Below are 56,331 nucleotides of genomic sequence, written 5' to 3'. Positions count from 1 at the left end.
CCTCGTGGTTCTGGCGTCGCTCGGCGTCGCCGGATATTCCATGACCACCGATCCCCACGACATTGCCGGTACCCTGCCGACGGACAAGGTGACGCCGGAGGGCGCCCTCGGCGCAAACTTCCCGGCGGGTGAATGGCACTTCTACGGGCGCAGCCCCTATGGTCAGCGCTATTCGCCGCTCGACCAGATTACGGTCGAAAATGTCGACAAACTCGAACTGGCCTGGACCTACCAGACCGGCGATGTGCGTCTGCCCAGCGACGTCACTGAAACCACCTATCAGGTGACGCCGCTCAAGATCGGCGACAATCTCTACATCTGCACGCCGCACAACCTCGCCATTGCTGTGGACGCGGCGACCGGCAGGGAAAAGTGGCGCTTCGATCCGCAGATCGGGCCGGAGAACCAGCGCCAGCACCAGACCTGCCGCGGCGTTTCCTATTACAAGGATGCGTCGATCGCTGCCGGCGAAGCCTGTGCGGAACGCGTCTACCTGCCGACTTCCGATGCGCGCCTCATCGCACTCGATGCGGCAACCGGCCAGATCTGTCCGTCATTTGGCAATGCCGGCACCGTGGACCTGATGGAGCACATGCCGCATCCGAAGGCGGGTTACTATTATTCGACCTCGGCGCCGCTGATCGCGCGCGACAAGATCATCGTGGGCGGTGCGGTCAACGACAATTACTCCACGGAAGAGCCGTCCGGCGTGATCCGCGCCTTCGATGCGCGTTCGGGCGCTGTCGTGTGGGCGTGGGATCCGGGCAATCCCGACCGCACCGAACCGCTCGGCGACGGCGAAACCTATACGGCGAACTCGCCCAACATGTGGTCGACCGCCAGCGCCGACGAGGAGCTTGGACTGGTCTATGTGCCGCTCGGCAACCAGACCCCGGACCAGCTCGGCATGGGCCGCAGCGAGCATGTGGAAAAATATTCGTCCTCGATCACCGCACTCGATCTCGACACCGGCAGGGTGCGCTGGGTGCGCCAGACGGTGCATCATGACCTGTGGGACATGGACGTGCCGGCGCAGCCATCGCTCATTGATCTCACCACGGATGCGGGGACGATCAAGGCGCTGGTCGGCCCGACCAAGCAGGGCGACATCTATGTGCTGGACCGGGAAACCGGCGAACCGGTCATTCCGGTCAATGAGGTGCCGGCTCCGGGCGGGGCGATCGAAGGCGATTTCACCGCGCCGACGCAGCCTGTGTCGGACCTGACCTTCATGCCGAAGCCGCTGACGGGCGCGGACATGTGGGGCGTCAGCCCGTTCGACCAGCTTGCCTGCCGCATCGAGTTCGCAAGGTTGCGCTACGAGGGGCGCTACACGCCGCCTTCGGTTCAGGGAACACTCGTCTATCCCGGCAATTTCGGCACCTTCAACTGGGGCGGCGTGGCGGTCGATCCGGTCAGGCAGGTGATGTTCGGCATGCCGACCTATTTGGCCTTCAAGTCGCAACTCGTTCCGCGCGATCAGGTGCCGCCGGCCGATGCCGAGGCACGCGGCAGCGAGCAGGGGCTCAACCGCAACGAAGGTGCGCCCTATGCCGTGATCATGGGACCGTTCCTGTCGCCGCTCGGCATTCCCTGCCAGTCGCCACCATGGGGCTATGTGGCGGGCGCGGACCTGCGCACCGGCAAGATCGCCTACAAGCACCGCAACGGCACGGTCTACGACATGACCCCGCTGCCGCTTCCCCTCAAGGTGGGCGTTCCGGGCATCGGCGGGCCGATCATCACCGCAGGTGGCGTGGCCTTCCTCGGTGCGGCCGTCGACGATTATCTGCGCGCCTACGACCTCACCAGCGGCAGGCAGTTGTGGAAGGCGCGCCTTCCGGCGGGCGGACAGTCGACGCCGATGACCTACACGACGGAAGATGGGCGCCAGTTCGTTCTGATCGTGGCCGGCGGCCACGGCTCGATCGGAACCAGGGCAGGCGATTACGTCATGGCATGGACATTGCCGAAGCAGTAGGCCGGCAACAGCAGGGGAGACGGCGAACCGTCTCCCTAAATCCACAGTTGCCGATTTCTCACAAGGGCAGGGGTCAGTTTACCCTTGCCCCTTCCGCGCGCTCGGTTAAGTCTGTAGCCAATGGCTGTTCCGGAATCGTCCCGGATGTGGCGAGTGATTGCAGGGAATGAATGATGGACGATAATTTCGACAAGGCCGGCATTGCGGTCATCATCGTTTTCGGAGCGCTGCTTCTTGGCGGGCTGATGGCGGCAAATCTGGTTGTCGGCGACCGGAATGGCTTTCTGCTGGCGCTGGGTGCTGCATTTTCGGCCTACATCGCCGGCTATGCTATCCTGTTCGATCTTCCGCGCGTCTATGCCTTCCTGATCGTGGTTGCGGCCGTCATGGGCGTGGCCTCAACCATCGCCTACGCTTTCTGATATTCTGAATCGGAAATCAGGCGTAAGATTTTGATTTTTTAAGAGTGCCGGCCGGAAAGTTCAGGCGTATCCGCGCCGTGAGCGGGCCTGCTTGAGGATGGCGCGCCAGCGCACCATGCCGAAGGGGATAGGCTGGCCCTTCGCTGAAATCTCGAAAATCCGGTTGTCGACATTTCGCAGAGATCGCCAGAAGTCATAGTCCGACACACGCGGGTCGGCGGCCAGCCTTTCGGCTTCCATTTTCACGCTGCGTGCTGTGCCAGCCTTTTCGACAGAAGGCGGCAGGTTGTTCTGCGTAGCCATACAGCCTGATTGGCTGCTGGCGCGATTCGTTGCAACGGAGCAGGCAGCCTATCCACCCTTATTCATTTCTTAAGGTTAATATCGGCGCTGCCGCGCCTGCGGATGCCTATGGTGCGGCCTGCACGCTCCGGCCGGGGGAGATGACGGTGGGCGTCCTGAAATGCCGCCACTTTTGCCGCCACATCTTCGGGAAAGGGCGCAACGCGTGGACCTTCCATGTTGACATGCAGCGACATGCTTTCCGAAGTCGCCGCCAGCCAGCCGTCGACATGGCGGATTTCCTGATAGGCGTGGAGGCGCTTTTCGTCGGAGTCCAGCAACTGGAAGCTCACCTTCACCTGACTGCCCAGATGTAGCTCGCGCACGTAGCAGACATGGATTTCCGAGGTGTAGATCGTGTGCCTGCGTTCAGCGGCATAGGCGGAACCGATGCCGAGCAGGTCGAGCACTTCCTCCGCTCCGCGATCGAACAGCACGTTGTAGTAGGCCATGTTCAGATGGCCGTTATAGTCGATCCAGTTTTTCTCGATCTCCATGGTGCCGGAGACGAAGGGTGAAGAAAGGGGCATGAAAGGTCCTTGCGCTGCTGGACAAATCGGCGTGAAAAGCAGATCACCAATCCTATTTGCGGGCCACGCCAAAGAGCAAGCCGGTGGCCTTGCCTGTCCTGATTAAGGAGAAACCATGGCTCTCGGCGATATGATTGTGGTGGAACGCAACGAACAAGGCATCGCGGCGGTGCTGGAAATTCTGCGCAATGCGTTCGGCGACCGCTTCCAGACCGGCAACTCCATTCGCGAGCAGCATGGCCATACCACCACCTATCTGCCGAATCAGATGCCGGATGGCGTCGTGTTCCCTGAAAATACCGAAGAGGTGCAGACCATCGTGCGGGCCTGCGCGGCCCATCGCGTGCCGCTGATCCCGTTCGGAACCGGAACGTCGCTGGAAGGGCATGTCAACGCGCCGGGTGGCGGCATCTCGCTCGATACCTCGCGCATGAACCGCATTCTGGCCGTCCATGCCGAGGATCTCGATTGCGTGGTGGAGCCCGGCGTGACGCGCGAGGACCTCAACCGCCACCTGCGTGATACGGGCTTGTTTTTCCCCATCGATCCGGGCGCCAACGCCTCGCTCGGCGGCATGGCCTCGACGCGCGCTTCCGGCACCAACGCGGTGCGCTATGGCACCATGCGCGAGGCGGTGCTGTCGCTCAAGGCGGTGATGGCCGATGGCGAGGTGGTGCGCACGGCTGGCCGGGCGCGCAAGAGTTCGGCCGGATACGATCTCACCCGGCTGCTGGTTGGTGCGGAAGGCACGCTCGGCGTCATCACCGAGCTGACGCTTCGCCTGCATGGCATTCCGCAGGCCATTTCGGGCGGCGTGTGCCCGTTCCCGACGCTTGAGGCGGCCTGTCAGGCGGTGATCGCCACCATCCAGATGGGCATCCCCGTGGCGCGGATCGAACTGGTCAACGCGCTCCAGATGAAGGCCATCAACGCCTATTCCAAGCTCGATTATCCCGAAAGCCCCTGCCTGTTCCTCGAATTCCACGGCAGCGATGCTGGCGTGGCGGAGCAGGCCGAGCTGTTCGCCATGATCGCGGAAGAACAGCAGGGCGGCCCCTTCATGTGGACCACGGTGGCCGAAGAGCGCAACAAGCTGTGGAAGGCCCGTCACGATTCCTACTGGGCTTCGTTCGTGCTGCGGCCCGGCGCGAAGGGGCTTTCCACCGATGTGTGCGTGCCGATTTCAAGGCTTGCCGAATGCGTGGCCGAAACCGAGGCCGACATTGAAGCCAACGGCCTTGTCGCGCCCATCGTGGGCCACGCCGGTGACGGCAATTTCCACACGCTGGTTCTGATGGATCCCGAAGATCGCGACGAGGTGGCGAAGGTCGAGGCTTTCGTCGCGCGCCTCAACGAGCGCGCCATCGCCATGGAGGGAACCTGCACCGGCGAGCACGGCATCGGGCAGGGGAAGTCCGGCTTCATGCGCCGCGAGCATGGCCATGGCGTTGATGTCATGCGCACCATCAAGAAGGCGCTCGACCCGGACAATATCTTCAATCCCGGCAAGATGATTGCGGGTTAGAGCAATTCCAGCAAAAGTGCGGAGCGGCTTTGCGTCCGGAATTGCGTAAAAACAAAGAGATGGAGCATTGCGGGCGATTCTTTTTTCACCGGAATGCTCCACGACACCGGAAGCGCAGGTGCGGCATTGCCTCTTTATCGTCATCGATATCGGGATAGGATCGGTCCGCCCTCTGGATTTGCAGTGAGGACATGCTCGCACGACTGTTCGTGATCATCGGCGGATTGGTGGTTCTGGTGCTGCTTGCAGCGCTGGCGGTGCCGCCTTTCATCGACTGGACCGGCTATCGCGCCGCGTTCGAGCGGGAGGCCAGCATCATTCTCGGCCGCAAGGTGACGGTGCGCGGCGATGCACGGGCAAGGCTGTTGCCGTTTCCGTCGGTGACGTTCACCGATGTCGTCGTATCAGGTGGTGCGGACGGGCAGCAGGCGATGGCCGTCGACACCTTCTCCATGGATGCCGAACTGGCACCGTTCCTGCGCGGCGAGGTGCTGATCTTCGACATGCGCCTGGAGCGGCCGAGAGCTGTAATCGCGGTTGCCGACGACGGGACGATTGACTGGGCCGTGCGGCCATCGTCGCCATTCGATGCGGGCCAGATCGCGATCGAGAAGCTGACCGTCACCGACGGTGCGGTGGAACTGCGGCATGGTCCGGGCGGGCGCGTCCACACCCTTTCCGGAATCGACGCCACGGTATCGGCAAAATCTCTGTTTGGTCCGTGGCGCGTCGATGGCAATCTCGTTTTCGATGGATTGCCGACGGAAGTTTCCGCGACCACCGGGCGCGTCGGTGATGACGGCCAGATGCGGCTGCGGCTGAGGGCCCGGCCGCAGGATTATGCCGCCACGATGGAAAGCGACGGCAACGCGCGCATCAGCAATGGCGCTCTCACCTATGCCGGCCAGTTCCGGTTGACCGAGGATGCAGCCCAGCCGGCGCAACTGAGGGGAGGCGATGGCGAGATGGTTTCGCTCACCCCGGCAAAGGCCGCGCCCGGTTATCGCGCCAGCGGCACGTTCCAGCTCAACCATGCCCGGCTTTCAATCGACGAATTCCGTTTCGAGACGGGGCCGGTGGAAAGTCCTTATTCGGCCGATGGAACCGCCTCGCTCGATTTCGGCAAAGAACCGCGCTTTCGCATCGAGGCATCGGGCGCACAGGTTCAGTTCGACGAGGCGGTGTCCGGCGAAACCGGAACCGCATCGAACGCGCAGGCGCGCCTTGCCGGGCTGGAAAAGGCGCTGCGCCGCCTGCCTCGTCCGACGATCCCCGGTTCCGTCGAAGTGCAGCTGCCGGCCGTGGTAGCGGGTGATACGACCATTCGCGATGTCCGTGTCTCCGCCGAGCCTGCCGACGGGGGCTGGACCATCCATTCACTGGCCGCGACCTTGCCCGGCCGCACCACATTCGAGTCCAGCGGCCTGCTAACCACCGGCGATGCCATTGGCTTCCGGGGCAGGATGCTGCTCGCCGTCGCCCAGCCGTCAGGCTTCGCGGCGTGGCTCGCCAGCGATGTGGACGATGCGGTTCGTCGTCTTCCCGCGGCAGGCTTCAGCGCCAGTGTCGACCTGACCCGTTCGCGGCAGAAATTCAGCGATCTCGAACTGGTGCTGGGCGGAGCAAAATTCGCTGGCACGATCGAGGCGGCGCAGCCGGGCGATGCGCGCTCCTCGATGGCCCTCGCGCTTCACGGCGGCGCGCTGGACCTTGAGAGCCTTTCCGCCTTCGCCTCGATTTTCGTCAGCACCGGGGGCGACAATCGCTTTGCCGGGCAGGATCTGGACCTCGACCTGAAAGCGGGGCCGGTGGAAGCGTGGGGCCTCTCTGCGCAAAAGGCCGAGACGGCACTTCGCCTGCGCGGCGACGTTCTGGAGGTGGACCGGCTGGCGCTGAATGATCTTGCCGGCGCATCCCTCAGCGCGACCGGCCGGCTCTCCGGTTTTCCGGAGGAACCGGCAGGGAAAGTCGATGTTTCGGTGGTGGCGGTCGACCTTGCGCCGCTGGTGGAGGCGCTGGCCGGCGCTCATGGCGACAACTCCGTGATTGCCGGGTCCATCATCTCGGGGCTGGCGCAGCGTGTGCAAAACTATCCGGGCCTGCTGGAAGATGCGCGCATTGATGCCGCGCTGAGTGCTGCGGGCGAGGATGACGGCGACCGGGGCCTGGCCGTTTCGGCGCAGGGGTCTGCCGGCGGGTCTGCCTTTTCCGCCAGCCTCTCCCTGAAGAGGAAGGCGCAGGATCTGCTGCTTTCGCCGCTTTCCGTCACGCTCGGCATTCGCAACGACGATGCGACGGTGCTGATGGCGCTCGCCGGTCTTCCCGCCCTGCCGCTGGGGCTGACGGGACCGGGCGTGGCCGACATTTCCGCCAATGGCAGCCTGCGCGATGGCATGGCCACCACGGCGCTCGTCACCGGCGAGGATTTCCGGCTTTCCTTCGACGGCACCGTATCGGCTGACGATCAGGGGCCGGCGATAAAGGGCGGCACCAGCCTCGAAGCGGCCGATATCGAGCCATGGCTGATGACGGCGGGCGTGGCGCTGCCCGGCATGGGAACGGGAACCTCGCTCACGCTTGGCGCGGAGGCCGACTATGGCAGCGGCGTCCTCATTTTGAAGGGGCTTTCGGGCGCCATCAACGAAACCGCGGTTTCCGGCGACATCAATGCCGAAATGAAGGGCGATAAGCCCAGCCTGACCGGCGAGGTCAGCCTCGACGAACTTTATCTCGATCCGTTTGTCGCGATGCTTACCGGCGACGAGGCACTTGCGCCTGTTTCCGGCGAGTGGCCGACAGCGCCCTTTGCCGCGACCGGGCGCGCGCCGGCGGCTATCGACATGAGTATTTCGGCTGCCGCGCTGATGTCTGGCCATATGGCGACGGCTTATGACGCTTCGATGTCGCTGAAGCTGGACGATGACGGATTGCGGGTGTCCGATCTCAACGGCAGGCTGCTTGGCGGTGCACTGAGCGGCATGTTCGAGATCAGGAATTCCGCCGGAACCGGGCTGCTCAATGCCCAGATGGCGGTTTCCGACGCAGATCTCGCCACCATCTTTCCGGGGGCGGGGCTCAGCGGCCGAACTGATCTTTCGGCGACGATTTCCACCAGCGGCAAGTCGGTGGACGGCATGATGACGTCGCTTTCGGGATCCGGCACGGCTTCGCTGAAGAGGCTCGCCATTTCCGATCTCAACCCCGATGCGCTTGGTGCTTTTCTGAAGGCTGCGGATGCTGTCGGCCGCGACATAGATGCGCGCCGCACGGCGGAATTTGCGGGAACCATTGCGAAGCAGGGGCGCTTTGCCGCGAAGGACACGGATGTCGCCTTCACGCTCGCGAACGGTATTTTGCGTGCGCCGCCGCTCAGGCTTGAGTCGCAAACATCGGGGATTTCGGCAGATCTGAGCGCCAATCTGGCCACCGGCACCGTGCATGCGCAGGGCTCGATTGCCTATGCTGCGGGCGAGGACGCGCTGGTCGGCTCCGAGCCGACGCTGAATTTCACCGTGGACGGCGCTCCCGATGCCATGACGGCGAGTTTCGACAGCACACCGCTGGCCCAGTATCTCACCCAGCGCGCGCTGGAGCAGGAGCAGCAGCGGGTGGAAGCGATGCAGGCGGCTCTGCTCGAAAAGCAGCGCCTGCGCCGCGAAGCCCGCTATTATGCCGATTTGCAGGCACGCCGCGAGCGCGCGGCGGAAGAGGAACGCCTGCGGCAGGAAGCAGAGCGCCAGAAGGCCGAGGAAGAGGCAAGGGCGAGAGAAGAAGCCGAACGCGCCGCGCGGGAAGCGCGGTTGCGGGCCGAGCAGGAAGCGCACGAGGCGGAAGCGGAACGGGTCCGTCGCGACGCCGAGGCGGAACGCATCCGCCGTGAGACCGAGGGCAGGGCCGGCACGCCGCAGCCATCGCCGGGAACCCCTCCCGCCAATGACAATGCGCCCGCAAGCCCGCAGGCCGAGCCATTCAACTTGCAGAACCTGCTGAACTCACTGGAAGGCGGGTAAGGAGGGCGCAAGCGCTGCGGGATCGAACGTTTCAGTCCCGCCGGACCCTGACCCACTCCAGAACATGAAGGCGAAGGGCCGAAGACAGGTTCGATGCCTTGGGGCGTGTGGTGTCGATCTCGGCCACCAATGCGGCAAGCGTCATGCCGCGCGCGGCGGCGATGGCAACGAGGTCGTCATAGAACGGCTCTTCGAGCGAATAGCTCGTCCGGTGCCCGTTGATGGTGACGGAACGCTTCTTCACCAGACCCATATGCGTCCCTTCCTACCGCTTTCCTGAAGCAGGTTTGCTTTTCTGCGAATCGCAGAAGCACTACGGCAGTTTGTTTTGAAACAATTCCGAACGCAAAATCGCTTCGTGCTTGTGCGGGAATTGCCGCACAGGGTCGCGAATCCGGAGTTTTTCGCGTTCCGATCCACGTCAGGCGCTGTCCGCCAGCGTCGAAAAAGCTTCGGCTGGAGACTGGGCCCTTCGCAACAGCCCGAGGACCTGCTCATCGCGGGTCTTGCGTGCGACGGCAGCGAGGATCTTGAGGTACTCGCTGGTGCGTTCCCCTCCGGACAGCAGCAGGAAAACGATATCGACCGGAAGATCGTCCACGGCATCGAATTCGATCGGCTTTCTGAGAACCACAAAGGTGGCGAATGGTGCGTCGAGACCCGCGACAGGTGCGTGCGGAATGGCGACGCCATTCCCGATGCCGGTAGAGCCGAGTTTTTCGCGTCCCATCAGAGCAGTGTGGATCACATCCTCTTCAAGCTCGGTGCGCGCGGCGGCGTGGGCAGCCAGCGTTTTGATCAGGACGGCTTTTGTGGGGACGGACAGGTCGAGGATCACATCCTGTGGTGCGATGACGGATGACAGGTTCATGGGATTACTCACGTTGAAGGCACTCGCATGTTGGCAAGCGTGGCCGATCACAGCTCCGGTTCACGGAGGCGGTAGCCGACGCCTGTTTCGGTCAGGATGTATTGCGGCTGGTCGGGCGTTGCCTCGATCTTCTGCCGCAACTGGCGGACATAGACCCGCAGATACTGGACATCGGCCACGCCGCCCCACACCTGTTTCAGGATATGCTGATGGGTGATGACCTTGCCCGCGTGCTGCACGAGAACGCGCAGGATGTCGTATTCCCTGGGCGACAGTTTTACCTCCCTGTCCGCGACCCTGACGATCCGCTTCACCAGATCGACGCTCAGATCGCCTGCCTGGAATATCGGTCGTTCGCCGTGCTGCTGGAGCCTGTGCCGCAGAGCGACGCGGATGCGCGCCGCCAGTTCCCGCATGCCAAAGGGTTTGGTGAGGTAATCGTCGGCGCCCAGTTCAAGCGCTCTGACGATGCCCGTTTCATCGGTGCGGCTCGACAGGATGACGATCGGCAATTCGACCAGTTCGGACCGCCACCGCTCAAGCAAATCATGTCCCGACATGTCGGGCAGGCCCAGATCCAGCAGGATCAGGTCCGGCTTTTCGGAGGCGACAAGCGCAATGGCCTGCTCCGCATTGCTTGCTTCGACCATGGCATAGCCTTCCGCGGTCAATCCCACACGCAGAAGCTTGCGGATCGGCGGTTCGTCATCCACGACAAGTATCTTGACCGCTGTGGTGCTCATGGCCTGCCTTCCAAATTCGCTGGTTCCGGCCCGGTCGGGAACCGCACGGTGAAAATGGCACCGGATCGATCAAACCGATTGGCCGCCGTGATGGTTCCGCCCATCGCCTCGACAAATCCCCTGCAGATCGACAAGCCGAGCCCGGTGCCCGCCTGAACATGATCCTTCTTGCGGACACGATAGAAGCTGTCGAAAATCCGGGTGAGATCGTCCGGCGGAATGCCCGGCCCCTCATCGATGATCTGCAACATGACATGGGCATCCTGCGCCCACCCCCTGATCGAAATCAGCGATCCCGCTGGCGCATATTTGCGGGCATTGTCGAGCAGGTTGAACAGCACCTGCTCGAACAGGACCGGATCGAGCCGCACCATCGGCAGATCGGGCGGCACGGCAAGATCGGTCCGGTGGTGGACGAGGATTTTCTCGGCACGCCGCAACGCGCTTCCGACGCTGTCGCCGATGAACAGCGGCGTCAGCGAAACCGCCGCCGCTCCGGATTCCAGCCGGGTCATGTCGAGGAGATTGGCGATGAAGCGGTTCAACCGTTCCGCCTCGTCGACAATCGTTGCCAGCAGTTCGGTCCGGCCGGTTTCGGTGAGGGAGGTCGAATAGTCCCTCAGCGTGCCGGCAGATCCAAGTATCGACGCCAGAGGCGTCTTGAGATCGTGTGACAGCGAGGTCAGGAGCGCCGAGCGCAGCTTGTCCGCCTCGACGGCAAGGCGCGCATTGTCGACATCCGCCACCAGCTGGATCCGCTCGATGGCAAGCGCTGCCTGATCCGCAAGGGAATCGAACAGCCGTTGCTCGGCAGGCGCCAGCACCGGGCCCTGCTTGTCATTGTCCAGACCGATGACGCCGACCTGCGTTCGCGCCGTCTTCAGGGGCAGGTAGAGGCGTTTCGCCCCCGGCAGCGTATCCGCGCCGCGGCCCGCGGGCTTGTCATGCTCCCAGGCCCAGTGGGCGGCAGCGATATCCGCATCATCGAGCGTGTCGTCCGGCGGATAGCCTGCCTGAACCGCGATGCGGCCGTTCTCGGGCAGAAGCACGACCACCCTGACCTTCAGCATCGAAGCGATCTGATAGACGGTTGCCCACAGGACATCTTCCAGCGTGCCCGCGCCGGCGAGCTTCCGGCTGAACAGATAAAGCCCCTCGGTGGCTTTGGCGCGCTGACGCGCCGTCACGGCCTGCCGCTGGACCCGGCCCGCGAGATTGCTGGCGACAACCGCGACGCCGAGGAAAAACGCGAATGCGACGACACTTTCCGGATCGCCGATATCCAGCGTGTAGCGCGGTTCTAGGAAAAAGAAGTTGAAGACGAAGGCGCTCACCAGCGACGCGAACAATGCCGGCCACAGGCCGCCGCTCATGGCCGAGGCAAGAACCGCCATGAGGAAAACGAGCGCGATGTTGCGCACATCCAGAAAACGCGAGAGCGCCGTGCCGATGCCCAGCGCGATTGCGACGTAAAGCATGCTCCACAGATAGTGGCCGGGATCCGGGCGCCGTGCCGATCTTGTGCCCGCAGCCGCGGAACGTCGGGTTTCCTCGCCATTGCTGGTCGAGATCACGTGGACGCTCACATCCGTCCTGGCGCGAATGAGATCGTGCGACACGGAGCCTGCGAAAATCTCGCGCCAGCGCGGCGATGTGGGCATGCCGACGATCACGTGGGTGTAATTGTTTGCGGCGGCGTAGGCCAAAATCTCCTGGGCGACGTTCTCGCCCGACAAAGTGACCGCTTCCGCCCCCAGTTGCTCGGCAAGCCGCAGCGCACTGGCGATCTTGTCCTTTTGCGCCTCGGAGAGGCGGGCATCCTTGCTGGTCTCCACATGAACGGCTGCCCATGGCGCGCGCAAACGATCGGCCTGCCGGCGCCCATAGCGTACGAGCGCGGTGGCGCCCGGACGTTCGCTGATACACACGAGCACACGCTCTCCGGCCGACCACGGGCCCGCGATGGCGTGCGCCTGCATATGGGTGACGAGCTGGTCGTCGACGCGCTGCGCGGTGAGCCGCAAAGCGAGTTCGCGCAGCGCCGTCAGGTTGCTCGGTGAAAAGTAGTTCTGCGTCGCACGCTTCGCGGTCCCTGGCAGATAGACCTTGCCTTCGTTCAGGCGTTTGATCAGGTCGCCCGGCGTGATGTCGATGATCTCGATGTCGTCGGCCCGGTCGATGATCGAATCCGGAACTGTCTCGCGCACCCGGATGCGCGTGATCTGGGCGACGACGTCGTTGAGGCTCTCGACATGCTGGATATTGAGCGTGCTGTAGACGGCGATGCCGTTGGCGAGCAGTTCCTCGACATCGAGATAGCGCTTGGGATGGCGGCTGCCCGGAGCATTGGTGTGGGCGAGCTCGTCCACCAGCACCAGCGCCGGCTTGCGCGCGAGGATGGCATCGATGTCCATCTCGTCGAGCACATGCCCCCGATAAGCGACGTGGCGGCGCGGAACGACCTCGAAGCCTTCGACCAGAGCCCCGGTTTCGGCCCGCCCATGTGTCTCGACCACGCCGATGACGACGTCGATGCCTTCCGCCAGCCGGGCGCGGCCCGACATCAGCATCTCATACGTCTTGCCCACGCCAGGCGCCGCCCCAAGAAAGATCTTGAGATGGCCGCGCGATTCACGCTCGGCGCTTTCCAGCAACGCGTCCGGCGATGGCCGGTTCTGCTCTCGTATGGGATCGTCAGGCACGCATGGGCTCCGGATCAACGGTCAGGATGCCTATTATAGCCGTCCTGACAACTTCGTTCAGCGCAGATTGGCGTCGTCAAGCGCCAGGTTCAGCATGAGAACGTTGACCACGGGTTCACCCATGAAGCCAAGCATCCGCGGCTCCACATGGCGCTCGACCAGTCCACGCACGGCGGCCTCGTCGGCGCCCCGCGCTTTGGCGACACGGCCGACCTGAAAGTAGGCCGCCTCCGGCGAGATGTGCGGGTCAAGACCACTGCCCGAGGTCGTCACGAGATCCATGGGAACCGGCTGATTGCCGTTCGCGGCGCGTTGAGCCTGTGTATCGGCGGCCACGCGATCGCGAAGCGCCTGGCTGGTGGGGCCGTAGTTCGAGCCGCCGGATGCGCCGGCGTCATAGCCATCAGAGCCGGCCGCCGACGGACGCGGCTGAAAATAGCGTTCGCCGGCGAACTGCTGGCCGATCAGTTCGGAGCCAACGACCGTGCCGTTGCGCTCGATGAGGCTGCCATTGGCCTGGAAGGGCAGGAGTGCCTGCGCGATCCCGGTGATGCCGAGCGGATAGAGAAGCCCGGTGATGATTGTGAAGGCCATGATCATGAAAATCGCAGGCCGGATTTGATTGAGCATCTTGTTTGTCCCGAATGATCCGCCGCTGAACAACAGCAAGGATGCGGAATGATTGCCTGTTTTGCGGGGCCCGCCTCAGGCGAGGCCCGCGGCGGTGATCGCCATGTCGATGAGCTTGATGCCGGCGAAGGGGACGAGGATGCCACCCAGTCCGTAGATCAGGAGATTGCGGGACAGCAGCGAGCCCGCGCCGATCGCACGGTAATTGACGCCTTTCAGCGACAAGGGGATCAGCGCCACGATGATGAGGGCGTTGAAGATGATCGCCGACAGGATCGCGCTTTGTGGCGAAGCGAGGCCCATGACGTTGAGCGCGCCGAGCTGCGGATAGAAGACGAGGAACATCGCCGGGATGATCGCGAAATATTTCGCGATATCGTTGGCGATCGAGAACGTCGTCAGGGCGCCGCGCGTCATCAGCAACTGCTTGCCGATCTCGACGATCTCGATGAGCTTCGTCGGATCGCTGTCGAGATCCACCATGTTGCCGGCCTCGCGGGCGGCGACCGTTCCGGTGTTCATGGCCACGCCGACATCCGCCTGGGCAAGCGCCGGGGCGTCGTTGGTGCCGTCGCCGCACATGGCGACCAGCTTGCCCTTGGCCTGTTCCTCGCGGATCAGCGCCAGCTTGTTCTCCGGCGTCGCCTGCGCCAGGAAGTCGTCGACGCCGGCTTCCGCCGCGATCGCGGCGGCCGTCATCGGGTTGTCGCCGGTGATCATCACCGTGCGAATGCCCATGCGGCGCAACTCGGAGAACCGTTCCCTGATGCCGCCCTTGACGATGTCCTTCAGATGGATGACCCCGAGCAGGTGGCCATCCTTCACCACGGCAAGGGGCGTGCCGCCCGCCCTGGCGATTTCGTCGGAAATACCCTTCAGTTCGCGGACGCTTTCAGCCGAAGCACGCGCGCTGCCGGTCGCGACCGTGGCAAGCTCCACATGCTTGAGAACCGCATCGACCGCGCCCTTGCGGATCGACGTGCCGTCAACGTCGACACCGCTCATGCGCGTCTGCGCCGTGAAGGGCACGAAGGTTGCGTTCAGGCTCGCCATGTCGCGTGCGCGAATGCCGTATCTTTCCTTGGCGAGCACGACGATCGAGCGGCCTTCGGGCGTCTCGTCGGCCAGCGATGCGAGTTGCGCCGCATCGGCCAGATCCTTCTCGGTGACGCCCCGTACGGGCCGGAATTCGCTGGCCTGACGGTTGCCGAGCGTGATGGTGCCGGTCTTGTCGAGCAGCAGCGTGTCGACGTCGCCGGCGGCCTCGACCGCGCGGCCGGACATGGCTAGGACGTTGAAGCGGACCAGCCGGTCCATGCCGGCAATGCCGATAGCCGAAAGCAGCGCGCCGATCGTGGTCGGGATCAGCGTGACGAACAGGGCCACCAGCACGATCACCGGAACCATACCCCCGGAATAGGTCGCAAAGCTCGGAATGGTGACGACCGCGAGCACGAAAATCAGCGTCATGCCGGCAAGCAGGATGTTGAGCGCGATCTCGTTCGGTGTCTTCTGGCGCTCGGCGCCCTCCACAAGAGCGATCATCTTGTCGATGAAGGTCGAACCGGCAGCCGCGGTGATGCGGACCTTGATCCAGTCGGACAGCACCTGCGTGCCGCCGGTGACGGCGGAGCGGTCGCCGCCAGACTCGCGGATGACCGGTGCGGATTCGCCGGTGATGGCGGCTTCATTGACGGAGGCGACGCCTTCGATCACCTCGCCGTCCGAAGGGATGATCTCGCCGGCGGAAACCAGAACGAGGTCGCCGACCTTCAGGCTGGTGCCCGGAACCGACTCGACTTCCAGGCCCTCGGCATCCACGAGGCGCCGCGCCTCGGTTTCGCTGCGCGTGCGCCGCAGCGAGTCCGCCTGAGCCTTGCCGCGCCCTTCGGCCACGGCCTCGGCGAAATTGGCGAACAACACCGTGAACCACAGCCACAGCACGATCTGCAGCGAGAAGCCGACATTCTCGGCCCCCGTCACGATGTCCCTGAGCAGCAGCACGGTCGTCAGGAGAGACACCACCGCGACGACGAACATCACCGGATTGCGGGCGAGGCTCTTCGGGTTCAGTTTTCGAAATGCGTCGCCGATTGCCGGGACAAGGATGCGAGCGTCCAGCATGCTCGCGGATTTGGACTGGTTCATGAGAAACTCCAGCGCGTTTGTTCTTGGGGGCCAACCGCTCGGTCACGCCGCCGCGAGCAATTCAGGGATAAGCTTTGCAGCGAGCGCCACGCCTGCAGCACCTGCGCGCTGCCGAAAATGACGTGGTGCCTTCGGCTGTCCGGCCGGCCCCGCTCCGGAAACGGGAGCGGGGGTTCACGACATATCCGATCGGTCTCAGCCATCTGGCCGCTGCCACGGTTCTCAGAAGGTCTGGCCGGCCAGCATGGCGAAGTGCTCGACGATCGGGCCAAGCGCCAGTACGGGGAAGAAGGTCAGGCCGCCGACGATGAGCGTCACGCCGACGACAAGGCCGATGAACAGCGGCCCCGTGGTCGGCAGCGTGCCCGTGGAAGCCGGCACGCTCTTCTTGGCGGCCAGCGAACCCGCAATGGCCAGCACCGGCACGATGAGCAAAAACCTTCCCATCAGCATCGCGAGCCCGATGGCGATGTTGTAGAAGGGCGTGTTGGCGCTCAGGCCCGCAAATGCGCTGCCATTGTTGTTGGCGCCCGAGGTGAAGGCGTACAGAACCTCGCTCAATCCGTGCGGACCGGGGTCCTGGATGCTGGACAGGCCAGCAGGAACCACGACGGCGATCGCGGTCAGCGCCAGAATGGCAAGCGAGGGCCCGAGCATCGCAAGGATGCTCATCTTCACCTCGCGGGCCTCGATCTTCTTGCCGATATATTCCGGCGTACGGCCCACCATCAGGCCGGCGATGAAGACGGCCAGGATTGCGAAGATCAGGATGCCGTAAACGCCGGCGCCGATGCCGCCGAGCGGCGGGATCTGCATGTTGAAGAGGGGCACCAGGCCGCCGAGTGGCATGAGGCTGTCGTGCATGGTGTTGACCGCGCCGGTCGAGGCCGAAGTCGTCACGACGGCGAAGAGCGAGGACAGCGCGATGCCGAACCGCGTCTCCTTGCCCTCCACGTTCCCGCCTTCGAGGCCAAGCGCATGGAGGATCGGATTGCCGGCGGCTTCGGCCCAATAGACGACCCCGATGCCAGCCACCACGATGGTGAGAACTGCACCAAGCAGCGCCCAGCCCTGCTTCTGATTGCCGACCATGCGGCCGAACACGTTCAGCATCGCGAAGGAGATCGAATAGATCGCCAGAATGTGGATCAGGTTGGTCAGCGCCGTCGGGTTCTCGAACGGATGGGCCGAGTTGGCGTTGAAGAAGCCGCCCCCATTCGTGCCCAGATGCTTGATGATCATCTGCGACGCGACCGGCCCTTGCGCGATCGTCTGCCGGGCGCCTTCCACCGTCGTGGCAACGGTGTAGGGGTTGAGGTTCTGCGGCACGCCCTGCCACACCAGAACCAGACTGCCGACGATGCAGATCGGCAACAGGATATAGAGCGTGCTGCGGGTCAGATCGACCCAGAAGTTACCGACGGTCCTGGCGGAGGCGCGCGAAAAGCCGCGGATGATCGCCATGGCGCCGGCCATGCCGACCGCTGCCGACACGAAGTTCTGCACCGTGATGCCGGCCATCTGAGTCAGGTAGCTCATGGTGGTTTCGCCGCCATAGCCCTGCCAGTTGGTGTTGGTCATGAAGCTGACCGCCGTGTTGAACGAGGAGTCGGCGCTGACCGGCTCCATCCCGGCCGGGTTGAAGGGCAGTCCGCCCTGTATGCGCTGCAAGAGATAGAGAAGCGCAAAGCCCGCCAGATTAAAGAGCAGCATGGCCGCCATATAGGTCGTCCAGTGCTGTTCCTCCTTCTCGCTCGTTCCCGCAATGCGGTACAGGCCGCGCTCGACGGGGCCGAAAATGGTCGAGAGGATCGTGCGCTCACCAGTCATGACGCGCGTGATGTATCCACCAAGCGGCTTCACCAGCGCGATTGCGATCCCGAGAAAGACCAGAATCTGTATCCATCCGTTTATTGTCATCGATCGTTGCTTTCCGAGCTTTTGCCCTGACAGGAGCAGCGGGCGTTCAGACGAACGCCGCTCCAGCCCCCAAATCCTGACCGCATTCATGCAATGTCAGACGACCAGGTCTGACTGCGAAGTGCTCTAGAATCGCTCCGGGCGAGCGAGGGCATAGAGCAGATATGCGGTCACGCAGGCGGCAACTGCCGCACCCAGGAAATATTCCACGGTCATCGGTGAATTCTCCCGATCAAAGCTTTTCGCAGACTTTGATGTAGCCAAACATCAGCGCGAAAAATCCAAACCCTATTGCCAGCACAAGAATATCCATTGCTCCCGCCTCGGGATTTTCTGTTGATACCAATGGCGGGCAGGACGCGCGTCCTTGCCTTCCACAGCTTCAATTCATCCAGCGCTCACAGGCGCAGGCACGTGTGCCGGAGGAGGAATTTCGGGCAATATGGACGTGAACCGCATATAGGTTCGAGAGAGGACAAGGCCTCGAATAATAGGAATCTGATAAAGATTCCGGCGCCACGCATAAGCATTCCATAAAGATGGCGCCGTTTGCGACCAGAACCCCCTGCACATTCAAATGCACAGCCCGCCGAGGCGGGCGCGCGGCAATCAATTTGGGGGCTTTGGTGATTGTCGTCCGGCTCGGCCATGCGAGGCGGGAAGGACCGTTAGGCCAGGCCAGCGCGTTGTGACTTCTCCGTCATCTGCAATGCGGGCCGGAAGCAATTCCGGGCTGGATCGAGCGCTACGGAAACCCGGCCGCACACCGAGGCGAATGCCGCCTCAATCGGTCGGTCCGCTATGGCCGATGCTCTGGCTTGATTGGGAAATCCGTGCCACGAGCGTAGCGAAACCCGAGATGGGTTCCTCAGGAGAGGGTCTGAGGGGTGGGCATGATCCATATCCATGCCTGCCGTCGTAATGTCGATCCGGCTCAATCCTCTTCGGAGGGGCGCACGGGCTTCAGGAAATGCCCGTCCAGCAGTATGCGGGATTTTTCTTCCGCTTTGCGGTCGCGTTCCCGCTCCGCTTTGGTTCGGCCGTGCAGGGCCCGGTTCTGCGCGGCGGCAAGTTCCTTGTCGTCCCGCGCCTTCCGCTTGCGGGTCTGGCGCAGGTTGACGATCTCGCCCATCGGGAAACCCTGCTTATTTCTTGCGGAATGCGTCGAGCGAAACGACTTCGGCGCCCTTCGCGGGGGCAGGCTCTTCTTCCGCCTCGTTCTTTTTCGCTTCCGCGGCCTTCTTCGCGGCTGCCGGCTTCACCTTGGCAGGGGCAGGGGCGGGCTTCTCTTCCTGCTCCTGTTCCGGCCCGGAAGCTTCTGCCGGCTCGGTGCGGACGTCGAATTCAAGCTCAAAATTCACTGAAGGGTCGTAGAAACCGCGCACGGCGGAGAACGGAATTTCCAGCTTCTCGGGAATATCGGAGAAGGAAAGCCCGACCTCGAAGCCGCTGTCCGTGACCTTCAGGTCCCAGTACTGGAACTGGATCACGATGGTCATCTGTTCGGGATAGCGCTCGCGCAGGCGGCTCGAAATGCGAACACCCGGCGCGCCGGTCAGGAAGGTGATGAAGAAGTGATGGTTTCCCGGCAGACCCGTGCGTGCAACCTCGGCCAGAACCTTGCGCATCACACCACGCAGGGCTTCCTGAGCCAGGATGTCGTATCTGATATGGTCGTCGGCCATGAGCATTTCCGTTGAATCGTCGCAGTAGCTGTAATCAAGCTTGGCGACCACGTAAACCGGGATATGGGCTACCTGACCAAGATGAGCAAGGTAAGGATGTGTTTAGCCACTATCCTTGCGCGCAGGCCCTTCCTGTTACACGTGAAGGGTGCGGTTGGGTTGCATTCCGGTTCTGGGGAAAACCGGCCGGATTTGAGTCAGTTTTTGCTGATGGCATCGCTTCAGGCCGGCTGGCGGACACCGAAGGCACGCAGGAAGGTGCGCACGCCATTGGCCGAGGCGGCCCTGACTTCCTCCTCCGAGGGCGTTTCTCCGATCAGCAGGGTGAGTTGAAGATCGGCATTGGCAAGGGAGAGGAACTGGCGCGCGGCAAGGTCCGGATCGTCGATGACCAGCAGACCGGCATGGGCCAGCCGCGCGAAGCGCGCTGCAAGCGCGGCCATTGTGCGCCGGGGGCCTTCCTCGCGCCAGTCGGCAAACAGGGAAGGGCAGCGCTCGCTTTCAGCCTGAATCAGCCTGCGCAGGAATTTTCCCTCCCTGTTGCAGATGCAGTTGAGGTTCATCCGCATTGCGAAGTCGGTCAGGTCCGTTTCCAGATCGCCGGGATGATCGGGAAAGGTGCCGAGCGTGGCAAAGACGACCGCGTTGGAGCGCTCCGTCATGTCCCGAACGACAGCCCGGAACAGCCCATCCTTGTCGCCGTGGTGATTGTACACCGTCTGTCGCGAAACGCCGGCTTCGGCGGCGATGAGATCGATGTTCGCCCCTGCAAAGCCCTCCCGGCAAAACACTTCAGCAGCCGCCTCAAGAATGAAGCTGCGCTTGGCGGCGTGGCCGCGTGGCGGGAGCGTGTCAGGAACGATCAATGGTTTCATAAAAAATCATATATCACTGATTGACTATTTAGGCAAACGAGTCTAAATATTTTTCATATCGAATATAAAGATCGGCGTCTTGTCTCTCAGGCATGGCCTGACGATCTTTCCGTGGGTTGCGCCGTTCCTCACCCGGCGCGCCCGCCAAACGAAAGAGCCAGAAATGCCTGCAAAATTCTACCGCATCGCGGTGGTGCTCGGCCTGCTGTCGGCCATCGGTCCCTTCGCCATCGACATGTATCTGCCTGCACTTCCCACCATCGGTGAAGATCTCGGCGCCAGCACCGCCGCGGTGCAGATGAGCCTGCTGATCTTCTTTCTCGCAACGGCGGTCGGCCAGCTTGCCGTCGGGCCGATCTCGGACATGGCAGGTCGCAAGGCCCCGCTTTATGCGGGGCTTTTCCTTTTCATGATCGGCGGGGTGGGGGCGGCGCTTTCACCCAGCGTGGAATGGCTGATTGCCTTCCGTTTCATTCAGGGGCTTGGCGGCTGCGCCAGCATGGTCATACCGCGAGCCGTGGTGCGCGATCTGCACACGGGTGTCGAAGCCGCAAAATTGATGTCGCTCCTGATGCTTGTGTTCTCGATCTCGCCGATCCTGGCGCCGCTGACCGGGTCCTTCATCATCGACGCCTTCGGCTGGAGGGCGGTGTTCTGGGTGGTGACGGGCGCGGCTCTCGTAGCCTGCCTGTTGCTTGCCACCTCCATCGAGGAAACGCGACCTCCGGCAGCGCGCGTCGGCAGTTCGCTGCGCACATCGCTCGCCGGCTACCGCTATCTGCTTGGTGACCGCAAGTTTCTCGGCCTCGTCGGCCCGGGCGGCTTCGCGATCTCGTCCTTCTTCGTCTACCTGTCGAGTTCGTCCTTCATCCTCATCGATCACTACGGGCTCTCGCCGCATCTCTACAGCGTCTACTTTTCCCTCAATGCGGTGTCGTTCTTCGCCATGTCGCAACTGACGGGCACACTTGCGCAGCGCTTTGGGCTGGCACGGGTGGTGCGGGTCGCGGTGGCGGGATATGCCGCCACGATGCTGGTGCTTCTGGCGCTGATGGCATCCGGCGCCGATCAGCTCTGGGTTCTGGCAGCGATGCTGTTCATTGGTTACGGCTTTGTCGGACTGGTCATTCCCTCGACCTCCGTTCTGGCCATGGACGACCATGGCGCGATAGCCGGAACGGCTTCGGCGCTGATGGGCACGCTTCAGTTCGGCATCGGTGCCGTGGCGATGGCGGGGGCCGGCATTTTCTTCGACGGCACGCCCCTGCCGATGGTGGCAGCCATCGCCGTATGCGCGATCATCGCCTTCGTGCTGGCACAGGTGACGCTGGGGATGAAGCGTGCGCCGAAGGCGGTTAGCGCTCCGGCGGAGTAAGCCGGACCGGAGCGGACATGAGAGGGGCCGGTTCGCCGGCCCTTTTTCATGCCGAAGTTTCACAGAGGATGAAGCGCACCCGCTCTTCCACCGAACAAAGGGGAAGCGGCAACAGATCGTAGCCCAGTTCGGTGTAAATCTTTTTCATTGCCTCGCATGTGCGCTCCGCCTCATCGGCCGATTGCCTGCGCTCCGCATCCTGCCCGAATATATCGGGCCAGAAAGGCGCGATGAATATCTTGCGATGGTACCGAAGGGTTTCTGCTGCTTTCATCATGTGAGCAGGCACCGGGAGGCCGGTCAGCCGCAGATAGCCGATTGTGTCGGGAATGCCCCGGTCGAAAAACAGCGTTCCTGATCTTTGCCCTGCCTCTTCATAGGAGCGCATGTCCCATGACAGCATCAGCTCGGCGTACAGGGCCGGATCGCGCCATGGCAGGGCAGGGCCGTCCACCGCCTGCTGGGCGCGGATGATGTTGCGCCCGGCCTCCGGCATGGCGGCATGGCCCGACTCACGCAGCGCGTCGAGCAGGGTCGTCTTGCCCGAACCCGGCCCTCCGGTGATGACGATGAAGCGGCTGGCATCCATGATGATGCTCCCTTTGTATGCGGGCTGAAATGAGGAAACGGCACGGCGCGGCTCACGGCACGGACCAAAAGGTCGTCGCGCGGACACGGCATGCTGCTGAAGAGATGAAAAAAGGGGAGAGAAGTGGAGGTTTCTGTTGCCAGGTACCTCCGAACCCCGCCTGAAGGTGCGAACCCTCAGGAGTTTATTTGAAGCTATCGCACCGCATTACGCAGCGAGACGTGCTTCCGCATAGTTGTCGTTTGCAACTACTGAGTTAGCCCGATGACGGTGGTACAATGCCGGGCAAAAGTACGATCTTTACACCTTCGTCGATCCTGTTTCGCCCCCAGCAAAAGCTGTCCGTCACGACAGTTTTTGGTGGAGGCGCCGGGTACCGCCCCCGGGTCCGAACGGCTTATTACATCGCCCATTTATCGCCATAGTCGGTCAAGCCGACAGGCCGAATATAGGCACTCTTCAGGGCAAATGGAAGAGATGTCCGGTTGCAATTATCGGCTGTGGCGGAGGCTGCTTTAACTTGACTTGGCAGGGCAATTTCTTGCAGGCTCGCAAACGGTACGGGATCTCGTCCGGCGACAGGTTGTATCGGCAGATCGTCCGTGAATTGCAGGGGACATAAACTCCGATGAGGGCTATCCATGAGTGACTATCTCGCCGACGTGCAGAAATACGACGCCAAGGCTGACGAGGCCGTGGTGAACAAGATCGTGAAGCATCTGGGCATCGCCCTGCGCAATCGCGATTCTTCGCTGGTTTCGGCCACCGACCAGAAGGAACTGGACCGCGTTCGTGACAGCTGGGGCGTCAAGAAGCTGGGCGTTGACGCTGCCGCAGCGGAGGCCGCCGTCGCCACCGTGGCGAAGACCATGGCGGGTGACCGTTCGAAGGGACGCGTGACCTTCTATTATCTGGTAGCAAAGGAACTCGGTAAGCTCGATTCGCTCTGAGATCTTTCTTCCGCTGGTGCCGGACGGGGTTCCGAACGGCATATCGATGCGGATTTCACGATTTAAAGCCCGGTCGCGGAAAACGTGATCGGGCTTTTGCCAATCCCGGCTGTGGATGAACAAGGCTTGCGCATCTGTGCTCCGGGCGCGTCTGCGTCTATAGTGCAGCCGAAGCATCGGACCGAAAACCGGACTCCTGTTTTCGGCTGTTCCGGTGCCCTGTCTATAATTCAGATCGTTGCTGTGCGTGCGGGTGCGCACATGGAGATCTGGCCAGAAAATCTTCGGAACGGAGCCTATGCGGCAATATCTCGACCTTCTGAGCCACGTTCTTGAAACCGGCGTCGATCGCGGCGACCGCACCGGCACCGGCACGCGTTCGGTTTTCGGCTATCAGATGCGCTTCGATCTGGCGCAGGGCTTTCCCGTCACCACGACCAAGAAGCTGCATCTGAAATCGATCATCCACGAGCTTCTGTGGTTTCTGGCCGGCGACACCAACATCAAATACCTCAACGACAACGGGGTAACGATCTGGGACGAATGGGCCGACGAGGACGGCAATCTGGGCCCGGTCTATGGCCGTCAGTGGCGTTCCTGGCCGACGTTGAATGAAAACGGGTCGGCAGGGGAGATCGACCAGATCGCCAATCTGCTGATCGAGTTGCGCCGCAATCCGCAATCGCGGCGGCTGATCGTGTCGGCGTGGAACCCGGCGCAGGTGGACACCATGGCGCTGCCGCCCTGCCACTGCCTGTTCCAGTTCTATGTCGCCGAAGGACGGTTGTCCTGCCAGCTCTACCAGCGTTCCGCCGATATTTTCCTCGGCGTGCCCTTCAACATCGCCTCCTATGCGCTGCTGACGATGATGATCGCGCAGGTGACGGGCCTGAAGCCGGGCGAATTCATCCACACGCTGGGCGATGCGCACCTTTACGCCAATCATTTCGATCAGGCGCGCGAACAGCTGTCACGCGAGCCGAAGCCGCTGCCCACCATGTGGATCAATCCGGCGGTGGACGATCTGTTTGCCTTCCGCTTCGAGGATTTCCGGCTGGAAAACTACGTGGCGGATCCGAGCATCAGGGCGCCCATCGCGGTCTGAATTCGACGCGCGCACGCGCCGGGGTCAGTCGACAGCGACCATCACGTCGGACGCCTTGACCACGGCATAAGCTTCCACGCCTTCGCGCAGCTTCAGCTCGTCGACCGCTTCATTGGTGATGGATGCGGTGATGATCGCGCCACCGCCGATCTCGATGCGCACATGGGCCGTGGTGGCGCCCTTCGACACCTCGACGATTTTGCCCCTGATCTGGTTTCTGGCGCTGATCTTCATCGTGTGATCCCTTCTTTTCATCGTCTAATCCGGCTTCAGTGAAGCACGGTTGCATGTGGAGCGCAAAAGGCTTCCCTTGTTATATTCGTCCGTATATATCGGTTGTGACGCTGCACAGGGCGGCAAGAGCTTGAAGACAATCTGACAGGGAGAGGCTGAATGATCAGAATCAACAAAACCGGCTTGAAGGCACTGATGACCGCGGGCGCGCTTTCGGCGCTGCTGGTCGCACCCGTTTCCACCGCGCAGGCAGATGACAATCAGCTCGTCGTTTTCGCCGCCGCCAGCCTGAAGAACGCGCTCGACGGCATCAACACGGCCTGCGAGGCCGACGTCGGCGAGACGGCGAAGATCTCCTATGCGTCCTCTTCGGCGCTGGCCAAGCAGATCGAGGAAGGCGCGCCGGCGGACGTGTTCATCTCCGCCGATCTCGACTGGATGAAATATCTCTCCGACAAGAACCTGATCAAGACCGACACCGAGGAACGGCTGCTGGGCAACCGCATCGTGCTGGTGGCGCCTGCGGATTCGTCCGCTGAAGCCAATCTTGAGAAGGGTTTTGACCTTGCCGGCCTGATTGGCGATGGCAAGCTCGCCATGGGCGACGTCAAGGCCGTGCCGGCCGGTAAATACGGCAAGGCGGCGCTTGAGGCGCTCGATATCTGGGGATCGGTCGAGGGCAAGATCGCGCAGGCCGAGAATGTGCGTGCTGCGCTGAAGCTGGTGGCCACCGGCGAAGCGGCGGCCGGCATCGTCTACGCCACCGACGCGGTTGCCGAGCCGGGGGTGAAGGTCATTGCGACGTTCCCGGAAGAAACCCATGCGCCGATCATCTACCCGGTCGCGCAGACCGCCGATTCCAAGGATGCCGAAGTGCCGGCCTTCCTGAAGTGCCTGCACACGGACAAGGCGCGCAAGCTGTTCGAGGAACAGGGCTTCACGGTGCTTGCACCGGCCGCGAACTGAGCCTGAACGCAGATCATGAACTGGTTGCTGGACCTGACCCCGGATGAATGGACGGCGGTCAGGCTCTCTATCAAGGTGGCGACGGTGGCGATGCTCGCCTCCGTGCCGCCGGGCATACTGATCGCATATCTGCTGGCAAGGGGCCGCTTCTGGGGCAAGTCCGTGCTCAACGGGCTTGTTCATCTGCCGCTGGTGCTGCCGCCGGTGGTGACGGGCTATCTGCTTTTGCTCGCCTTCGGGCGGCGCGGGCCGGTCGGCGCGTTTCTGGCCGAACATTTCGGCATCGTGTTTTCCTTTCGCTGGACGGGTGCGGCGCTGGCCTGCGCGGTGATGGGCTTTCCGCTGATGGTGCGCGCGATACGGCTTTCCATCGAATCGGTGGATCGCAAGCTGGAAGCGGCGGCCGGGACGTTGGGGGCCAGCCCGTTGTGGGTGTTCTCAACCGTAACGCTGCCGCTGATCCTGCCCGGCATCATCGCCGGCGCCATACTGGCCTTCGCCAAGGCCATGGGCGAATTCGGCGCAACAATCACCTTCGTTTCCAATATTCCCGGCGAAACCCAGACCCTGCCGTCGGCCATCTACACCTTCACGCAGGTGCCGGGCGGGGACGAGGGCGCGCTTCGGCTGACGCTCATCAGCATCATCATTTCTATGCTGGCGCTGATCGCCTCGGAAATGATGGCACGCCGGCTTGGCAAGCGGATGGATGTGGAATGACGGTCTCGGTCGATATTCGCCATCGGCAGGGTGACTTCAATGTCGAGGCCCGGTTCGAGGGCGCGGGCAGGCTGACGGCGCTGTTCGGTCCCTCCGGGTCGGGCAAGAGCACGCTTATCAACCTGATTGCAGGCCTGATCCGCCCCAATGAGGGGCGCATCGAGGTGGATGGCAAGGTTCTGGTCGACACCAGGGCTGGTGTCTACGTGCCGCGCCACAAGCGCCGTATCGGCATGGTGTTTCAGGACGCGCGGCTGTTTCCTCACATGAGCGTGCGCTCCAACCTGCTCTATGGGCGCTGGTTCACGCCGGCTGCCGAGCGCTACATGGAGATGGGCGCGATCGTCGATCTTCTCGGCATCGGCGCCCTGCTGGATCGCAAGCCATCGAATCTTTCCGGCGGCGAGAAGCAGCGTGTCGCCATCGGGCGGGCCTTGCTGTCCAGTCCCCGGCTGTTGCTGATGGACGAACCGCTGGCGGCGCTTGACGAGGCGCGCAAGGGCGAAATCCTGCCCTATATCGAGCGCCTTCGCGACGAGATGAAAATCCCCATCGTCTATGTCAGCCATTCGGTGGCGGAGGTGGCGCGTCTGGCGAGCGACGTGGTGGTTCTGGCGCAGGGCATGGTGGCCGCTTCCGGGCCGGTCACGGAAATCCTGCAGCGGCTGGACCTTTTGCCGGCATCCGAGCGCGGCGAGGGCGGATCGCTGGTCGAGACGGTGGTGCAACGTCACGACGATGCGTTTTCCATGTCGGTGCTGAGTTCCGCTGCCGGCGAAATTCACATTCCGCGCATAGATGTTGCCGTCGGCCAGCCGGTGCGTCTGCGCATTCGTGCCCGCGACGTGATGATCGCGACGGAACGCCCGAAGGGCCTCAGTGCGCTGAACATTCTTGCGGGCCGCATTGACGGTATCGCCGATGGGGCAGGTGGCGAGCGGGAGGTGCGGATCGACTGCAACGGCGTGTCCGTTCTGTCGCGGATCACCGAACAGTCGCGGCAGGCGCTGGCGCTCGCGCCCGGCCTGCCGGTGTATGCAGTGGTCAAGACGGTGAGCTTCGACACCGTCAATGCCGGCGTGGCAGCCAGATAAGACAATGACGTGAACGCCGGCACTATCGCTATTCCATTTTGGAATAGCGATAGTCTCTGCAAGGCGCTATGTGTACGGGAGACCGTTTTGCGGGAACAGAAGATGCCGTCACTGACATTGCGGATAAACCTCGATCCTGATGGGCGTATCGGACCCGGCAAGATCGAGCTTCTGGAACATATCGCGTCCTTCGGCTCGATTTCGGCCGCCTCGCGCGCCATGCAGATGTCCTACAAGCATGCATGGGATCTGGTGGAGGACATGAACCGGGTGTTCGGAAAACCGCTGGTCAGTGCGCAGACGGGCGGCAAGCGCGGCGGCGGCGCTCAGCTCACACCCGTGGGGCTCGCCGTGGTGAGCCGCTACCGGGCGATCGAGCGCGCAGCGGCCGTTGCCGCACAGGATCACATGATGGCGCTTCAGGCTGAGATCGACGCTGGATGATCCGCCCGAGGCGGTGGGGCAGGAGGCTGTCTCCGTTATGAGGCGTCTTCTTGCGCTTCACCCTGCCGGCGCAGCAGATAGGTGTCCATGATCCAGCCTTTCGCGGCGCGTGCCTCGGCGCGGACGGCGACGATCCGATCTTCGACGTCGCCGAGGCGGCCCGAAATGATGATTTCGTCGGGCGTGCCAAGATAGGCGCCCCAGAAGATGGTGAGGTTTTTGTCGGGCAGCGAGCGGAAGGCGCAGTGTCCGTCGAGCATGACGACGACCGTGCCGGCGTTTGGCGGCATGCCTTCACCGAGAAGCCGCCGCCCGGTGGTGATCAGCACAGGATCGGCAATGCGGTTCAGCGCGATCTGATGGCTGGCGCACAGCGACTGGATGGCGGTAATGCCGGGGATTACCTCGGTGTCGAAGCTCACATTCCCGCGATGGCGTACCCGCTCCAATATGCGCAGCGCGCTGTCGTAGAGCATGGGGTCGCCCCAGATCAGCAGCGCGCCGCAGCCGTCTTCCGCGATCTCGTCCCGGATCAGCGCTTTATAGATGGCCGCGATCGCGGCGTGCCAGTCGCCCACCGTGCTTTCGTAAGAGGGGGAGGGCGTGGCGCGCCGGGGCACATCGAAGCTGACGCGCCTTGTCCGGGCATTGGTGACGAATCGGTCGCAGATTTCATGCCTCAATGCGGCAAGATCGCTTTTTTCTTCCCCCTTGTCGGGGATGAACAGCACGTCGGCCTTGTTCAGCGCCGTGATGGCCTGAACGGTCATGTGTTCCGGGTTTCCGGCGCCGATGCCGATGACGAAAAGCTTGCGCATGGCTGGTTTCCTGCCCCATCGGGCCGGCGCTGTCCAGCAGCGCGAGCTGCAAGGTCGTGGCTGCTGCCGTGTCAAAATGGCCGGATGCCAAAAACCACCGTGCCGCGCGGGGTTCTATATGCGATACCGCTTCAGGAAGACCGATACAGGGACGACGGATGAAGACTGCGATCTATGTGGCGATTGCCGAAAATGGCGTGATCGGACGCGATGGCGACCTGCCATGGCGGCTTTCCACCGATCTCAAACGCTTCAAGGCCGACACGATGGGCAAGCCTGTCATCATGGGGCGCAAGACCTATGAGAGCATTGGCCGCCTGCTGCCCGGACGGCTGAACATCATCGTCACGCGCGACAGCGCGTTCGGGGTTGAGGGCGCTGAGATCGCGCATTCGCTGGATGACGCGATCGGGATCGCCGAACGGCATGTCGCCGCGACCGGCGGCATCGATGAAGTCTGCATCATCGGTGGCGCGCAGATTTATGCGCAGGCGCTGCCGATGGTCTATCGTCTGCATGTGACCCATGTAATGGCCGATGTAGACGGCGATGCCCGCTTTCCTGATATCGATCCGCAGCTCTGGCGGCCGGTGGAGCAGCAGGAGGTTCCTGCGGGAGAAAAGGACAGCCACGCAACACGCTATGTGGTCTATGAAAAGCGGGTTTGACAGCTGCTATCCGTCGCAATGACGGAAAGTTGCACAATGCTGTATGGAGAAGGGGCGTTTTACGCGCTGTGCGCGTTGAAAGCCGGCTTTGGCCTCCCTATAGAGGATCAAGGCTTGCGCGCTGCACAAACGTAGCGTGAGTGACTGCGGACGAAAGGACATTTATGCCCTGGAATGACAAGAGCGGCGGCGGCGGCCCGTGGGGTGGCGGCGGAAACAACGGTGGCGGCGGTGGCGGCCCATGGGGGCAGGGACCGAGAGGGCCCGGCGGACCGCAAGGCAATCCTCCCGATCTGGAAGACATCATCCGGCTCGGGCAGGACAAGCTGCGGCGCGCCCTGCCGGGCGGGAACGGCGGCAACAAGGCCATGTTCGGCATCCTGATCCTGATCGTGCTGGGCATGTGGTTCTTCAAGGCGATCTACACCGTTCAGCCAGATGAGGTTGCGGTGGAACTGCGCTTCGGCAAGCCGAAGCAGGAGCTTTCCGAGCCGGGCCTTCATTTCCACTGGTGGCCGGTCGAAACCGTCGAGACCGCCAAGATTTCCGAGCAGCTCGTCAATATCGGCGGCCTTGCACGCTCCAACGACACCTCCGGGCTGATGCTCTCGGGCGACCAGAACATCGTCAACGTGCAGTTCTCCGTTGCCTATCAGGTCTCCGATCCGCGTGCTTATCTGTTCGACGTTTCCGACCCCGACGGCATGCTGACGCAGGTTGCCGAAAGCGCCATGCGCGAGGCCGTCGGTCGCCGCCCGGCGCAGGACATTTTCCGCGATGACCGCCAGGGCATTGCCGAATCCGTGCGCCAGATCCTTCAGACCACTCTGGATGGTTACCGCGCGGGCCTGAACGTCAATGCGATTTCGATCGAGGATGCCGCTCCGCCGCGCGAAGTGGCTGATGCCTTCGACGAAGTGCAGCGCGCCGAGCAGGACGAGGACAGGTTCGTCGAGCAGGCAAACCAGTATTCCAACCAGAAACTTGGTCAGGCCCGTGGTCAGGCGGCGCAGGTTCGCGAAGAGGCGGCAGCCTACAAGAACCGCGTCGTGCAGGAAGCACAGGGTGAGGCGCAGCGCTTCATCTCGGTTTACGACGAATATGCCAAGGCCCCGGATGTGACGCGCAAGCGTCTCTATCTCGAAACAATGGAGAAGGTTCTGGGCGGATCGAACAAGGTGGTCGTGGAGCAGGGCGGCGGGCCGGGTGTTGTGCCGTATCTGCCGCTGCCTGAATTGCAGAAGCGCTCCGGCGCTGCGACCGGAGGCGCACAATAATGGCAAACCGTCTTCCAGCCATTGCCGTTGCCGGCATCGTCATCCTGTTCCTGATCTATTCGTCGATCTTCGTGGTCAACGCCCGCCAGCAGGCGATCGTTCTGCGCTTCGGCGAGATCGTCGACGTCAAGAGCGAGCCGGGCATCTACTTCAAGATGCCGTTCTCCTTCTTCGACGCCGACAATGTGCAGATGATCGAGAACCGCGTTCTGCGCTTCGATCTCGACAACATCCGCGTGCAGGTTTCGGGCGGCAAGTTCTATGAAGTCGATGCCTTCATCGCTTACCGCATCTCCAATCCGCGCGTGTTCCGGGCTGCCGTCTCGGGCAGCGTGGAACTGGCCGAGCAGCGGCTCCGCACCCGTCTCGACGCGACTTTGCGCCGTGTCTACGGTCTGCGTGGCTTCGAGGCCGCTCTTTCCGAAGAGCGTGCCGAGATGATGCGCGAGGTGCGCGACCAGATGCGGCCCGATGCAACCTCGCTCGGTCTCGAAATCGTCGATGTGCGTATCCGCCGTACCGACCTGACGCAGGAAGTGTCGCAGCAGACCTTCGAGCGCATGAAGGCGGAACGTCTGGCCGAGGCCGAGAGGCTGAGGGCACGCGGTAACGAAGCAGCGCAGCGCATCCGCGCCCGTGCCGACCGTGAAGTCGTCGAGATCGTTGCCGAAGCACAGCGGGAAGGCGAAATCCTTCGCGGTGAGGGCGATGCCGAGCGCAACGCGATCTTCGCCGGAGCTTATCTGCGCGATCCGCAGTTCTTCGACTTTTACCGTTCGATGAGCGCTTATGGCACGGCTCTGAACGGCGATGGCACCACCATGGTTCTGTCGCCCGAATCGGAATTCTTCCGGTTCTTCAGGGATCCGAATCAGAGCGCCCCGGCTTCTGCCGCCCCTGTGCGTCAGGCGCCTGCGCCGGCAACCAGCGGCCAGTAATCCGTGCAGGATTTTCTGGCGGCCCTGGGCCTGGTCCTCGTTATCGAGGGCCTGGTCTACGGGGGCTTTCCCCGGCTGGCGCGCCGGCTTGCGGCCGAGGTACTTTCGATCCCCGAAGGCGCCTTGCGTATGGCCGGCATGCTGGCCATCGCGGCAAGTGTCGGCATCGTGTGGCTGGTTCGAGGCTGACCGGCAGCGGCAAGGGGCAATACCCCTTTCCGGTTCGATCAGAATTGATCTGCTCCTGTCAGAGCGCCGTGCGTCGGGTCGTATGCACGGCGCTCTGCCGTTTTGTATGCGGGCACGGATAATCGCAAACCCGCATACACTTTTCCGTTCGATGCTCTGGTTTCGGTCGCAAACGCGCCGTATTTCATGCCATCATGTCGCATCAACCTCAAAGACGTTCCGGAGCCCGTCCATGATCGATCATACCGTTGTGCGCGCGGCGCGGACTACCTTGCTGGCAGCCACCGTCCTGTCGTTCGCAATCCCCGCTGCCGTGACGCCATCGCTCGCGCAAAAGGCACCGGCATCCCCGACGCCAAACTCTCCGGCGCAAACGTCGCCCACGACAGGCGCTGGGCCGGAATCGGTGGCCGATCTCGCCGAGGGGCTGCTCGGTGCAGTGGTCAACATTTCCACGTCGCAGACCGTCAAGGGAACGGACGGGCCGGGCGCGGTGCCGATGCCGCAGCTTCCCGAGGGCTCGCCGTTTCAGGACTTCTTCGACGAATTCTTCAAGGACCGCGGCGGCTCGCGCGGCGGCGGCTCCCAGAAGGTCCAGTCGCTGGGCTCGGGCTTCGTCATCGACGCGAAGGAAGGCTTCGTCGTCACCAACAATCACGTCATTGCCGATGCCGACGACATCGAGGTCAATTTCTCCGATGGCCTGACGCTGAAGGCGACGCTCGTCGGCACCGACACGAAGACCGACATCGCGCTGCTCAAGGTCGATCCGGCCGATCACAAGCTGACTGAAGTGCAGTTCGGCGATTCCGACAAGATGCGCATCGGCGACTGGGTGATGGCGATCGGCAACCCGTTCGGCCTTGGCGGAACGGTTACGGTCGGCATTATCTCGGCGCGCAACCGCGACATCAACTCCGGTCCCTATGACGACTTCATCCAGACCGATGCCGCAATCAACCGGGGCAACTCCGGTGGCCCGCTGTTCAACATGCATGGCGAGGTCATCGGCATCAACACGGCGATCATCTCGCCGACAGGCGGCTCCATCGGCATTGGCTTTTCCATCCCCACCCAGCTTGCGCGCGGTGTCGTGGATCAGTTGCGCGAGTTCGGAGAAACCCGCCGTGGCTGGCTCGGCGTCCGTATCCAGCCGGTGACCGAGGATATCGCCGAAAGCCTCGGGATGAAGGAAGCCAAGGGCGCGCTGATCGCCGGCATCATGAAGGGCGGTCCGGTCGATGACGGTAGCATCCAGCCGGGCGACGTCGTCACGAAATTCGACGGCAAGGAGATCGACGAAGTGCGTGACCTGCCGCGCATCGTGGCGGAAAGCCCGGTGGGCAAGGCCGTCGATGTCGTTCTGGTGCGCAAGGGCAAGGAAATGACCGTCAAGGTCACGCTCGGCCGTCTGGAAGACAGCGAGAAGGTTGCCGAAGGCGAGGATGACGAGGCTGGCCAGCAGGGCGAGGCGGTGGCTACGGCTTCCGTGCTGGGCATGACCATCGGCGAGCTGGACGAAGCTGCACGAAGCAAATTCGGCATTGCCGAGGGCGTCAACGGCGTCGTCGTGACGGAAGTGGCGCCTGATTCCGCCGCAGCCGAGCGCGGCGTTCAGGCGGGCGAGGTCATCACCGAGATCGCACAGGAATCGGTGGCGAACCCCACCGATGTGGTGGACCGTATCGCAGCGCTGAAGGAGCAGGGGCGCAAGAACGCGCTACTGATGATGGCATCGAAAAGCGGTGAACTGCGCTTCGTGACGATCCGCATGGACTGAGTGCGGTTTTCGGATCTCACGGCAGTTCGTTTCGCTCACGCCTGCGACAGGGCGGCCCGACCGGCCGGTGAGCCGTCGCGGACCCTGTGGGTTCGGGTGACTGCCGGAGTGCGCAGGTCATTGCAACATAAAGAAAAAAGGCGGTCAGGAGACCGCCTTTTTCTTTGCCCATTCTTCCGCGGTAATGCGGTAGAAGCTGTGGCGCTTCAGGTGCGGGTGGCTGTCCGGCACGCCGGGGTGGTCGAAATCATGGGCGGGTTCGGCCGTCATGCCGATGCGTTCCATCACGGCTGTCGAGCGCTGGTTCGCTGTTACGGCGAAGGACACGATCTCCTTCAAACCCAGAACCTCGAAGCCGTAGTCGAGCCAGGCACGGGCGGCTTCCGACACATAGCCATGGCCCCAGAATTCGGGAGCCAGCCGCCAGCCGATCTCGACGCTGCCTGCGGGCATGAACGGCGTGTCTTCGGTGTAGCTGAGGCCAACGAAGCCGATGCACTCGCCGGTGGCCGCGATTTCGGTCGCTGCCCAGCCGAAATCCTGCCGGGCAAAGGTTTCGCGAAACTCGTCCATCTTGGCATCGGAGGTCGCCCGGTCGCGGCGGAACGGGAAAAACTCCATGACGGTTTCGTCGGAATTGATGCGGTGGAAGAGTTCGCGGTCGCGTTCTTCCCAGTTGCGCAGGATCAGTCGTTCGGTCCGCAATGTTATCACTGGCTGAACTCCTCGCGCCTGTAGCCTTGCAGATAGAGCAGTGCGGTCAGGTCGCCATGGTCGATCCGCACCTTCGCCTGCGCGGCAACGGAAGGCTTGGCGTGCAGGGCAACGCCAGTGCCGGAAAGCCTGATCATGTCGAGATCGTTGGCGCCATCGCCGACAGCGATCGCATCGGCGGGCGTGAGGTTCAGCCGCGCGGAGATTTCATTGAGCGCATCGGCTTTTGCCGCACGGCCCAGAATGGGCTCGACTACTTCGCCGCTCAGCCTGCCATTCTGCTCGACCAGACGGTTGGCGCGGTCCTCGTGGAAGCCCAGCATGGCGGCGATGCGCGAGGTGAAGACGTCAAAACCACCGGAAACCAGCGCGGTCCATGCGCCATTGGCGCGCATGGTGGCGACGAGCGCCTGCCCGCCGGAAGCAAGAGTGAGGCGGTTGCGGACGATGTGGTCGACGATGGTGATGTCGAGGTCGCGCAACAGCGCCACGCGCTCGCGCAGGGCGGGCTCGAAGGCGATCTCGTTGTTCATGGCGCGCGCGGTGATGGCCGCGACATGCTCTTTCAGGCCCACCTCGTCGGCCAGCTCATCGATGCACTCCTGATCGATCATGGTGGAATCCATGTCCGCGATGAGGATCTTCTTGCGGCGGCTGGCGGGGTCCTGAACGGCGACATCCACAGGTGCATCCGCGACCGCATCGCGCAACAATTGCGTCGCGGCGTCCTCATCCAGATCGCCGGCAAGCACGACGTCGCAGGCCTCGCACTCCGCAAGCCAGTGAACCTCACTTGCGTGGACTGCCGCCGACGCCTTATCTGCCAGCGTGGCCGACAGTGAACGGCTGGATGGATTGGAAATGAGAGTTGCGATGAGCGGCATCGGAGTGTCCGGTGAAATGGGAGAGGAAGGGCGCATCAGGAACGCAATCCTGATAGCCGGGCCGACCGCCAGCGGCAAGTCGAAGCTGGCCCTCGATCTTGCCGAAAAGCTGGGCGGCGCGATCGTCAACACCGATTCCATGCAGGTGTATGGTGTGCTCGACCTTTTGACGGCGCGGCCGGGCGCGGACGATCTCAGCCGCGCGCCGCATCATCTGTACGGCCACGTCTCCCCGGCCACCTCATATTCGACCGGCGCATGGCTGCGCGATGTCGTGCAACTGGTGGAGGACGGGGTGCTGGGGGGAAGGCGGCCGATCTTCGTCGGCGGCACCGGGCTCTATTTCCGCGCGCTGAGCGAAGGCCTTTCCCAGATGCCCGATATAGCGCCGGACATTCGCGAGCGCTGGCGCGCGGCGTTGCTGGAGGAGGGGGCTCCGGCACTGCACGGCAGGCTTGCGCGGAAGGACCCGGACGCGGCGGCGCGCCTCAATCCCGCCGACGGCCAGCGCATCGTGCGCGCGCTTGAAGTGCTGGAGTCCTCCGGCCTCTCCATCCTCGCCTGGCAGGGGCGGCGAGGGACCGCTCTGATCGAGCGGGCGAGCGTGAAATGCTTCGTCATCCAACCCGACCGGGACCAACTTGCGGTACGCATAGGCGCACGCTTCGATGCGATGCTGGAACGGGGTGCCATTGATGAAGTGCGCGCCTTGTCGGCGCTTGACCTCGACCCCGCCTTGCCCGCCATGAAAGCGATCGGCGTCAGGGAATTGGAGGCGGCCCTGGCCGGTGAAATCGGCTTTGGCGAGGCGGTTGAGCGGGCAAAGGCCGCCACGCGCCAGTATGCCAAGAGACAGTCGACATGGTTCCGCACCCAGTCCGGTCCGGAGTGGAAAAGGCTCACCCTTCGGCAAAGTATTGATGAGGATGTGATTTAACGACAACCTTACAATTTTCGACGGTGCCGAACGGAGATATTCGCGCTCTGGTTGCTGAAATCAGATTTTGTTAAGCTTGTTCGTGAGATAAGGATTCCGGGTGGAATTCAAGCGGGCAGCGATGCGTTTTCACAAGGCAGAGTCAGCATTCTTTGTCTTCATCACAGTCATTCTGGGTGCCGGAATGCTGATGATGTTCGCACACGGGGTCGTGGATTCTCTTGTACATGAGATAAAGGCGCCTGACGGCTTTGCCGACATTTCATACCTGAAGAACCTTCTGTTCTTTACCAGCGTTCTTATGGCGACGGCGTTGTTCTTCGGTGTTTTCTTCATTTATCCGCTCATCCGAAAGCAGGTGAGGGAGGAGAAGAAATTGCGCCAGATGACGGCGTCGCTCAGTGCCCGTTCCGAGACGCTGGAGATCGAGGCGCTGACCGATGGCCTCACGGGGGTGCAGAACCGTCGCTACTTCGACGATGCGCTGAGGGAATACATCGAGGAGTTCCGCCGCATCGACAAGCCGCTGGGGCTGATGATCCTCGACCTCGACCACTTCAAGCAGGTAAACGACAGCTACGGGCACGATATCGGTGATCGCGTTTTGCGCGCCGTTGGCAAATGCCTGCGTGACATGACCCGCTATCACGACATTGTTGCACGTCTGGGTGGTGAGGAATTCGGCATCGTCACGCCCAACATGAACCTTGTCGGGCTGGAAAAGCTGGCGGAGCGCATCCGCGATGCGGTATCGGCACTTTCGATCCCCACGGGGCGCGGTGGCTTGCGGGTGACAACCAGCGTTGGGCTTGCCGTATGGGAAGGCAAGGAGACAGCCGAGGAATTCTACCGGCGCGCCGACCGCCAGCTCTATGAAGCCAAGCGGCAGGGCCGCAACCGGGTGTGCGCCTGAAACGGAAATGGGGCCGGGAAGGGCCCGGCTTCCACTCGTTTCAGGCTCCGTGAGGCTTCATGCCGAAGGTCGAGGGTTTCAGTCCATAGCGCTGTTCCGCTTCCTCCGTCACTGATCTGCGCAACAGGGACGATGCTCTGCGATAGTCAGGATCGCCCGGCTGGCTCGTCCTGTCGACCGGCTCCGCCATCACCATTGAAGGCTCAGGCTGTGGCGCCTGCTGCGGTGCCATGCCGTTTCGCAGGCGATTGACGATCGACGCCAGATCGACCTCGCGTCCATTGAGACAGGCGGTGGGATCGTCGCCTTTTTGCTGGCCCGGAAGCAGGCTTCTGTCCAGCTTCTCGAACTTCAGCCGCATGGTGGTCGCCACACCCTCGCCGAAAGCGATGGCCTCGCGCTGCCCCATGGAGGACAGGAACGAAAGCGTGGAGGCCGATGAATCGGCAATGGCGGAGCGGATGATCGCCTTGTCCTGCTCGTTGGACAGGCGCATGGCGAACACGGTCGAGCATTGCGACAGGATGGTCGGGTCGAGTTCGCCCGGTCTTTGCGTGACGATGCCGAGGAAGCAGCCATATTTGCGGCCTTCCTTGGCGATGCGGGCAAGCGCTTCGCGCGTCGGCGCAAAGCCCTGACGCGCGTCGGCCGGCATGTAGCGGTGGGCTTCCTCGCACATGACCAGAAGCTTCAGCCGTCCCTCGCTCCACTGGGCCAGCTCGAAGGCGAGGCGCGCCAGCACCGAACATACGGCATTGACCACTTCCGAAGGCAGACCGGCCATTTCGAAGCAGGTTACCGGGCGTCCGCCATGCGGCACGCGAAAGATGTTGCCGATGGTCTGATGGATCGTGTCCTCGATCAGGTGTGAATTGAACATGAAGCGATAGCGCGGATCGGCGAAAGCCTGCTCGACACGGGCCTTCAGCGATTTCAGCACCGGCCGTTCGGCCTTGCCATCGAGCAGCCCGATCCGCTCATCGATCAGTTTGAGAAGATCGGCGATGCGGTAGGGAACCGGCGTGTCGGCGGTCAGCGTGTCGGAACCGCGGCGCGTGAAGGCCGACGATCCGCCATTGCGATACATCTGGCGCGCGACGGGAACGAGATCCCGCAGCAGGTCGACTTCTTCCGGGATGGCCTGCCTGCCCCGAAACAGCACTTCGGCGAATTCTTCCAGCCGGAACATCCAGAAGGGCAGGTCGAGGCTCGAACTGTCGATCCGCACGCTGTGCTCCGGCAGGGAGGCGGCGAATTCGTTGTGGGGATCGAGGATCAGGATGCGCAGATCCGGGCAGGCGGCGATTGCCTTGCGCATCAGCAGAGACACGGCCGTCGATTTGCCGACACCCGTGCTGCCCACGACAGCAAAGTGACGCGAAAGCGTATCCTCAATGGCGATATTGGCGCTGATGCCGTCATCCTGCGACAGATGGCCGATGGTGACGCCGCGTCTGCCGGCAAGATCGTAAACGGCTTCCAGATCGCGGGCGCGGATGCGATGGGCATGGGCGCCGACATGCGGATAACGGGTGATGCCGCGGTCGAATACGGGCCTGGCGCCGGGCTGTGCGCCGTCCTGCACCTCGCCGACCAGTTCCACTTCGACTTCGATGGCGTTGAGCTCGCCGCGCCGCCAGTCGTGTCCGGGCTTGCCGACGCCATAAACGAGGCCGACCGTGCGGGTTGAACCCAGATTGATCGATATCATGCGCCCGACGGTCCAGCGCTCGGCGGGATCGTCCGTATCGTCATCGCCGGCGTAGGAACTGAGGACAGCGCGCGCGCCATCGCAGCGCACCACATGCCCCAATATACGCAGATCGGATTGCTGCGTATCGCGCCGCTCCTGCGAGGTGGCTTCACCCGGCCGATTGCCGCGCTCAACAAACATGACAGAGACCCCCGTACTCCATTTCCCGCACTTCTGTCATGGCCGGGTTAAGGTGGCGTGAGGGGGCATGGTTGCGACAGTCTTAATAAAGCTGATCCGGCAAATGCATTTTCTGCGCAGATTGGGCGTTGACACGCTATGAAAATCGCCTCTATTGTCCCGGCCCATGGAAAAGGCACTCATTCTCGTAGTAGGAAGGCGCGTGGGCAAGGTGGTGTAACCACCGGGCGAAATCCTCCCATGCGCAACACACAGGCTCCCTCGGGGGCCTTTTTTATTATCCAGAACGGCACTAAACGACGATACAGCGGCCCGCGACAGCGGAAACAGGACGGGACCATACCGATGAGCAACGGACAGAACGAGCGGCGCGAAATGACTGGCGCCGAAATGGTGGTTCAGGCGCTGAAGGACAACGGCGTCAGGCACCTCTTCGGTTATCCGGGTGGTGCCGTCCTTCCGATTTACGACGAGCTTTTCCAGCAGGACGATGTCGAGCACATTCTGGTTCGCCATGAGCAGGGTGCGGGCCACGCGGCCGAGGGATATGCGCGCTCGACCGGAAAGCCCGGCGTCATGCTCGTTACCTCCGGCCCCGGAGCCACCAATGCGGTGACGCCGTTGCAGGATGCGCTGATGGATTCTATTCCGCTGGTGTGCATCACTGGTCAGGTTCCCACCAGCCTGATCGGCTCGGACGCCTTTCAGGAGTGCGATACGGTCGGCATCACGCGGCCCTGCACCAAGCACAACTGGCTGGTGAAGGACGTCAACCAGCTGGCGGCCATTCTGCATGAAGCCTTCCACGTTGCCGCGACCGGCCGGCCCGGTCCGGTTGTCGTCGACATTCCGAAGGACATCCAGTTCGCCAAAGGCACCTATGTGTCCCCGCAAACCGCGCCGCTGACCAGCTACAAGCCGCGCAAACAGGGCGATCTCAACCAGATCAAGGCAGCCGTCGAGCTGATGGCCGGCGCGAAGAAGCCCGTGCTCTACACCGGCGGCGGTGTCGTGAATTCCGGTCCCGAGGCCAGTCACCTGCTGCGGGAACTGGTCGACCTCACCGGCTTCCCGATCACCTCGACGCTGATGGGCCTCGGCTCCTACCCGGCCTCGGGCAAGAGCTGGCTCGGCATGCTGGGCATGCACGGCACCTATGAAGCCAACATGGCCATGCATGACTGCGACGTCATGGTGTGCATCGGCGCCCGCTTCGACGACCGCATCACTGGCCGGCTGGACGCCTTCGCACCGCATTGCAAGAAGATCCACATCGACATAGATCCGTCTTCCATCAACAAGAACGTTCATGTCGACATCGGCATCATCGGAGACGTCGCCACGGTTCTGGAGGACATGGTGCGCCTGTGGCGCGCGTCTGCCAAAACCGACAAGAAGGCGCTGCATCCGTGGTGGGAGCAGATCGCCAGATGGCGTGCGCGCGATTCGCTGGCCTACAAGACCAATCCCGACGTGATCATGCCGCAATATGCGATCTCTCGGCTCTATGAACTGACGAAGGACCGCGACACCTACATCACCACCGAAGTCGGCCAGCACCAGATGTGGGCGGCGCAGCATTTCCATTTCGACAAGCCAAATCACTGGCTGACGAGCGGTGGCCTCGGCACCATGGGCTATGGCCTGCCGGCGGCGCTGGGCGTTCAGGTCGCCCATCCCGACGCGCTTGTCATCGATATCGCCGGCGACGCCTCGATCCAGATGTGCATTCAGGAAATGTCGGCTGCCATCCAGCATGATGCGCCGATCAAGATTTTCATCCTGAACAACCAGTATATGGGCATGGTGCGCCAGTGGCAGCAGCTTCTGCACGGCAATCGCCTCTCGCACTCCTACACCGAGGCGATGCCCGATTTCGTCAAGCTGGCCGAAGCCTATGGCGCCCATGGCATTCGCTGCGACAAGCCGGACGAGCTGGACGATGCGATCCGCGAGATGATTTCGGTGAAGAAGCCGGTGATCTTCGATTGCCGCGTCGCCACCCTCGCCAACTGCTTCCCGATGATCCCCTCGGGTAAGGCGCATAACGAAATGCTGCTGCCGGACGAAGCGACGGATGAGGCGGTGGCGAATGCGATCGACGCCAGGGGCAGGGAGCTGGTCTGACCAGCTCCGCGTGGGTGAAAACTGCGCGAAAACAGTGAATTGTTGCAGATTTTGAATATCGGGATTCAACCATGAACGCACAGCTTCAGCCCACCGGTTCGGCCTATTTCATCTCGCGGGAGACCGAAAAGCCGGAAACGCACACGCTCTCGATACTCGTGGCCAACGAGCCGGGCGTGCTGGCGCGCGTCATCGGCCTGTTCTCGGGGCGCGGCTACAACATCGAGAGCCTGACGGTTTCGGAAACCGAGCATGAAACGCACCTTTCGCGCATCACCATCGTGACGCGCGGAACGCCGCATGTGCTCCAGCAGATCAAGCACCAGCTTGAGCGCATCGTGCCGGTGCACAGGGTGGTGGACCTGACCGTGCGGGCGCATGAGCTGGGGCAGGAGCGGCCGCTGGAGCGGGAACTGGCGCTGGTGAAGGTTTCCGGCACCGGCACCGACAGGGTCGAGGCGCTGCGGCTTGCCGATGCGTTCCGCGCCCATGTCGTCGATGCCAACACCGAGCACTTCATCTTCCAGATTACCGGCAAGAGCACCAAGATTGACCAGTTCATCGCCATCATGCGTCCGCTGGGTCTGGTGGAAATCTGCCGTACCGGCGTCGCCGCCATGAACCGCGGCCAACAGGGCATGTAGTTTTTCTTCGCCGCGGGAGAACACCTGCCGCTCGGTGGGGGCGGCTCTCGCGTTCATGGAAAACGCTCATTCATTCCGCTCATGCATCGGCTGATCCCGAAGGATATGCCTTCCTCTCCGATGGGCGGGCTGGCCGAGCTTTCCTGTCCACCCATGGATGCTGCTGGCACAAGGAATCGGATGCCATTGGCGCGTCCGGAACAGACCGCTTTTCACTATAGGTCAGCATTGCTGACACTGCAGGTTCCACATGAACTCTGAAGTTCTTTTTGCGCTGGCTGCCTATGCCTTCGTGAGCTCCATCACGCCAGGCCCCAACAACTTCATGCTGCTGTCTTCGGGTGTAAATTTCGGCTTCGTGCGGTCCATTCCGCATATGCTGGGCATCGGTATCGGCTTTGTCGTACTGCTGCTCGCTGTCGGATTTGGACTGGGTGCGGTGCTGACGACGTTCCCGGCATTGCATACGGGGCTCAAGATCGCCGGTGGCGCCTACCTGCTCTATCTGGCGTGGAAGATCGCGATGTCGCGCTCCGTTGAAAGCGGGGGAGATGGTTCCGCGCAGCCGATGACCTTTCTGCAGGCCGCCGCTTTCCAGTGGGTCAATCCGAAGGCATGGGTCATGGCGGTTACCGCAATGGCGGTATTCTCAAATCCGGAAAACCCGTTCCTGTCCGTCATCCTTATCGCCGTGGTGTTCGGCATCATCAACCTGCCCTGCGTTTCGAGCTGGGCCGGCTTCGGCATGGCACTGCGCGGTTTCCTGTCCGATCCGGTGCGCCTGAAATGGTTCAACATCGGCATGGGCGTGCTGCTTGCCGCCACGCTCTGGCCGATGCTGCGGTAGCAAAAAAGCTACTATAGTGCGGCGAGGCTGTCCTTTGACAAGGAGTGGAGATAGTCCCCTTTTGTTCTCGTTTTATATACGCTATAATGCTATTTACATAAAGTATTTATGGTTGTATATAAAATGGTGATACACGTTAAGGACGATGAAGCGGATCTGCTGGTAAGGAAGCTGGCGCGGTCACGGGGTATAGGTATTACCGAAGCGATAAAGGAGGCCACCAGGGAGGCTCTGGCGGCAGATGCCGCCGAAGCGAAGGTGGTTGATGTTCCGTTGCGGATGCGATTGCAGCCGTTGCTGGATCGCCTCGATAGGCTGCCGCGCGGTGGCCTCGCTACGGATAAAGAGTTCTTCGACGAGCTGTGGGGCGAGGAAAGCTGACCGATGGACGAGGGAAAGATTCTTTATCTGGAGACTTCCGCCATCGTGGCTATTCTGAAAAATGAGACTGAGCGTCAGGAGTTTCTTGACAGAATCGAGCAGACGAAAGTTTGTGTAACCTCCATTGTTTCGGCGTTCGAGGCTTCGATAGCCATGTCGGGTCTCACAGGAAGTTGTTCTGCGGGATTAAGTGAAGTTCTGAATTTTTTGCGATTAGCAAAGGCTGAAATTCAGGGAGTTGGGGCTGAATTACTGCCAGAACTGGCTATCGCTCGCGACCGCTATGGCAAAGGCAGCGGTCATGTCGCCAAATTGAATTTGGGTGATTGCTTTTCTTATGCTGTTGCCAAGCAAGGTGGCATGGAGATTTTGTATAAGGGTGATGATTTTGCTGCCACGGATCTCGGCTGAAATCCTGCCTTGCTCTTGCAAAGCGAATCCTGTCTGACCATCTCATGCAATTTTCACCGCAGCAGGACGAGGCGCTCAGGGCAGTCGCCACATGGCTCAAGGCTGGCCGGCCGCAGCTTTTCCGCCTCTTCGGCTATGCCGGAACGGGCAAGACGACGCTGGCGCGCTATTTCGCGGAGCATGTCGACGGGCAGGTGCAGTTCGCCGCTTTCACCGGCAAGGCCGCGCAGGTTCTGCGCTCCAAAGGGGCAACGAATGCCCGCACCATCCATTCGCTGATCTACCGTCCGCGGGGCGAGGAAGCGGTCGAGGACGAGACGACCGGCAAGACCTCCATGTCTCCGACCTTCTCGCTCAATCGCCAGAGTCCGATCGCCAGGGCGGCACTGGTGGTCATCGACGAATGCTCGATGGTGGACGAGCAGCTTGGCCGCGATCTTCTGAGCTTTGGCACGCCGATCCTCGTTCTGGGTGATCCGGGCCAGTTGCCGCCGATTTCCGGTGGCGGCTTCTTCACCGAGCAGGAACCCGATTTCCTGCTGACTGAAATCCACCGGCAGGCGCGCGACAATCCCATCATCCGCATGGCGCTGGACGTGCGCGAGGGGCGGGATCTCGCCTATGGCGACTATGGCGGGGCGCGGGTGATCGGCAAGGACGAGGTGACGCAGGATCTCGTCCTCGACGCCGATCAGGTGCTGGTCGGCACCAATCGCACCCGCCGCCGCTACAACCGCAGGCTGCGCGAGCTGAAGGGCTTCACTGCTGACTATCCGCAGGCCGGCGACAAGCTCGTGTGCCTGCGCAACGATCCGGCCAAGGGGCTTCTCAACGGCTCGCTGTGGAAGGTTATGACCGCTTCGCGCGAAACGGTGAAGCCGGGCATCAACCTGCTGGTTTCACCGGAAGAGGATGACCCGGACCGCGGCGTCGCCAAGATCAAGCTGCTCAAAGCCGCATTCGAGGATGCCGAGGCCGAGATTCCGTGGCAGCAGAAGCGGCGCTTCGACGATTTCGACTACGGCTACGCGCTTACCGTTCACAAGGCGCAGGGCTCGCAGTGGAACGACGTGGTGCTGTTCGACGAAAGCTGGGCGTTCAAGGACACGCGGGAGCGCTGGCTCTACACGGCCATCACGCGCGCGGCCGAAAGGCTTACAATCGTCAGATAGCCGCGTGGCTCCGAAGCGAGCCGCTTTGAAACCGGGCCTTTTTCGGGGATGCGACATGCCTCAAAACAGGGCGTGAACACGTCGCCCGATATCGTGCAGGCGCAGTATTTCGGGCGGCCGCAGCACGTTTCAGGTGCTTTTCTTTGGTTTCGCGCCCAGCCACTCCCATGCTTCCGCTTCGCGTTCGGCCGGAAAATACCTGAGCTCCTGTTCGGGCTGCAGTTCTGCGCGAATGCGTCTGGTCCAGTCCGGCCCGCCGACGCTGGCACAGCGCCTGACATGCGCCAGCGCCATCTGCCGGCCCTGCTCGATCGTCTGCGGGGAGGTTTCCGACCAGTCGGCGGTGTCGAAGTCGGTCAGACGCACCAGCACGTCGACGCGCGGATGCAGCGCGCAGGCGGCCTCAAGCAGGCCGTAAAGGTTCTCTGCGTCGGCCGAATTCACCTCTCCCACGATATCGATCGCAAACAGATCGTCCCTGCTGCTGTCGATACGGCGGATGGCAGGCACGGCTTCAAGATAATTCATCCATTCTCTCTCCGGAACGCGTTTGTCTTCTGGAACACACAAATCCGCTGTCTGTTCCCTGCAAAGCCGCTATAGATGCCGGCACATATGCTCGGGAGGTCACAATGCCGGTCAAGCTGTCGGTCAATCTCAACGCGGTCGCCATGCTGCGCAACAGGCGCGATCTGCCGTGGCCAAGCGTGACCGGGCTGGGGCGGGTCGCGCTGGCCGCCGGCGCCCACGGACTGACGGTCCATCCGCGTCCCGACCAGAGACACACGCGCAATTCCGATCTTCCGGAACTGCGGGCCCTGATCGATGACGAGTTCCCGCAGGCGGAGTTTAACATGGAAGGCTATCCGAACGAGGATTTCCTGCAGCTCGTTGAAAAGAATCAGCCGGAGCAGGTTACGCTCGTGCCCGATGACCCGGCGCAGGCGACCTCGGACCATGGCTGGAACTTCATCGGGCAATCCGCGTTCCTCACACCGATCGTGCGGCGACTGAAGAAGGAAGGGGCAAGGGTATCCCTGTTTGCGAATCCCGACACGGAAGGCCTTTCGGCGGCGCGCGACACCGGCGCCGACCGCGTGGAATTCTACACCGGCCCCTATGCGAGCTGCCACTCCGACCCGGACCGGATGGCCGCCGAGCTGGAAAAGCTTGGAAAGGCCGCCGATGCAGCCCTTGCGCTGGGGCTCGAAGTGAATGCCGGCCACGATCTCGTGGTCGCCAATCTGCCGGCTCTGGTAAAACGCGTTCCCCGGCTTGCGGAAGTTTCCATCGGGCATGGGCTGACCGCCGATGCGCTGGAATTTGGAATGGCCGCCACGGTCAGGCGGTTCCTGAAAGCCTGCGGCTGGCCGTGACCCTGTGCGGCAGCCAGGGTGGCGAGCGGACGACGGGGACTTGATATTGCGCCGCGCCGAGAGTAGAGCACCGCGCGCTTAACGGAGTTCTTTCCATGGCCGTTGCCGATCCCGGTAGCGAGGTCGGGTCCGCCGCACCGGCAGACCAACCCGAACACAAGCCCCAAAGCACGCCGCTCATGATGCTCGCCGCGCTCGGCGTCGTCTATGGCGATATCGGCACAAGCCCCATCTATGCCTTTCGCGTCGCGCTCGGCGCCGCATCCGGATCGGAGGGCGCTGTGCGCCACGATATTCTGGGTGTGCTGTCCCTCATCATCTGGGTGCTCACCATCGTGGTGGCGGTCAAGTACATGATGTTCGTGCTGCGCGCCGACAACAAGGGCGAGGGCGGAACGCTTTCCCTGATGGCACTCAGCCGCTCGGCCTTTCCCAAAAGGCCGGCCCTGATCCTCGGCATCGGCATGCTGGGAGCAGCACTTTTCTACGGCGACGCGGTGATAACCCCCGCGATCTCGGTGTTGTCGGCCACGGAAGGGCTGACCATCATCGGCGAGGGCTTCGCCCCCTACATCGTGCCGCTTACCGTCGTGATCCTGCTGATATTGTTTTCCGTCCAGCGTTTCGGCAGCGGCGGTGTCGCCACCATTTTCGGGCCCATCACGCTGATCTGGTTTCTGGCGATCGGCTTTGCCGGGCTCAGGCATATCATCCACGATCCTGAAATTCTGCTGGCGTTCAATCCGCTCTACATGCTGCGCTTCATCGGGCAGGAAACCACGGTTTCGATGGCCATCATCGGGGGCGTCTTCCTGGCCGTCACGGGTGCCGAATCCGTCTATGCGGACCTCGGCCATTTCGGCCGCCGGCCGATCGTGCTCGCCTGGTTCTGGGTGGTGTTCCCCTGTCTTCTGCTGAACTATCTGGGGCAGGGCGCTTTCGTTCTGTCGCATGACGGCGCTGTCGGCCATCCCTTCTTCCAGATGAACGACGGGTGGCTGCTCTATGTGATGGTGGCGCTGGCAACAGCGGCAACCGTCATCGCCAGCCAGGCCGTGATCACCGGCGCCTATTCGCTGACACGGCAGGCTGTTCAGCTCAACATGCTGCCGCGCATGGAGATCCGACACACCTCGGAAACCCAGTCGGGCCAGATCTACATGCCGCGGGTCAATTTCCTGATGGCCGTCGTGGTGCTGCTGCTGGTGCTCGGCTTCCGCGAGTCCGAAGGCCTTGCTTCGGCCTATGGCATCGCGGTCACCGGCGTCATGCTGGTCACGACCACGCTGTTTGGCATCATCATGATCCGCATCTGGAAATGGCCTTTGTGGGCAGCGCTTAGCCTCACCGCTCTTTTCGGCCTGATCGAGCTCGGCTTCCTCGTCACCAACGCCATGAAGGTGAGGGATGGCGGCTGGGCTTCGCTGGTGGTGGCCTTCATGGTCATCGTGGTGATGGTGACATGGGTGCGCGGATCGCGTCTGCTGTTTGAGAAAACACGCAAGAATGAGATTCCGCTGGAATTCCTCGCCGGCAATCTGGAGAAGAAGCAGCCCCAGCTGGTGCCCGGAACGGCGATCTTCCTGACCAGCGACCCGTTCAGCGCCCCGACCGCGCTGATGCACAGCCTCAAGCACTACAAGGTGTTGCATGAGCGGAACATCATCCTGTCGGTGGTGACGGCCCCGCAGCCGAAGGTGCCGGACAGCGAGCGCGTGAGGCTGGAAACGATCAACGACCTGTTCATGCGCATCACGCTGACATTCGGCTACATGGAACAGCCGAACATTCCGCGCGCGCTGGCCACCTGCCGCAAGCAGGGCTGGAAGTTTGACATCATGACCACTTCGTTCTTCCTCTCCAGACGCTCGCTGAAGGCGTCGGCCAGCTCCGGCATGCCAATGTGGCAGGACCGACTGTTCATCAGCCTTGCGCGAACGGCGGCGGATGCGACGGAATACTTCCAAATTCCGACGGGACGCGTCGTGGAGATCGGCACACAGGTGGCGATCTAGCAGGAGATGGTCGGGATCTAATCCGTCACCGTCATCTTGAAGAAATCGCCCTGTATCTCGAATTCCTCGATGCCGGGCGCGGAGGCGGTGAAGACGATAGCGCGGGCCGGGGTGAGGCCCTGGCAGAACTTGCTGAAGCGTCGCGCCAGCCCGCCATCAGAAAATGTGCCGGTGCGCAGTGCCGGCAGGTCCGAAGCCAGCAGGTGCCAGTCGCGGGGCAGCTTCCCGCAATCGCCGCGCTCGGCATAGATCGGGCGCGAGTCGCCTACCTTCATGTTCACGACGGGATTGAAGGCAATGATGGGCGCATGGTCGGCCGGACCAGCCCATGGCCGCCATCCGGAAGCGGTGATGAGTGCGCCTGCGGTCGCCCCGACCGCCAGAAGCACCGCGCCGCCAAATGCGGCCTGCATTGCCGAAAAGCGTTTGCGGCCGAGCCTCTCAGGGACAAAAAGGGTGGTCATGCCGGTTTGCCGGCCCGCTACCCGCGTGAGAGCTGTCATGGGGGCTCGGGAAGGCACGGCATATTGCGCCACCGGCACAGGCAGGCCGGGAGGGACCTTGCCTTCCATCTCGCCGTCCTGCCTGTAAAGCTGGTTCCACAGCTTCTGCGTTTGTGGATCGTCCGCCACATTGAGCAGCTTTGCCAGCACGCGCAGATTGCCGGAGCGCGGCAGGTGACGGCCTGAACGCCAGTTGTTCAGGTTGCGCAGGGCCGTTTCATGCTGCCGCTGGCCCTTGCTGGCGGTCAGCGTGCAATAGGCGCTGGCGAGCGTCGCGTCGTCGTAATAGCCGGCGCGGTTGCACAGTTCATCGAACAGAACATGCCAGTGCCGGAATGCCGTGTCGTCGGGTTCCCCCATTGTCCCCTCCGCTTCATCTGGTCACGAGGTTTACCGGATCGGTGACGAAAATCTTGACGAAATCGTCGAGCAGCCGGATTTCCTCGACGCCTGCCGTCCGTGCGGTGAAGCGCACTGCCCGGACCGGCACGACCTTGTTGCAATAGTTGCTCATCTTGCGCGCGAGACCGCCGTCGGTGAAGACGCCGAGCGAGCTGTGGGGAACGCGCGGTGCGGTATAGGTCCAGTCCGGGACGTTGCCACCGTCGCAGTCGCCGCGATCTCCGTGGATGACGCGGCTTTCCCCGACCACCATCACAACGCGCGCATCATAGCCGATGACCGGCAGATCCCTGTAGGGATCGACCATCATCCATCGGATTCCGGTGGCGGCCAGCAAGGCAGCAATGATGCCGGTTCCTGACCAGAGCAGCCGCCCGGCGAGGGAAGGGCGCGTTCGGACATTTCCGCTGGCATCCATGTCGACGGCTATGTTGCCGGTGTCCGAAAGTTCCCGGCCGCGCGCGGCGGCGTAGAGGAGGTTCCATCGTTGCAGAAGCTCGGGATTGTCCGACACCCGCAGCAATTCTGCGAGGATCATGAAGTTGCGGCGCAGCGGCAGGTGCCGACCGGCCCGCCAGTTGCGCAGGTTTTTTTCCGCGGCGTTGAAATCCTCGCGGGCGGATTTGCCGGAACGGTGGCACAGCTGGCTGGCCAGTGCCGAATTGTCGATATGGCCGCTTCTGTCACACAGCGCGTCCAGCAATGCGTGCCATCGGCTGAATTTGCCCCAATCCTGTTCCTGCATGCCCTGTCCCCGCATGCTGTGCGCATCCGCTCCACTGCCTGAGAGGTGATTTAAAAAGCAATTCATAGAGATAGCAATCAAGTTTGCTCTCGTTTTTCCGGATTTTCCGGTGATTGGCGGACTTTTCGATTTGCTGGCGCGAATGGATTTGGCACGCCGGAAGGACCACCGCCGATGTTCTGCCTGGCTCCGGTGGATCAGTTTTCAGGCGTTACAGAGAGGGGCTTAACAGAGATGCGAAACGCTGTTGTTGGTGCGATGTCGATCCTTTCGGGGCTGGTGCTGTCGGGTTGCGTCACTGCGACCAATGCCGACAAGACCGTCGAGATGAGGGTAGGCGAAACGAAGCACCTGACCGCTTACCGGGGCAATTCGTGCAGCGCCGGTGCGCCGAGCTATGCGGACATCGTGGGCCGGCTGCCGAAATCCTCGATCGTGAACTACTCGGATGGAGGGCTTTCGAGCCGCGTCAGCCGGGATTGCGGCAAGCGCGTGCCGACGCGTGCGGTGAACGGCACGGCCATCGCGACCGGCTCGGAGGGCCATCGCTACCAGTCCGGAACGGTCGCGATCGTCGTGAAATAGGTTTGCGACCGGCAGCAGCCGGCAAGGCAATTTGCGGGGGCGACCGGGCGACGCGGCAATGCGCCGCCCGGTTTCGTTTCCGGCATGGTTGTGGCGGTGCAGGGCTTTGTTGTATCCCGGACGAGGGGGACGCAACCGCAGACGCATGATCCGGCAAACTACGGTGCGGAACGGCATTGCCGGACAAAGCAGGTCTGACGTGCAGCCAAAATTATCGATCGCCATTGCAGGTGCGGGACCGGCCGGGCTTGCCGCGGCACTCTATCTCCACCGCGCCGGGCACAGGATCACCATATTCGAGCGTTTCGAAAATCCGGCTCCGGTCGGCTCGGGGCTTATCCTGCAACCGACCGGTCTTACCGTTCTGGACGACCTTGGATTGCTGGGCGACATCATGGCGCTTGGCAGCCGCATCGACCGGCTGCACGGCACGGATGCGCGCTCCGGTCGCACGGTGCTGGATGTCCGCTACCGGGCCCTGCCGGGTGGGCGCTTCGGGGTGGCGGTGCACCGGGCCGCACTCTTCGGCGTGCTCTATCGCGCGGTTCTGCGCGAGGGCATCGCCATCGAGACGGGCGTCGGGATCGATTCCCTCGATGCGGGCGAGACGGCAACGCTGATCGACGACAAGGGGCGCGGGCTCGGATCGTTCGATCTGGTGATCGATGCCAGCGGCACGCGCTCGCGTCTGCGACGCCATGCCGATGTTCCTGTCGATCCGCAGCCGCTGGCCTATGGCGCGTTCTGGGCATCGCTGGGCTGGCACGGAGACGGCTTCGACGAACATGCGCTGCTGCAACGCTATGACCGGGCGCGGGTGATGATCGGCGTGCTGCCCATCGGCCGCGCCGAACCGGGCGGAGAGCGGATGGCGGCCTTCTTCTGGAGCCTGAAGCCGGACGACGCCGCCCGCGTTCAGAGCGAGGGCCTTGAGGCTTGGAAAGCCCGCGTGGTCGGCTACTGGCCTCAATGCGCTGCCTATGTCGACCAGATCGACAGTTTCGACCAGCTTTCGCTGGCGCGCTATGGCCACCACACGCTGCCGGTTCCGGCCGGTCGGCGGCTGGCTATTATTGGCGATGCCGCCCATTCCACCAGCCCGCAACTGGGGCAGGGGGCCAATATGGCGCTTCTCGACGCGGCGGCGCTCACCCATGCGCTGAAACAGAACACAACGATCGAGGATGCGCTCGCCGCCTATGCGCGGACGCGCCGCTGGCACATCCGCAGCTTCCAGACATTGTCGCGCGTGTTCACGCCGTTCTACCAGTCGGACGGCTGGCTGCTGCCCTTCATGCGTGACAGCGTGGTGGCGACCACGGCGAAGATTCCGCCGTCGCCGCGCATTCTCGCCGCGCTCGTGGCGGGGACCATCATCGATCCGCTGCGCAGGATCGGCCTCAGCGAGACGGACTGGCAACGGGTCGCTGCAGCGCCGGCGCGGCCTATTGCTGCGATCGCCGAGTGAGCTGCCGGTTCGCCGGTGTATGAAATTCCGGCTCTTCCGGCACCTGTGGCAGTTCCGGCAAAAGCGCGAAGCGGTTTTGCGTCCGGGATTTCATCGAGACAAAAGATTGGAGCGGTTCCGGGGTTCGGAGAAAAGCAGAAATGATCCAAGGGATATTTTTTCAAAAGATCAGCCTTGCGTGAAAAGACCCTCTTGTCTTCCCGATAGCGATCGGGCATAGCAGGAACCGTAACGTACGGTACGGCATCTGAAGATGCGACTGTCCGATTGGGAGAAGGGCGCGGGCAGGGCTTTTGCTGCCGTGCGATGAGCGGACGACAACGTGGTTCAGGCGTACGAACAGGAGGAAGTGCAGAAGCTCACAGAGCGTCAGAAAGACATTCTGGATGCAGCTCTGCGCCTGCTGGTCGAAGACGGCGACAATCTCACCATGGCTGCCGTGGCGCGCCGGGCGAGATGCTCCAAGGAAAGCCTCTACAAATGGTTCGGCGACCGCGACGGGCTGCTCACCGCGACCGTGCGCTGGCAGGCTTCCAAGGTGCGCGTGGTGCCCGTCGATCAGGGCAGGCCGGACCTGGTGTCGCTCACTGAAAGCCTCGAAAGCTATGCGCGCGACTGGCTGAAGGTGATTTCGAGCGATACTTCCGTGGCGCTCAACCGGGTTGCGATCAGCCATGCCGGCTCAGGCCGCGACAAGCTCGGCGAGATCGTGCTGCAAAACGGCCGTTTCGCGCTGGCCGCACGGCTGAAGCCGGTGCTCGATGCCGGCAAGCGGGCCGGGCTTCTTGTGTTCGAGGATGCGGAAACCGCGTTCAGGACGTTTTTCGGGCTGGTTGCGCGCGATGTGCAGATCCGGCTTCTGCTCGGCGACTGGCCGGGCATGACGGAGGCGGCGATCGAGGAAGACGCGGCGCGCGCCACCAAACAGTTTCTTGCCCTGCACGGGGCCGGGAAGGGTCAACAGGCCAACTAATCCACACGACAGGTCAATACAGGAACGGGAAGGACTTTTATCATGCGTGTCTATTACGATCGCGACGCTGATCTGAACCTCATCAAGGGCAAGAAGGTTGCCATCATCGGCTACGGCTCGCAGGGCCGCGCCCATGCGCTGAACCTCAAGGATTCCGGCGTGAAGGACATCGCCATCGGCCTGAAGGCCGGCTCGGCGACCGCCAAGAAGGTCGAGGCCGACGGCCTCAAGGTGATGACCGTTGCCGAAGTCGCCAAGTGGGCCGACCTGATGATGATGGCTGCTCCCGACGAGTTGCAGGCCGACATCTACAACAGCGAGATCGCCCCGAATATCCGCGATGGCGCAGCGATTGCCTTTGCCCACGGCCTCAACGTGCATTTCGGCCTGATCGAGCCGAAATCGTCCGTCGACGTCATCATGGTTGCGCCCAAGGGCCCCGGCCACACCGTTCGCGGTGAATACCAGAAGGGCGGCGGCGTGCCGTGCCTGGTCGCCGTGCATCAGGATGCCAGCGGAAACGCGCTCGACCTCGGCCTGTCCTACGCCTGCGGCGTCGGCGGCGGCCGCTCGGGCATCATCGAGACCAACTTCCGCGAAGAGTGCGAGACCGACCTGTTCGGTGAGCAGGCAGTTCTGTGCGGCGGCGTGGTCGAGCTGATCCGCACCGGTTTCGAGGTTCTGGTCGAGGCCGGCTATGCGCCGGAAATGGCCTATTTCGAGTGCCTGCACGAAATGAAGCTGATCGTCGACCTCATCTACGAGGGCGGCATCGCCAACATGAACTACTCCATCTCGAACACTGCCGAGTGGGGCGAGTATGTGTCGGGTCCGCGAGTCATCACCGCCGAGACCAAGGAAGAGATGAAGCGCATCCTGAAGGACATCCAGAGCGGCCGCTTCACCAGCGAGTGGATGCAGGAATACCGTTCCGGCGGTGCGCGCTTCAAGGCAACCCGTCGTCTGGCCGATGAGCACCAGATCGAAGAGGTCGGCGCCAAGCTGCGCGGCATGATGCCGTGGATCTCCAAGAACAAGCTGGTCGACAAGGAAAAGAACTAAGTTTTCCGCACCAGAAAAACGAAAGGCCGGCGATGACCATCGCCGGCCTTTTTCCATTTACGGGCAGGGAAAAGGTTCAGCCGTAGGGCGACCGGCACTGGCGGCGCGGCCCATTGTAAGGCTGGAAGGTGTTGTCCGAGGCCCGGTAGGAGCGATAGCGGTCATAGCACCAGCGCACATGCGCGTTGCCGGACGGGCGATAGTAGCGCCGTGGCTCGGTGTAGTAGCGATAGCCCGGCGCACCCAGTCCAAGACCGAGATAGAAGCCCGATCCGCCGTAATGAGGCCGGTAGTAATGGTGCCGCGGCGGCCGTGGACGGTGCCAGTTGCCGCCATGCTGTGGCGGTCGCCAGTGTGAACCACCCGGACGATGCGGCCGGTTCCAGTTGCCGGATGGCCGGTTTCCGTGATGAGGAGGCCTGCGCCAGCGTTCGTCGCGAATTTTGGTGACGTCCTGAGTTGCACTGGCCGCAGGTGCGGCAGGTGCATGTGCAGGCGGGGGACCGGCGACGGCCGGAACCGAAAGCATGCCGACGAGACACAGCACGGTCAGCCCGGCCCTGAACGGAGAGGAAAGAAGCTTTTTCATGTGCCACTCCCGAGGATAGAGCAAGTTGCAACGCCGGAAGCTTCCGGCAATTGGTTGCAGCATGACGACTGGTCAATGAACGCAGGATGAACGGTGCGGGTTCCGTGCCGGGCGCGTTTCTGCGCTTGTCTTTGGCGCGACTTGCAGGCAATTGTCGCTGCCATGTCTTTGCGCCTTGCCACCTTCAATGTCGAAAACCTGATGAACAGGTTCGATTTCTCCGGTTTCCGAAACCAGCTCAATCAGGACAGGACGCTGGCCCTGTTCGAGATCAAGAGCGAGGCGGAATACCGCGCACTGGAGCAGGCCCGCGCCATCGCCCATTCGGATGATACGCGTCAACTCACCGCCCTTGCCATCGCGGCGACCCGGGCCGACATCATCTGCATGCAGGAGGTGGACAATATCGAGGCGCTGAAGGCGTTCGAGTATGGCTATCTTTTCAAGATGGTGGGGCAGGGATACCGCCAGAAATACACCACGTCCGGCAATGATTCGCGCGGCATCGACGTCGCGCTGATGATGCGGGACGAGACCGCGCACGGCCAGCCGATCGAGTTCGTGCGCATGACCAGCCATGCCCATCTCACCTATGGCGAACTTGGCCTGCACACGCCGGAACTGGCGGCGCTGGGGCAGGAGCCGCACGAGCGTATCTTCCGCCGCGATTGTCTTGAAATCGACCTCAAAATCGGCGGCAAGCCGCTGACGCTCTATCTGGTCCATTTCAAATCCATGGGGGGCGCGCCGCGCAACGGCATGGACGGGCGGCAGGCAACCATGCCGATCCGCTTCGCCGAAGCCCGAGCTGTGCGCCACATCATCGAACAGCGTTTCGGCCGGGATCGCGCGGCAGACAAGCGCTGGGCGATCTGTGGCGACATGAACGATTACCGGCAGCGCGTGGTGATCGAAGGCGACGGTCCATCAGACTACCGCTTCGAGGTGCGTGACGAGGCTGTTTCCTGTCTCGATGCTCTTCTTCACGACGGGTTTTGCGAGAATGTCGTCGAGCGCCGTCCCGAGATGGATCGCTGGACGCTCTATCATACGCGTGGGCCGCAGGAGCGGCATCTTTGCCAGCTCGACTACATCCTTCTGTCGCGCTCGCTTGCGGAGGAAAATGCAGGCGCGGTGCCGAATATCATCCGCAACGGCCAGCCATATCGCACTCCTTTCCCATCGGGACAGGAGGTCAGCCATTTTCCGCGCGTTGGCTGGGACCGGCCCAAGGCTTCCGATCACTGCCCGGTGGCGGTGACGCTGGACATCGTGTGAGGCGGCGGTGAGCTTCAACCTGCCTGCGAACGTGATCCTGCCTGTCGACAGCATCGACGTGCGACTGGACCCCGCGCCGCATCCGTTCGAGCGTGACAATGCCGAGGCGATCGCCGCCGGCTGGCTGGAACATCAGGCTGGCAATCCCGCCCTGTTCGACGGAACGATGGTTCTGCTGTCGTCGCTGACCTATGACGGCGGAGTGCTGGCCGGTGTCTGTCATGAAGTGCGCTATTCGACCTTCCTGCACTGGCGCCGCCATCCGGAGACGCCCGGCGCGCATCATACCTTCGCGCACGCCATGCCGGTATCCGGCGACGGCGCGCTGGTGGCTATCCGCATGGCACCGCATACGCTGAATGCCGGTAAGGTCTATTTCGCGGCTGGCTCCTTCGAGCCCATCGATTTTGTTGACGGCCAGGTCGATATGCATCGCAACATGGCCCGCGAGGTCATGGAGGAAACCGGGCTCGATCTCGATGCCGCCGTGCCCGAAGCGCGTCATCATCTGATCTCGACGCCGGGCGGGGTGGTGATTTTCCGCCGTTACCGGTTTTCGCAGTCAGCCGATGAGATCGCCGCTCAGGTGCGGACCCATATCGCCGCCGATCCCGATCCGGAAATCAGCGAGCCGGTCGTCATTCGCGATGCTACCACGCATCCGGCGGGGATGATGAGCTACATGCCGGCGCTCGTCGGCTGGCATTTCGCCGGCGCCTGAGTTCAATCGACCCTGCCGCTAGAGCGTGTCGCGTTTGACGTGATTCAGGATTCCCATTTGAGTTGTGTGATGATTCATTGTGGTTCGAAGGAGAACTGCGATGGGCAAGCCGTTACCGATTGCGTTGCGTGAGCGTGTTGCTGCGTTTGTCGATGAAGG

At 62.5% G+C, this 56,331-nt stretch carries 55 protein-coding genes and 1 other RNA gene (1 of these 56 only partly in view); 32 read left to right on the top strand and 24 right to left on the bottom strand.

Going from position 1 to position 56,331, the window contains the following annotated elements; genetic code table 11:
• Positions 1–1,981: the 3' portion of a glucose/quinate/shikimate family membrane-bound PQQ-dependent dehydrogenase gene (locus AC5XE7_RS14215; protein ID WP_495366547.1), read on the top strand. 338 nt of this gene lie to the left of the window's left edge; 1,981 of the gene's 2,319 nt are visible here — the last part of the coding sequence; its start codon lies off the left edge, out of view; the stop codon is at positions 1,979–1,981.
• Positions 1,982–2,154: 173 nt separating this feature from the next.
• Positions 2,155–2,403: a hypothetical protein gene (locus tag AC5XE7_RS14210; RefSeq protein ID WP_183831595.1), complete on the top strand. Its 249-nt coding sequence runs from the start codon at positions 2,155–2,157 to the stop codon at positions 2,401–2,403.
• A gap of 60 nt (positions 2,404–2,463) precedes the next feature.
• Here the strand turns inward: AC5XE7_RS14210 and AC5XE7_RS14205 are convergent, their stop codons facing one another.
• Together AC5XE7_RS14205 and AC5XE7_RS14200 are read right to left on the bottom strand one after the other, a co-directional pair.
• Complete coding sequence (locus AC5XE7_RS14205; RefSeq protein ID WP_495366548.1) at positions 2,464–2,706, bottom strand: hypothetical protein; 243 nt, start codon at positions 2,704–2,706, stop codon at positions 2,464–2,466.
• A gap of 62 nt (positions 2,707–2,768) precedes the next feature.
• Positions 2,769–3,275 (bottom strand): thioesterase family protein, encoded by a 507-nt coding sequence (locus AC5XE7_RS14200; RefSeq protein ID WP_239799112.1) that lies wholly within the window; start codon positions 3,273–3,275, stop codon positions 2,769–2,771.
• A 115-nt stretch (positions 3,276–3,390) separates the two neighbouring features.
• On the opposite strand from AC5XE7_RS14200, the gene AC5XE7_RS14195 reads away from it, so the two are divergent.
• Together AC5XE7_RS14195 and AC5XE7_RS14190 are read left to right on the top strand one after the other, a co-directional pair.
• Positions 3,391–4,800: an FAD-binding oxidoreductase gene (locus AC5XE7_RS14195; protein ID WP_495366549.1), complete on the top strand. Its 1,410-nt coding sequence runs from the start codon at positions 3,391–3,393 to the stop codon at positions 4,798–4,800.
• 191 nt (positions 4,801–4,991) lie between these two features.
• Positions 4,992–8,810: an AsmA family protein gene (locus tag AC5XE7_RS14190; protein ID WP_495366550.1), complete on the top strand. Its 3,819-nt coding sequence runs from the start codon at positions 4,992–4,994 to the stop codon at positions 8,808–8,810.
• Between the two features lie 31 nt (positions 8,811–8,841).
• On the opposite strand, the gene AC5XE7_RS14185 is transcribed toward AC5XE7_RS14190, so the two are convergent.
• The 11 genes from AC5XE7_RS14185 to AC5XE7_RS14135 form a co-directional block, all read right to left on the bottom strand.
• A complete protein-coding gene (locus AC5XE7_RS14185) occupies positions 8,842–9,063 on the bottom strand; it encodes a ribbon-helix-helix domain-containing protein (protein ID WP_183831593.1) in 222 nt (73 codons plus the stop codon).
• A gap of 168 nt (positions 9,064–9,231) precedes the next feature.
• Entirely contained in the window at positions 9,232–9,681 is a 450-nt protein-coding gene (locus tag AC5XE7_RS14180; RefSeq protein WP_495366551.1) for a PTS sugar transporter subunit IIA, read from the bottom strand.
• Positions 9,682–9,728: 47 nt separating this feature from the next.
• Positions 9,729–10,424: a response regulator transcription factor gene (locus tag AC5XE7_RS14175; protein ID WP_495366552.1), complete on the bottom strand. Its 696-nt coding sequence runs from the start codon at positions 10,422–10,424 to the stop codon at positions 9,729–9,731.
• Positions 10,421–13,126 carry a DUF4118 domain-containing protein gene (locus AC5XE7_RS14170; protein WP_495366553.1) on the bottom strand — a complete coding sequence of 902 codons (2,706 nt, stop codon included), beginning with the start codon at positions 13,124–13,126 and terminating at the stop codon, positions 10,421–10,423. Before AC5XE7_RS14170 ends, AC5XE7_RS14175 begins: the two co-directional genes overlap by 4 nt.
• Before the next feature lie 57 nt (positions 13,127–13,183).
• On the bottom strand, positions 13,184–13,756 hold the full coding sequence (kdpC, locus tag AC5XE7_RS14165) for a potassium-transporting ATPase subunit KdpC (protein WP_495366554.1): 573 nt from the start codon (positions 13,754–13,756) through the stop codon (positions 13,184–13,186).
• Positions 13,757–13,831: 75 nt separating this feature from the next.
• The gene (kdpB, locus tag AC5XE7_RS14160) at positions 13,832–15,904 is read right to left on the bottom strand and encodes a potassium-transporting ATPase subunit KdpB (protein WP_495366555.1); all 2,073 of its coding nucleotides are present in this window, start codon (positions 15,902–15,904) and stop codon (positions 13,832–13,834) included.
• Positions 15,905–16,126: 222 nt separating this feature from the next.
• Entirely contained in the window at positions 16,127–17,824 is a 1,698-nt protein-coding gene (kdpA, locus tag AC5XE7_RS14155) for a potassium-transporting ATPase subunit KdpA (protein ID WP_495366556.1), read from the bottom strand.
• A 126-nt stretch (positions 17,825–17,950) separates the two neighbouring features.
• Positions 17,951–18,040 carry a potassium-transporting ATPase subunit F gene (locus AC5XE7_RS14150; protein WP_495366557.1) on the bottom strand — a complete coding sequence of 30 codons (90 nt, stop codon included), beginning with the start codon at positions 18,038–18,040 and terminating at the stop codon, positions 17,951–17,953.
• A 718-nt stretch (positions 18,041–18,758) separates the two neighbouring features.
• Entirely contained in the window at positions 18,759–18,956 is a 198-nt protein-coding gene (locus AC5XE7_RS14145) for a DUF4169 family protein (RefSeq protein WP_495366558.1), read from the bottom strand.
• A 13-nt stretch (positions 18,957–18,969) separates the two neighbouring features.
• A complete protein-coding gene (locus AC5XE7_RS14140) occupies positions 18,970–19,509 on the bottom strand; it encodes an SspB family protein (protein ID WP_183831058.1) in 540 nt (179 codons plus the stop codon).
• Positions 19,510–19,730: 221 nt separating this feature from the next.
• Positions 19,731–20,384, bottom strand: coding sequence for a TetR/AcrR family transcriptional regulator (locus tag AC5XE7_RS14135; RefSeq protein ID WP_495366559.1), 654 nt, complete (start codon positions 20,382–20,384; stop codon positions 19,731–19,733).
• Between the two features lie 163 nt (positions 20,385–20,547).
• On the opposite strand from AC5XE7_RS14135, the gene AC5XE7_RS14130 reads away from it, so the two are divergent.
• A complete protein-coding gene (locus AC5XE7_RS14130; RefSeq protein WP_495366560.1) occupies positions 20,548–21,759 on the top strand; it encodes a multidrug effflux MFS transporter in 1,212 nt (403 codons plus the stop codon).
• Positions 21,760–21,805: 46 nt separating this feature from the next.
• Here AC5XE7_RS14130 and AC5XE7_RS14125 read toward each other — a convergent pair whose 3' ends face one another.
• Positions 21,806–22,354 carry an AAA family ATPase gene (locus AC5XE7_RS14125; RefSeq protein WP_495366590.1) on the bottom strand — a complete coding sequence of 183 codons (549 nt, stop codon included), beginning with the start codon at positions 22,352–22,354 and terminating at the stop codon, positions 21,806–21,808.
• Positions 22,355–22,470: 116 nt separating this feature from the next.
• Positions 22,471–22,826, bottom strand: a transfer-messenger RNA (tmRNA) gene (gene ssrA / locus AC5XE7_RS14120).
• 163 nt (positions 22,827–22,989) lie between these two features.
• Between ssrA and AC5XE7_RS14115 the strand changes: the two genes are divergently transcribed.
• Positions 22,990–23,298, top strand: coding sequence for a DUF2853 family protein (locus tag AC5XE7_RS14115; RefSeq protein ID WP_239799098.1), 309 nt, complete (start codon positions 22,990–22,992; stop codon positions 23,296–23,298).
• 298 nt (positions 23,299–23,596) lie between these two features.
• Complete coding sequence (locus tag AC5XE7_RS14110; RefSeq protein ID WP_495366561.1) at positions 23,597–24,403, top strand: thymidylate synthase; 807 nt, start codon at positions 23,597–23,599, stop codon at positions 24,401–24,403.
• 24 nt (positions 24,404–24,427) lie between these two features.
• On the opposite strand, the gene AC5XE7_RS14105 is transcribed toward AC5XE7_RS14110, so the two are convergent.
• A complete protein-coding gene (locus tag AC5XE7_RS14105) occupies positions 24,428–24,637 on the bottom strand; it encodes a TOBE domain-containing protein (protein WP_495366591.1) in 210 nt (69 codons plus the stop codon).
• 159 nt (positions 24,638–24,796) lie between these two features.
• Between AC5XE7_RS14105 and modA the strand changes: the two genes are divergently transcribed.
• The 4 genes from modA (at position 24,797) to AC5XE7_RS14085 (ending at position 27,861) form a co-directional block, all read left to right on the top strand.
• Positions 24,797–25,603 carry a molybdate ABC transporter substrate-binding protein gene (gene modA / locus AC5XE7_RS14100; protein WP_183831047.1) on the top strand — a complete coding sequence of 269 codons (807 nt, stop codon included), beginning with the start codon at positions 24,797–24,799 and terminating at the stop codon, positions 25,601–25,603.
• A gap of 15 nt (positions 25,604–25,618) precedes the next feature.
• Complete coding sequence (gene modB, locus AC5XE7_RS14095; RefSeq protein ID WP_280197737.1) at positions 25,619–26,323, top strand: molybdate ABC transporter permease subunit; 705 nt, start codon at positions 25,619–25,621, stop codon at positions 26,321–26,323.
• Entirely contained in the window at positions 26,320–27,417 is a 1,098-nt protein-coding gene (modC, locus tag AC5XE7_RS14090; RefSeq protein ID WP_495366562.1) for a molybdenum ABC transporter ATP-binding protein, read from the top strand. Before modB ends, modC begins: the two co-directional genes overlap by 4 nt.
• Positions 27,418–27,519: 102 nt before the next feature.
• On the top strand, positions 27,520–27,861 hold the full coding sequence (locus AC5XE7_RS14085) for a winged helix-turn-helix domain-containing protein (protein WP_183831040.1): 342 nt from the start codon (positions 27,520–27,522) through the stop codon (positions 27,859–27,861).
• A 35-nt stretch (positions 27,862–27,896) separates the two neighbouring features.
• Here AC5XE7_RS14085 and cobF read toward each other — a convergent pair whose 3' ends face one another.
• The gene (gene cobF / locus AC5XE7_RS14080; protein ID WP_495366563.1) at positions 27,897–28,679 is read right to left on the bottom strand and encodes a precorrin-6A synthase (deacetylating); all 783 of its coding nucleotides are present in this window, start codon (positions 28,677–28,679) and stop codon (positions 27,897–27,899) included.
• 158 nt (positions 28,680–28,837) lie between these two features.
• On the opposite strand from cobF, the gene AC5XE7_RS14075 reads away from it, so the two are divergent.
• The 5 genes from AC5XE7_RS14075 to AC5XE7_RS14055 all read left to right on the top strand — a co-directional run bounded on the left by AC5XE7_RS14075 (position 28,838) and on the right by AC5XE7_RS14055 (position 33,531).
• The gene (locus tag AC5XE7_RS14075) at positions 28,838–29,347 is read left to right on the top strand and encodes a dihydrofolate reductase (RefSeq protein ID WP_495366564.1); all 510 of its coding nucleotides are present in this window, start codon (positions 28,838–28,840) and stop codon (positions 29,345–29,347) included.
• Positions 29,348–29,511: 164 nt separating this feature from the next.
• A complete protein-coding gene (gene hflK / locus AC5XE7_RS14070; protein ID WP_495366565.1) occupies positions 29,512–30,624 on the top strand; it encodes an FtsH protease activity modulator HflK in 1,113 nt (370 codons plus the stop codon).
• Positions 30,624–31,562, top strand: a complete 939-nt coding sequence (hflC, locus tag AC5XE7_RS14065) for a protease modulator HflC (RefSeq protein ID WP_495366566.1) — start codon at positions 30,624–30,626, stop codon at positions 31,560–31,562. The genes hflK and hflC overlap by 1 nt, the downstream gene beginning before the upstream one ends.
• 3 nt (positions 31,563–31,565) lie before the next feature.
• A complete protein-coding gene (locus AC5XE7_RS14060; RefSeq protein WP_495366567.1) occupies positions 31,566–31,751 on the top strand; it encodes a DUF2065 domain-containing protein in 186 nt (61 codons plus the stop codon).
• Positions 31,752–31,983: 232 nt separating this feature from the next.
• Complete coding sequence (locus tag AC5XE7_RS14055) at positions 31,984–33,531, top strand: DegQ family serine endoprotease (RefSeq protein ID WP_495366568.1); 1,548 nt, start codon at positions 31,984–31,986, stop codon at positions 33,529–33,531.
• A gap of 144 nt (positions 33,532–33,675) precedes the next feature.
• Here the strand turns inward: AC5XE7_RS14055 and AC5XE7_RS14050 are convergent, their stop codons facing one another.
• Together AC5XE7_RS14050 and serB are read right to left on the bottom strand one after the other, a co-directional pair.
• Positions 33,676–34,245 (bottom strand): GNAT family N-acetyltransferase, encoded by a 570-nt coding sequence (locus tag AC5XE7_RS14050; protein WP_239799088.1) that lies wholly within the window; start codon positions 34,243–34,245, stop codon positions 33,676–33,678.
• On the bottom strand, positions 34,242–35,129 hold the full coding sequence (serB, locus tag AC5XE7_RS14045) for a phosphoserine phosphatase SerB (protein WP_495366569.1): 888 nt from the start codon (positions 35,127–35,129) through the stop codon (positions 34,242–34,244). Before serB ends, AC5XE7_RS14050 begins: the two co-directional genes overlap by 4 nt.
• Here serB and miaA point away from each other — a divergent pair.
• Together miaA and AC5XE7_RS14035 are read left to right on the top strand one after the other, a co-directional pair.
• On the top strand, positions 35,119–36,066 hold the full coding sequence (gene miaA, locus AC5XE7_RS14040; RefSeq protein WP_495366570.1) for a tRNA (adenosine(37)-N6)-dimethylallyltransferase MiaA: 948 nt from the start codon (positions 35,119–35,121) through the stop codon (positions 36,064–36,066). The genes serB and miaA overlap by 11 nt on opposite strands.
• Before the next feature lie 190 nt (positions 36,067–36,256).
• Positions 36,257–36,979 carry a GGDEF domain-containing protein gene (locus tag AC5XE7_RS14035; protein ID WP_495366571.1) on the top strand — a complete coding sequence of 241 codons (723 nt, stop codon included), beginning with the start codon at positions 36,257–36,259 and terminating at the stop codon, positions 36,977–36,979.
• Between the two features lie 40 nt (positions 36,980–37,019).
• Here the strand turns inward: AC5XE7_RS14035 and AC5XE7_RS14030 are convergent, their stop codons facing one another.
• A complete protein-coding gene (locus AC5XE7_RS14030) occupies positions 37,020–38,873 on the bottom strand; it encodes an ATP-binding protein (protein WP_495366572.1) in 1,854 nt (617 codons plus the stop codon).
• 345 nt (positions 38,874–39,218) lie between these two features.
• Between AC5XE7_RS14030 and AC5XE7_RS14025 the strand changes: the two genes are divergently transcribed.
• The 6 genes from AC5XE7_RS14025 to AC5XE7_RS14000 all read left to right on the top strand — a co-directional run bounded on the left by AC5XE7_RS14025 (position 39,219) and on the right by AC5XE7_RS14000 (position 44,455).
• On the top strand, positions 39,219–41,000 hold the full coding sequence (locus AC5XE7_RS14025; protein WP_495366573.1) for an acetolactate synthase 3 large subunit: 1,782 nt from the start codon (positions 39,219–39,221) through the stop codon (positions 40,998–41,000).
• Between the two features lie 71 nt (positions 41,001–41,071).
• Entirely contained in the window at positions 41,072–41,644 is a 573-nt protein-coding gene (gene ilvN / locus AC5XE7_RS14020; RefSeq protein WP_495366574.1) for an acetolactate synthase small subunit, read from the top strand.
• Between the two features lie 250 nt (positions 41,645–41,894).
• Positions 41,895–42,491: a LysE family translocator gene (locus AC5XE7_RS14015; protein ID WP_495366575.1), complete on the top strand. Its 597-nt coding sequence runs from the start codon at positions 41,895–41,897 to the stop codon at positions 42,489–42,491.
• 108 nt (positions 42,492–42,599) lie between these two features.
• The gene (locus AC5XE7_RS14010; protein ID WP_495366576.1) at positions 42,600–42,872 is read left to right on the top strand and encodes a type II toxin-antitoxin system VapB family antitoxin; all 273 of its coding nucleotides are present in this window, start codon (positions 42,600–42,602) and stop codon (positions 42,870–42,872) included.
• Positions 42,873–42,875: 3 nt separating this feature from the next.
• Positions 42,876–43,283: a type II toxin-antitoxin system VapC family toxin gene (locus AC5XE7_RS14005; RefSeq protein ID WP_239799082.1), complete on the top strand. Its 408-nt coding sequence runs from the start codon at positions 42,876–42,878 to the stop codon at positions 43,281–43,283.
• 44 nt (positions 43,284–43,327) lie between these two features.
• The gene (locus AC5XE7_RS14000; RefSeq protein WP_495366577.1) at positions 43,328–44,455 is read left to right on the top strand and encodes an ATP-dependent DNA helicase; all 1,128 of its coding nucleotides are present in this window, start codon (positions 43,328–43,330) and stop codon (positions 44,453–44,455) included.
• 129 nt (positions 44,456–44,584) lie between these two features.
• On the opposite strand, the gene AC5XE7_RS13995 is transcribed toward AC5XE7_RS14000, so the two are convergent.
• Positions 44,585–44,983, bottom strand: coding sequence for a SpoIIAA family protein (locus tag AC5XE7_RS13995; protein ID WP_239799080.1), 399 nt, complete (start codon positions 44,981–44,983; stop codon positions 44,585–44,587).
• Between the two features lie 104 nt (positions 44,984–45,087).
• Between AC5XE7_RS13995 and AC5XE7_RS13990 the strand changes: the two genes are divergently transcribed.
• Positions 45,088–45,831 (top strand): pyridoxine 5'-phosphate synthase, encoded by a 744-nt coding sequence (locus tag AC5XE7_RS13990; protein WP_495366578.1) that lies wholly within the window; start codon positions 45,088–45,090, stop codon positions 45,829–45,831.
• A gap of 95 nt (positions 45,832–45,926) precedes the next feature.
• Positions 45,927–47,846, top strand: a complete 1,920-nt coding sequence (locus AC5XE7_RS13985) for a potassium transporter Kup (protein WP_495366579.1) — start codon at positions 45,927–45,929, stop codon at positions 47,844–47,846.
• A 17-nt stretch (positions 47,847–47,863) separates the two neighbouring features.
• Here the strand turns inward: AC5XE7_RS13985 and AC5XE7_RS13980 are convergent, their stop codons facing one another.
• The gene (locus AC5XE7_RS13980) at positions 47,864–48,709 is read right to left on the bottom strand and encodes a hypothetical protein (RefSeq protein WP_495366580.1); all 846 of its coding nucleotides are present in this window, start codon (positions 48,707–48,709) and stop codon (positions 47,864–47,866) included.
• 13 nt (positions 48,710–48,722) lie between these two features.
• Entirely contained in the window at positions 48,723–49,496 is a 774-nt protein-coding gene (locus tag AC5XE7_RS13975; RefSeq protein WP_495366581.1) for a hypothetical protein, read from the bottom strand.
• Between the two features lie 234 nt (positions 49,497–49,730).
• Between AC5XE7_RS13975 and AC5XE7_RS13970 the strand changes: the two genes are divergently transcribed.
• From AC5XE7_RS13970 to ilvC, 4 genes are all read left to right on the top strand, one after another.
• A complete protein-coding gene (locus AC5XE7_RS13970; RefSeq protein ID WP_287947676.1) occupies positions 49,731–50,081 on the top strand; it encodes a hypothetical protein in 351 nt (116 codons plus the stop codon).
• 199 nt (positions 50,082–50,280) lie between these two features.
• On the top strand, positions 50,281–51,549 hold the full coding sequence (locus AC5XE7_RS13965; protein WP_495366582.1) for an FAD-dependent oxidoreductase: 1,269 nt from the start codon (positions 50,281–50,283) through the stop codon (positions 51,547–51,549).
• A 322-nt stretch (positions 51,550–51,871) separates the two neighbouring features.
• A complete protein-coding gene (locus tag AC5XE7_RS13960; protein ID WP_183830990.1) occupies positions 51,872–52,522 on the top strand; it encodes a TetR/AcrR family transcriptional regulator in 651 nt (216 codons plus the stop codon).
• A 42-nt stretch (positions 52,523–52,564) separates the two neighbouring features.
• Positions 52,565–53,584, top strand: coding sequence for a ketol-acid reductoisomerase (gene ilvC, locus AC5XE7_RS13955; RefSeq protein WP_183830988.1), 1,020 nt, complete (start codon positions 52,565–52,567; stop codon positions 53,582–53,584).
• Between the two features lie 76 nt (positions 53,585–53,660).
• Here the strand turns inward: ilvC and AC5XE7_RS13950 are convergent, their stop codons facing one another.
• On the bottom strand, positions 53,661–54,173 hold the full coding sequence (locus AC5XE7_RS13950; protein WP_495366583.1) for a BA14K family protein: 513 nt from the start codon (positions 54,171–54,173) through the stop codon (positions 53,661–53,663).
• Between the two features lie 162 nt (positions 54,174–54,335).
• Between AC5XE7_RS13950 and AC5XE7_RS13945 the strand changes: the two genes are divergently transcribed.
• Together AC5XE7_RS13945 and AC5XE7_RS13940 are read left to right on the top strand one after the other, a co-directional pair.
• On the top strand, positions 54,336–55,451 hold the full coding sequence (locus AC5XE7_RS13945; protein WP_495366584.1) for an endonuclease/exonuclease/phosphatase family protein: 1,116 nt from the start codon (positions 54,336–54,338) through the stop codon (positions 55,449–55,451).
• Between the two features lie 7 nt (positions 55,452–55,458).
• Complete coding sequence (locus AC5XE7_RS13940) at positions 55,459–56,172, top strand: hypothetical protein (protein ID WP_495366585.1); 714 nt, start codon at positions 55,459–55,461, stop codon at positions 56,170–56,172.
• Positions 56,173–56,331 lie beyond the last annotated feature (159 nt).

The sequence above is a fragment of the Aquamicrobium sp. YD-1-mutant5 genome, from assembly GCF_059509755.1.
Note: the sequence above shows the minus strand (reverse complement) of the source record. Positions and strands in the feature narration are given on the sequence as shown.

Coding starts and splice junctions, on each gene's coding strand:
- AC5XE7_RS14030 (WP_495366572.1), bottom strand. CDS start 38,873: ATGTTTGTTGAGCGCGGCAATCGGCCGGGTGAAGCCACCTCGCAGGAG.
- AC5XE7_RS14190 (WP_495366550.1), top strand. CDS start 4,992: ATGCTCGCACGACTGTTCGTGATCATCGGCGGATTGGTGGTTCTGGTG.
- AC5XE7_RS14035 (WP_495366571.1), top strand. CDS start 36,257: ATGATGTTCGCACACGGGGTCGTGGATTCTCTTGTACATGAGATAAAG.
- AC5XE7_RS14075 (WP_495366564.1), top strand. CDS start 28,838: ATGAAGACTGCGATCTATGTGGCGATTGCCGAAAATGGCGTGATCGGA.
- hflK (WP_495366565.1), top strand. CDS start 29,512: ATGCCCTGGAATGACAAGAGCGGCGGCGGCGGCCCGTGGGGTGGCGGC.
- miaA (WP_495366570.1), top strand. CDS start 35,119: ATGAGCGGCATCGGAGTGTCCGGTGAAATGGGAGAGGAAGGGCGCATC.
- AC5XE7_RS14015 (WP_495366575.1), top strand. CDS start 41,895: ATGAACTCTGAAGTTCTTTTTGCGCTGGCTGCCTATGCCTTCGTGAGC.
- AC5XE7_RS14110 (WP_495366561.1), top strand. CDS start 23,597: ATGCGGCAATATCTCGACCTTCTGAGCCACGTTCTTGAAACCGGCGTC.
- AC5XE7_RS13945 (WP_495366584.1), top strand. CDS start 54,336: ATGTCTTTGCGCCTTGCCACCTTCAATGTCGAAAACCTGATGAACAGG.
- cobF (WP_495366563.1), bottom strand. CDS start 28,679: ATGCGCAAGCTTTTCGTCATCGGCATCGGCGCCGGAAACCCGGAACAC.
- serB (WP_495366569.1), bottom strand. CDS start 35,129: ATGCCGCTCATCGCAACTCTCATTTCCAATCCATCCAGCCGTTCACTG.
- AC5XE7_RS14175 (WP_495366552.1), bottom strand. CDS start 10,424: ATGAGCACCACAGCGGTCAAGATACTTGTCGTGGATGACGAACCGCCG.
- AC5XE7_RS14010 (WP_495366576.1), top strand. CDS start 42,600: ATGGTTGTATATAAAATGGTGATACACGTTAAGGACGATGAAGCGGAT.
- kdpA (WP_495366556.1), bottom strand. CDS start 17,824: ATGACAATAAACGGATGGATACAGATTCTGGTCTTTCTCGGGATCGCA.
- AC5XE7_RS14140 (WP_183831058.1), bottom strand. CDS start 19,509: ATGGCCGACGACCATATCAGATACGACATCCTGGCTCAGGAAGCCCTG.
- AC5XE7_RS13995 (WP_239799080.1), bottom strand. CDS start 44,983: ATGAATTATCTTGAAGCCGTGCCTGCCATCCGCCGTATCGACAGCAGC.
- kdpB (WP_495366555.1), bottom strand. CDS start 15,904: ATGAACCAGTCCAAATCCGCGAGCATGCTGGACGCTCGCATCCTTGTC.
- AC5XE7_RS14055 (WP_495366568.1), top strand. CDS start 31,984: ATGATCGATCATACCGTTGTGCGCGCGGCGCGGACTACCTTGCTGGCA.
- AC5XE7_RS13980 (WP_495366580.1), bottom strand. CDS start 48,709: ATGGGGGAACCCGACGACACGGCATTCCGGCACTGGCATGTTCTGTTC.
- ilvC (WP_183830988.1), top strand. CDS start 52,565: ATGCGTGTCTATTACGATCGCGACGCTGATCTGAACCTCATCAAGGGC.
- AC5XE7_RS14210 (WP_183831595.1), top strand. CDS start 2,155: ATGGACGATAATTTCGACAAGGCCGGCATTGCGGTCATCATCGTTTTC.
- AC5XE7_RS14195 (WP_495366549.1), top strand. CDS start 3,391: ATGGCTCTCGGCGATATGATTGTGGTGGAACGCAACGAACAAGGCATC.
- modB (WP_280197737.1), top strand. CDS start 25,619: ATGAACTGGTTGCTGGACCTGACCCCGGATGAATGGACGGCGGTCAGG.
- AC5XE7_RS14025 (WP_495366573.1), top strand. CDS start 39,219: ATGAGCAACGGACAGAACGAGCGGCGCGAAATGACTGGCGCCGAAATG.
- AC5XE7_RS14200 (WP_239799112.1), bottom strand. CDS start 3,275: ATGCCCCTTTCTTCACCCTTCGTCTCCGGCACCATGGAGATCGAGAAA.
- AC5XE7_RS13975 (WP_495366581.1), bottom strand. CDS start 49,496: ATGCAGGAACAGGATTGGGGCAAATTCAGCCGATGGCACGCATTGCTG.
- AC5XE7_RS14205 (WP_495366548.1), bottom strand. CDS start 2,706: ATGGCTACGCAGAACAACCTGCCGCCTTCTGTCGAAAAGGCTGGCACA.
- AC5XE7_RS14085 (WP_183831040.1), top strand. CDS start 27,520: ATGCCGTCACTGACATTGCGGATAAACCTCGATCCTGATGGGCGTATC.
- AC5XE7_RS14150 (WP_495366557.1), bottom strand. CDS start 18,040: ATGACCGTGGAATATTTCCTGGGTGCGGCAGTTGCCGCCTGCGTGACC.
- AC5XE7_RS14130 (WP_495366560.1), top strand. CDS start 20,548: ATGCCTGCAAAATTCTACCGCATCGCGGTGGTGCTCGGCCTGCTGTCG.
- AC5XE7_RS14115 (WP_239799098.1), top strand. CDS start 22,990: ATGAGTGACTATCTCGCCGACGTGCAGAAATACGACGCCAAGGCTGAC.
- AC5XE7_RS14145 (WP_495366558.1), bottom strand. CDS start 18,956: ATGGGCGAGATCGTCAACCTGCGCCAGACCCGCAAGCGGAAGGCGCGG.
- AC5XE7_RS14135 (WP_495366559.1), bottom strand. CDS start 20,384: ATGAAACCATTGATCGTTCCTGACACGCTCCCGCCACGCGGCCACGCC.
- AC5XE7_RS13985 (WP_495366579.1), top strand. CDS start 45,927: ATGGCCGTTGCCGATCCCGGTAGCGAGGTCGGGTCCGCCGCACCGGCA.
- AC5XE7_RS14005 (WP_239799082.1), top strand. CDS start 42,876: ATGGACGAGGGAAAGATTCTTTATCTGGAGACTTCCGCCATCGTGGCT.
- modA (WP_183831047.1), top strand. CDS start 24,797: ATGATCAGAATCAACAAAACCGGCTTGAAGGCACTGATGACCGCGGGC.
- AC5XE7_RS13950 (WP_495366583.1), bottom strand. CDS start 54,173: ATGAAAAAGCTTCTTTCCTCTCCGTTCAGGGCCGGGCTGACCGTGCTG.
- AC5XE7_RS14185 (WP_183831593.1), bottom strand. CDS start 9,063: ATGGGTCTGGTGAAGAAGCGTTCCGTCACCATCAACGGGCACCGGACG.
- modC (WP_495366562.1), top strand. CDS start 26,320: ATGACGGTCTCGGTCGATATTCGCCATCGGCAGGGTGACTTCAATGTC.
- AC5XE7_RS14105 (WP_495366591.1), bottom strand. CDS start 24,637: ATGAAGATCAGCGCCAGAAACCAGATCAGGGGCAAAATCGTCGAGGTG.
- AC5XE7_RS13970 (WP_287947676.1), top strand. CDS start 49,731: ATGCGAAACGCTGTTGTTGGTGCGATGTCGATCCTTTCGGGGCTGGTG.
- AC5XE7_RS14180 (WP_495366551.1), bottom strand. CDS start 9,681: ATGAACCTGTCATCCGTCATCGCACCACAGGATGTGATCCTCGACCTG.
- hflC (WP_495366566.1), top strand. CDS start 30,624: ATGGCAAACCGTCTTCCAGCCATTGCCGTTGCCGGCATCGTCATCCTG.
- ilvN (WP_495366574.1), top strand. CDS start 41,072: ATGAACGCACAGCTTCAGCCCACCGGTTCGGCCTATTTCATCTCGCGG.
- kdpC (WP_495366554.1), bottom strand. CDS start 13,756: ATGCTCAATCAAATCCGGCCTGCGATTTTCATGATCATGGCCTTCACA.
- AC5XE7_RS14000 (WP_495366577.1), top strand. CDS start 43,328: ATGCAATTTTCACCGCAGCAGGACGAGGCGCTCAGGGCAGTCGCCACA.
- AC5XE7_RS13990 (WP_495366578.1), top strand. CDS start 45,088: ATGCCGGTCAAGCTGTCGGTCAATCTCAACGCGGTCGCCATGCTGCGC.